Raw genomic sequence first — 55,802 nt, forward strand, 5'->3', positions numbered from 1 at the left:
CTCAAAACCTCCACTGGAGCTTTTGAGCAATCAGCTACCGCGTCAAGAGTTTTTTACCAAAACAAAGCGAGACTGAAAGACTTTTATACGGTATCTCCCAAAAGATCCATCCCTCTGTGGGTGAGGACACAGCCATCATGGGAGTCTTATACGGTATCTTCCCGAAGATAGCTCCCTCTGTGGGTGAGGACGCAGCCATCATGGGAGTCTGTCTCAGCCTCTTCCTGTATTCTATTATTTGATGGGAGTCTGGTCCAGTCTCCTCTTTTATACTCGATTCACATACTGTTTCTCAAGTGGCATACGGCCCCCAGCAGGTTGGCTTCGTTTTTAAAGGCACAGCTGTCAATTTCCACATCAGAAAGCATGCTGTCTAAGACTGGAGAAGACTTCTTGATTGTGCTGTAAGCTGAGCGGATACCATCCAAAAGAACCGGCTGGCTGCTGATACCGCCGCCGATTAACACCTTCTCCAAATCCAAAATTGTATGCAGATTATAGACAATCAAAGCCAAATCCTGACAGTATTGCTCAAACAGACGGTTCAGCTGAGGGTGCTGGCCGCCGGCAATCGCCTCAAAAACAGCCTTGCCGTCCTGCCTGTCCGGCAAATCCAGTACTTGGGCCGCTCTTTCGACAAAGGAAACGCCAGATGCCTGACTGGCCCACCAGTTTTCAGAGAGAGAGCCGTCGGGATGATTCAAAACAAAACTCAGCTCCCCGGCCTGAAAATGCTGCCCCTGCAGAGGGCGGCCATTTAGCAGTATAGCGCCGCCAAGCCCTGTACCCAGCGTCAAAATCAGTGCATTGCGGCTGTTTTGCAGATGCCCTTTCCAAACCTCAGCCAGAAGGGCGGCCTTGGCATCATTCATGACAGCGCAGGGAAGCTGTGTCTTGTCTTTCAGATAATCCTTTAAAGGCAGTTCCTTTACATACTCCAGAGAACCGCCGACAAAAACATAACCGCTGGCTGGATCGATTTTCCCCGGACAGGAAAGAGCCACACCGGCAATCTGCCCTCTTTTTTTCGCAGTCAGCTCTTCCAGCAGCTGCAGAAAATCCTCTAAAGCTTCTGGTGTCGGAGTTTTCTCTACCTGCCCAATCTCTCCCTGCTCTGATACAAGAGCAGATTTGACAAAGGTTCCGCCGATATCAATTGCCAAATAATCTGTCATCGTCCCACCTCCGTTCAGTCTTTTACAGGGATTTCTCTGATGATCCGGGCTGGGTTGCCCGCTAAGACAACATTGTCGCCGAAAGATTTGGTCACGACCGAACCGGCTCCGACCACAACATTGTCTCCCAGCGTCACGCCTGGCAGGATCGTCACCCCGCCGCCTGCCCAGAAATTATCCCCGATAGTAATAGGTGCACCATATTCGATACCTGAATTGCGCTCGGCTGGATCCAAAGGGTGCAGGGGAGTTAAGAGCTGACAGTTGGGACCAAAGAGGGCATTGTCTCCGATTCTGATAGGGCAAACATCCAGCATGGTCATATTCCAGTTGGAATAAAAATTCTCTCCCAGATGAATGTTGAGGCCGTAGTCACAGACCAAGTTCGGCTTCATAGACACCTTGTGTCCGGTGCTGCCAAACCACTCTTTGATGATTGCTTTGCGCTTAGCACTGTCCTTTTCCTCGTTAAAGCGATACTGAAATTCTTTAGAGCGAAGAGCCAATTGCTCCAGTTCAGGGTCCTGCGGCCGGTATCTCTCCCCGGCAGTCATCTTTTCGTACTCTGTTCTCATGGCATTCTCCTTTTCATTCGTGATAGGTGGATGGTCAGATAAAGCTGTTCATCATCTGAGGTATCATAATCTCGGGTCTGTTTGAGAAATTCTGCAATCCTTCTGGTCGTTTCATAGGCCAAGGGATACTTGATTTTCATCATCTCAAACATCTCATTGTCTCCCAGATCGCGGTGGCCGCTGTCGGTCAGCACCCGCTCACAGAAAAATTTAAGATGGGTCATAAAGCGCTCAACATAGATATTCTCCTCATCCAAGGATATTTCCAGACTGTACTTGACAATCGTCAGGATTTCTTCCATCAGCATAGTCAAATCACGCGCCGCTCCAGCACCGCTGTCCAGCTCAGCATTGACCAGAGTCAGGGCCATAAAGGCCGCTTCATCGTCCGGCAGCTCCCTGCCCAAGTAATTGCTGAGCAGACCGCTGGCATACCTGCTAACCTCAAACTCAGCTGGAAAAAAGCGTTTAATATCCCATGTAAGGAAATTTTTCAGATACAGTTCATCTTCCAAGCGCAGCACGACTCCGTGCATGTGATCAGCCATCGACAGAAAGGCACTGTCCTTCATCCTTTTCTGAAGCTTTTCCCGCGCAAAAGAAATGACCTCATCTGCCATTTCCATGATTTCCGGCGGCAGTTCCAGCAATAACTGGCGCTTGCTTTGACTTAAGACATACTTTTTCTCAATCAGCTGGTCTGGGATTTCATCACCGGCCTTGCGGCCAAATGCCAGCCCCCGCCCCATGAGAATCACTTCTTCCTGCTCTTCTTCTGAAATCACAACATTATTATTTAAGACTTTACTTATCAGCATTTCTCACCTCTTGCGGCTGACTGTTTTTCAGCATGGATTTGACAGGCTCAAATGTCCTGCGGTGGATGGGGCTCACCCCTAGTTTTTTGAGCCCCTGCAAGTGAAGCTTGGTCCCATAGCCGGCATTGTGAGCAAAGTCGTAGCCGGGAAATTGTTGATCGCAGTCTGCCATCAGGCGATCCCGAGTGACCTTGGCCACAATCGATGCGGCCGCAATAGACAGGGAATTGGCATCCCCTTTGATGATGGACTGCTGGGGCAAATCAAGCTCCAGCCTCATGGCATCAATGAGCAGATAATCAGGCCGGACCGCCAGCTTTCCGACAGCCTTCATCATCGCCAGCTTGGTCGCTTCGTAGATGTTGACTTTGTCAATCATCTCGTTATCCACACAGCCGATACCAACGGCCACAGCCTGATCCATAACCGCCTGATAGAGTTCCTCATGCTTCTTTTTGGGAATTTTCTTGCTGTCGTTCAGTCCTTTTATTTTGCAGTTTTGGGGAAGAATGACCGCTGCTGCTAAGACCGGTCCGGCCAGCGGACCGCGGCCGACCTCATCAATCCCGGCAACCGCCTGAAAACCCTGCGCATACAGTTCTTTCTCACAGCGCAGCATCTTCTCCAAACGCGCTTCTTCATCGAGCGCAGCCTGAATTTCCCGCTGCCGCTTGGCAACCGCCTTCTGTACGCCTGCCCGCTGGTCCTGAGCTAACTCCGCAAGTTTAGGGTCCTTGATGTTCCTAATGTTGGCTAAGACTTCCTGAATCTCCTTAATTGTTGTCATGTGATTCTCCCAGCCTGTCCAGTGAATAGCGCCCCAGCTTGCCGTCCCGTACTTCCTTGACAAAAAGGCTGTAAAAACGGTCATAATCATCACGGAAGCCTAATGTTTGCGTCATGGCCATGATGATTTCAGGTGCTGCTTCCTCTAAGTTCATCTGCCGAAAGCGGGCCTGCAGCTCCTCAGGATAATACTCCTTAAAATAATTGAGCCCGAAAATCGTCACCTCATCCATGGGCAGGAGATTGTCCTTGATGGCGCCGGTCAGAGCCAGTTTGAGCGCTACTGTCTCGTCTTCAAACTTAGGCCAGAGAATGCCGGGCGTATCCAGAATTTCCAGATCTTTATTGGACTTAAGCCACTGCTGGCCTTTTGTCACACCGGGTTTATTGCCCACAACAGCGATTTTCCTACCGGCCAGCCGGTTCATGAGTGTGGATTTGCCGGCATTGGGAATGCCGATAATCATCGTTCGCAGGGTTTCCAGCTGAATTCCCCGCTCCCGCTGACGGGCCAGCTTATCAGCCATCAGACTCTTAGCAGCCTCTGTCACTTTTTTGACCGCAGCCTGCTCCTTGGAGTTAATGGCCAAGGTTTTGAGGCCCCTGCTTTCAAAATACTGCTGCCATTCTTTGGTGATCGTTGGATCAGCCAAGTCAGCCTTATTTAAAATCAGCAGTTTGGGCTTGTCCCCCACAATCTTAGTCAGCATAGGATTCTGACTGGACAAAGGCAGACGGGCGTCCACCAAAATCGTCACAAAATCCACAAACTTGATATTTTCCTGAACCTGCCGCCTTGCCTTGGACATGTGGCCTGGAAACCATTGAATCGTTGCCATAATTTTCCTTTCAACCGGTGCTTTATTTGCAAAACACCCTATCTCTAAACTATTTTACCATATTTCTGGGATTTGGGCCGGCCAATTATCAAAACAAGGATACCGCCATTACCAGAGCAAATGAAAAAGCCCAGCTTGGACTTTTTCAGCATTTAAATCAAAATCAGAATAAGCGCTGTCACTCCCGCTAAGAGGAGAGCAACAAAGCTCATTGCCAGACAGCCCTTGAAGAATCCTTTCAGATGAAAAAGATAGTCTTTATGCCCCTGACAGTGCTCCGTTCCCGGAAAGATAAAAAGCGGCGATGTCAGGCAGCAGATCAGCAGCCAGTCTACAAGAAAAAGATCAACCGCATTCCAAACCATGCCCATTAGCCAATAATGCGCAAATAAGGTCAGAAACGGCGTCTCCTTCCAGCCGTAAGTCCAAAGAGCACCGGCCAGAGCTGTCAGGATTAAGACAGTAAAACTAATCAGGCCGAAAAGGATATTTTTCTTTTTCTGCTCCCTATCAGCTGCCGGAATACCGGCAGCTTCCTGCACATCTTTGGGATAATCATGAAGGATGGTCTGGGGAAATCTTGTCACAGACAGATGCACCATCAGCATCCACAGAGCTGACCACAGCAAACCCTGAATAAGCGCTGCTGTTACTGGAAACATGAGCCACCTCCTGTCTCATCGCCGCTTGCTTAGCGGACTTGCTCGAAATGCAGATGCACCGCAATATGATCGCCGTAGCCACTGCGCTCCAAATCACGCTGCAGGCGGTAAGAGATGTAATGCTCGGCAATCGTGATGTAGCCAGCACCCAAGAGACGGCTTTCCACCATGGACTGAATCATGCTAATGGTCGCACGCTCAACTTTGGCCTCTTCCAAATCCAGTACCACCTTTTTAGTGACTTGGGCCAGATTCTGGCGGAGATCATCCGTCAGTACATAGACAGTCTGAGCTGCCTTCAAAACCGCTTGGTAAATCTTATCCGGGTCAAAGTCTACAACTTCACCGCTTCTTTTAATAACTTGCATAAAAACTCCTTTAGATTTTATTTATTATAGATAGAGTCAGCAGCACGCGTCTCTCGGCTGCCCATCCGCTTCCTCTGCGAACAGGACCGTAGCAGACTCCCCTTGATGCAGCTTATAGAACTATTATACCTTCTTTTATCCATTTTTTCAAAAAAATTTTCACCAGCTCCCTTCTTACAAAAATGTAAGAAAAGAAGTGAAAATGTAAGCTAAAGTTATGGAAGCGCAGATACATTTGCGGTAAGATGGGAGGATAAAAAACGGAACTCATACTCAGTGAAAATCATCAACAAAGCAAACAGTTCCTGTCGTCCTGACAGTTCCTGCCTAGTTTGCTGCTCTTTGAACATAATCGGTTCAATGCAGACAGTGCTAGAGCAAGCTCTTTCGACAGGAGGACCAGCAAAATCACTGCTTCGGGGTTATGGGCAGTGCTTGGTCAGCCTTGATTTTCGCAGAGCATCAGAATGTTCCCTGTATCTGTCAAAGGAGGAAACCATGACTTCAAAATCAATAAGCAGCAGCACTCTAAAACTGATTGCTATGTTCGCCATGCTGATCGACCATATTGCTTGGGTGCTCTTCCCGCTGGAAATCAACATGAATATCCTATCTGACAACTGGATTGCTAATAGTATGCATATGATCGGCCGGCTGGCCTTTCCTGTCTTTGCCTTTTGTATTGCTGAAGGCTATCTGCACAGCCATGACCTCAAAAACTACCTGAAGCGCCTCGGCATGCTGGCCTTTATCAGCATCCTCCCCTTTTCGCTCATCGGCTGGGTAACCGGTATCGGATTTATCACGCAAAATACTGTCTTTACGCTCTTTTTAGGTCTCTGCGCTCTCTATTTCAGCGACCGGCAGCAGAAAACCTGGAAGAAAGTGCTGATTGTTCTTTTCTGTTTTGCCTTGTCAGTTTTAGCTGATGGCGGCCTCGGAGGCGGTGTGTTTGGTATTTATGCTTTTGCAAAGATACAGAACCCCACAGCCAGAAGAATTGCCGGCTTTGCTGCTCTGATCAGCATTCAGCTTCTCTTGCTTGCAGTCAATTTTTCTATCAGCGGCTTGGCCGAGCCAGCCATCGCCTTTGCCGGCTTTCTTTTGGTCACTGCCTTTTACAACGGCCGGAAGGGACCCAGCATCGGCAAGCTCTTTTATTACTTTTATCCCCTGCATTTGCTGGTCTTAGCTCTGCTGCGAATAGGCTATTTGCTGCTGACACACTAAAACGGACTGTCACCCAGTCCGTTTTTCTCGCGCCTGAACAATCTCAATAATCGGGTCTCAGCACTCCCTTGACCGTTTCCTTGGTTGCTTGATAGTCGCCGTCCACCACAACCTTAATAATGCGCTTGGCATCCTCTTCAGGCGCTGGAACCAAGGGCAGACGGGTCGGCCCGGCTTCAAAGCCCAGATAATTCAGCACCGCCTTAACCGGGGCAGGACTCGGATAAGAGAACAGAGCATTCACTTTGGGGATGAATTTCCGCTGAATAGCCGCTGCCTTTTTGATGTCATTGTGCGCAATCGCATCCAGCATCTCAAACATTTCGTCGCCATTTGTATGAGAAGCAACAGAAATAACCCCATCGGCACCGAGATTCACAGCATGGAAGGCATCGCCATCTTCACCAGTATAGACAAGAAATTCCTCCGGCCGATGTTCAATCAGATAGGCCATATTAGCCAGACTGGTGCATTCCTTGACGCCGATGATATTAGGATGCTCCGCCAGCCGCAGCATGGTTTCAGGCGTCATCTCGACCACAACCCGCCCTGGGATATTGTAGATAATGATGGGCAGGTTGGAAGCATCCGCAATCGCTTTAAAGTGCTGATACATTCCTTCCTGAGAAGGTTTGTTGTAGTAAGGAACGATGGCCAGACCGGCCGCAAAACCGCCAAATTCATCAACTTCTTTGACAAATTCAATTGAGTCGCGCGTTTCATTGGTACCGACTCCAGCAATCAAGGGAACCCGGCCATTGACAACTTTTTGAACAGCCGCAAATAATTCCAGCTCTTCATCGTGAGTCAGAGTCGGACTCTCTGCTGTCGTACCGGCCAGCAAGATGCCATCCGTATGGTGAGCCAAAAGATGCTCAATCAAATCCGGGATAGCTTCAAAATTAATCGAACCATCTTCATGAAATGGAGTAATGAAAGCCGTGATGATTTTACAGTTTTTCAAGTCGTTATAGGCCATAGGCGCACCTTTCTTTGTATGAAAAGAGGGGCGAAAAATCTACTCTTTCTCCCCTAAGTTATCGTGAACAGTAGTTAGACTGTTATTTCAGCTCGTAAACAAGTTCTTCTGCCGGACGGACCAAACCGCGCTCATGAAGAGTTTCTGCGATTTGGACAGAATTCCAGGCAGCTCCTTTGAGCAGATTGTCAGACACGATCCACATATGAATGCCGTTTTCAACATCCAGATCCTTGCGTATCCGGCCGACAAAAGTTTCTTTTCTGCCGACGGCATTGACGGCCTGCGGATAGACTTGATGGGCAGTATCGTCTTCTAAAACAGCGCCCGGAAAGGCTGCAATAGCTGCTTTGACCTCCTCAATCGGTGCGTTTTCCTTGGTTTCGATATAAACAGACTCAGAGTGAGCTGACAGGACTGGGATGCGGACGCAGGTCGCAGAAACCTTGACAGAGTCGTCTTCCAGAATCTTCTTGGTTTCTTTGGTCATTTTCATCTCTTCGTATGTATAGTCATTGTCCGTAAAAACATCAATTTGCGGCAGAGCATTGAAGGCAATCGGATAATGCTTCTTGTCGCCGCCAGAAGGCAAGATGGCCGCAGTCACGTCCTTGGGATCCACACCGTCGTTGAGTACTTGGCGCAGCTGATCCTGCGTTTCCAAAATGGCCCCCATACCTGCGCCGGAGACGGCCTGATAGGTCGATACAATCACGCGCTCAATCCCCCACTTATCTGCGATAGCCTTCAGCGGCAGCATCATTTGGATAGTAGAGCAGTTTGGACAGGAGATAATCCCCTTGTGGCGATCCAGCGCATGCGCATTGACTTCAGGAACAACCAAGGGAGTCTGGCTGTCTTGGCGGAAATAAGAGGTATTGTCCACTACCACTGCTCCTGCTTTGACCGCATAGGGAGCATATTTAGCTGAGGTTGAGCCGCCGGCTGAGAAGAGGGCAATATCAACGCCTGCAAAAGCATCTTCTGTCGTCTCCTCAATAGCAATGTCCTGACCTCTAAAAGGCAAAACCTTGCCTGCAGAACGGGCAGACGCCAGATAGCGGACCTTATCAATCGGAAGAGATGATTCTTCCAGCATTTTTATCATCTGAGCGCCAACGGCACCAGTAGCACCGACCACGGCAACTGTATATCCCATAGCTTACCTCGCGATTTTTAAAGAATTTTATATTTTTGCTATTATACCATTTTTGCTGAAAATTGCAACTCTTTCTAAAGCAGCTGCAGCACTTTACAGCTGGAAACTCTCTGCCGATATTCAGTGTTTTCCGGCAGTCTCTTATCTGCCGTATCAAAGTCTTCAAATAAACGCAGACCCAGCTTTCACTCTGCCTGCATCAATATCTCTAAACTCGTCTGCATGCTGCGAATTTGACTCGTCAAGAGCAATAGCACTCACGACGCTGCTCGTCTCAGTATCCATGTCTCTAAGCTCACCTTCGACCATTGGTCTTGCCTCACTAAGAGAACTTGTTTGGTTTACAGCTTTTGTCCTCACGGACAAAACTGCATCCATTGCTCTATGACTCAACCTCGCCCTAGGGGCTTGTTTCGTCAAGAGCAACAGCACTCACGACGCCAACCGTCTCAGTATCCATGTCTCTAAGCTCACCTTCGACCATTGGTCTTGCCTCACTAAGAGACATAGAAAAATCCCCAATCCGTAGACTGGGGATAAGGGCACTTTCGTGTGATGAGCAGGTTCACACAACTCATCAAGGTCCGCTCCTGCGTTATGACCTCCCATGCTTCAATTTGCAGAAAAACTGCATATCGACTCATCGCACAAGAAACAGTTTACCGCAAGAAGTCCGGGCTGTCAAGTCTTACCCCTCAATCCAAACATAAACTTCCCTGTCCTGCCACTCCTGCCCCTCTTTTTGGAAATTCTTCCGGATTCCCTCCAAATAAAAACCGGATTTTTTCAGAAGGTTTTGTGAGGGGATATTAAGCGGATGGACATGGGCTTCCAAGCGGTGGAAACCGAGGACTTCAGCTGCTTCTTTGAGCTGAAGCAGCATAGAGCTGGCGTAGCCCTGCCGCCAATATTGATTGTGAATGGAATAGCCGATTTCGGCCCATTGAAAATCCGCCCGAGCCAGCACGGCCAAATTGACTACCGACATGTTGATTGCTTTGCAGGTCGTAAATCGCCCAAATATACTGCTGGTCCTGTTGGCGCAGCTGGCGGTGCCGGTCTACCAACTCTGCGAACCAGTCCTCTGTACAGACGGTCATGTCCAAAAGCCCGTCGTCAAAGGGATTCTGAGAGGGCAGACGCTTGGAAAATCCCTCCATCCATGCAGGATAGTCGGCTTCTTCAAGATATTTCAAATAAATTTCCTTCATAAATATTTACTCCCCTCTCGGATACTTAGCGCAGCCATTTCTTTCCCGTGTTTCTGGATAAAATCCCTGACCCAGTCTGGGTTGGTTTTGGAATAATCTCTTAGAGCCCAGCCGATGGCTTTGTTAATAAAAAATTCTGTTTGCCCTAGATTATTGAGCAAAATCTGCTCCAACAGCTCTGTATTGGTCTCTTCCTTTCGCAGCAGCTGGTGGTCAATGGCCAAGCGCCGCAGCCAAAAATTTTCATCCTGACTCCAATCCAGAATGATCTTCTGCGTTTCTGGAAAGCGGTAAATGACTGAACCAACCAAACGGTCCAGAAAATCAATGGTATCCCACCAGGATTTGCTTTGAGCCAGCCTTTTCAGACGAGGTAAATCCTCAGGCTGCAGGAGTTTTTTCTTGCTGTCCAAATAGTCCAAGGCCGCATACTGGAGTTCTCTGTAGGGGACTTTCCAAGCCTGCCGGACAAAATCCCAGTCCAAATCAGGACCGGTCTGGCTCTTAAAGAAAGCCTTGGCAATCTTGCGCCTGACCGGAGTTTTGACTCCCAGAAATTCAAACTGGTTTTTCATATAGGCCTTCATAGCCTTGGCATCGTCAGGATTCGCCACAGCCTGCAGCTGGGCGGTTAATTGATTAAGTTCCATAGCTACTCCAATAACTCCCGGTCATAGATAGTATAGTCACAGCGGTAGATAATCAGCCGTTTACCGTCAATCAAAAGCTCGGATGTCTTTGGCGCATCGGATTTATTGAGCGAAACCCGATTGCCGGCATAGGTGGCTAGGGGAGTTCCATTCTGAGAACGAATCAGGATAACCTTTTCCTTGCCGGTAAATTCGTTTTTCAGCTTGGAAACCATCCGGTTGAGGACCGGAACAGAGCTGCTGTTTTCTTCCCTATCAACATTCTTTTGATACTGGGCAAAGACATCCGTCAGCCCTTTTTCCTCAGCAATCAGAGAAGAGCCCACGTGGTCGATTTCATATTTGCCAAGAGTCACTTTAAGGACGGACGAATCTTCCTTGGAATTGCCTTCGGCATCCACCGAATCAAATTCTTTATTGCGGGAAATGGACAGGGATTTGCCGGACATTCGATCAATGAGCTGGGAATTTTCGTCATAAGTCCGAACAGTCATCTCTAATCCCAGCCAGTCTTCCTGAGCATTTTTAAACCAATTTTCAACAGCCTGACAGCCGGACAGGGTCAGCAGAGCCAGACTTAAAAGACTGACAGCAAGGTATTTCTTTTTCATCATTCAAACTCTCTTTCTGATAAGGATTTCAGAGGCTGAGCCGGACCGTCCAGGGTCTTCTGCAGCCAGACGATGTCATGCCAGCGGTCAAATTTATAGCCGATTTTGGGAAAATGGGCCACTTGCTGGTAACCGCGTTTTCTGTGCAGGGCCAGACTGGCCTCATTCGGCAGGGCAATGCAGGCCAGAAAACGCAGATAGCCCTGCTTTTGCAGCAAATCTTCCAAGACAGCATAGAGCCGACTGCCAACCCCTCGGCCACGGACATCTTGAGCCAGATAGACCGAGAGTTCCGCTGCCCAATCATAAGCCGTCCGGCCGTAGTAGGCTGAAGCGTAGGCATAGCCAAGGATTCGGCCCTCTTCTTCTGCAAGCAGATAGGGATATTTCACCAGCGTTTTCTCAATCCGGCCGGCAAACTCCTCCACCGATGGCACATCATATTCAAAGGTGATGGCTGTTTCCTCGACATAGGGAGCATAGATAGCCACCAGTGCTGCTGCGTCTTCTTTCCTAGCAAGTCTGATTTTCATTTCATCTCCTCATCTGCTATAAATTTTCAGAGTCCAAGCCCAGGGCGGTGTAACCTTCGGGTCGCATTCTCTTTTGGCTCTCTAATTTTTCAACAAGCTTTAAATTGCGCTCAGATTGTGTTTTACTGCCCTTTCTTGGGGTAAATTTCTGCAAATAAGATAAGTCGTCATAAGAACGTCTCATGCTTTCACTCCAGCCGAAGCACAGACCTTCTTCCAAGACCTCATGAAAACTAACAGATTTTGCCTTACTTTTCGTCTTGAAAATTCTCACCCAAATATCGGCAGAGCTTTGGCCGTTTTCCAGCAACCAGTCATGTAGCTCATCCCTTGTCTCAAAAGAGATAATCGCTAGATTTTCCCGTAATTGGTCTAATTTTATCATTTTCTATATTCCTCATATTTAGTATTATAGCAGAAAGAGATTATCAGAAGTTTTTTCGACAAGAAAACTTTTACCCTGAGTCATTTCCTATACTTCTTTTTGTATAGGAGAATTTCTTTGGCAATCTGCGATTTGGCAGCCTTCCCGGTAAAGAGTAACCTGAACGGCCGGATAATCTGCAAGCTGAGGCCGCCCATGGCATAGTAAGACAGGCGATAGTAAAAGTAATTAATGAATTCAATGATGGCAAAGAGCCAGAGCAGGATTCCTATAACAGCATTATTGATAGTGTTTTCTCTGAAAGTCAAAAACCAAATGGGAATATAGGAAGCCAGCAAAATTAAATCCAGCACTTTCAATCTCTTATAGATGGGGGCAATTCGCTGAGTTTTCAGGGCTTTCTTCTGCCGGACCCGCCATAAACAGTTGAGCCAATAGAAAGAACCTTGAACTAAGATCAGATTGACAATGCCCAGAGGAAAATAAAGAATGGCACTGGAGGCAGCGAACCGCGTGTCTGGTCTTGTATACATTGCATACACAATACAAAATAAGACCATACTTATTAATTCCCCTGAGACTAAATAGGCTAATTCTCGTTCAAGACTTCTTCTTTTCAACAATCTTCCTCCTTTAAATAGACATATGTCTTTATTATACCAGAAAAAGGCTCATAACAAGCCTTTTTTCTGTATTTCTATTCAATTTAGAAGAGTCCAATCGCCGTGCCGTCTGCGGCCACATCCATATTAAGGGCAGCCGGACGTTTTGGCAGACCCGGCATGGTCATGACGTCACCGGTCAGGGCTACGATGAAGCCGGCACCCAGTTTTGGTACCAGTTCCCGGATGGTGATGTCAAAGTTTTCCGGTGCTCCCAAGGCAGCAGGATTGTCAGAAAAGCTGTACTGGGTCTTGGCCATACAGATGGGCAGCTTGTCCCAGCCGTTCTTGACAATGTCGCGAATTTGAGTCTGTGCTTTCTTTTCAAAAGTAACCTTAGAACCGCGGTAGATTTCTTTGACAATTTTTTCAATCTTTTCTTCAATACTGAGGTCATTGTCATAAAGACGGACATAGTCAGCCGGCTGCTCATCAATGGTCTTGGCCACTGTCTCAGCCAAGGCCACACCGCCCTCTGCTCCGTCTGCCCAGACGCTGGCCAGTTCGACAGGAACCCCGCTTTCTGCGCAGAGTTCCTTGAGAGCAGCGATTTCAGCTGCAGTGTCGGAGACGAACTCATTGATAGCCACTACTGCCGGAATGCCGAATTTGCGGATATTTTCCACATGGCGTTTGAGATTGGCAAAGCCAGACCGCACAGCAGCAACATTTTCCCCTGTCAGGGCATCCTTGGCCACACCGCCATTCATCTTAAGGGCGCGAAGGGTTGCTACGATAACGACTGCATCCGGACTGGTTGGTAGGTTGGGCGTCTTAATGTCCAAAAATTTCTCAGCTCCCAAGTCAGCTCCGAAGCCGGCTTCCGTTACCGTATAATCGGCCAAGCGCAGGGCGGTGCTGGTGGCCAGGACAGAGTTGCAGCCATGGGCGATATTGGCAAAGGGTCCGCCGTGGACAAAGGCCGGCGTTCCGTAAATGGTCTGCACCAAGTTGGGTTTGATGGCATCTTTCAGCACCAAAGCCAGTGCGCCTTCCACTTCCAAATCACGGACATAGACAGGTGAGCGGTCATAGCGGTAGCCGATGACAATTTGAGCCAATCGCTGCTTCAGATCCTCAATATCTGTTGCCAGACAGAGAATGGCCATGATTTCAGAAGCTACGGTGATGTCAAAGCCATCCTCGCGCGGAATGCCATTGACCGGGCTGCCCAAGCCAACCGTTACATGGCGCAGGGCCCGATCATTGAGGTCCACGACCCGCTTCCAGATAATCCGGCGCTGGTCGATTCCCAGACTGTTTCCCTGATGCAGATGGTTGTCAATCAGCGCAGAGAGGGCATTATTGGCCGTTGTAATGGCATGCATATCGCCAGTAAAATGCAGATTGATGTCCTCCATCGGCAGGACCTGAGCATGACCGCCGCCTGCAGCTCCGCCCTTGATGCCCATGACCGGTCCCAGAGATGGTTCGCGGATGGCAATCATGGTTTTCTTGCCGATTTTATTGAGGGCATCTGCTAGGCCGATGGTAATGGTAGACTTGCCTTCTCCTGCTGGAGTTGGATTGATTGCTGTTACCAAAATCAGCTTGCCGACAGGATTTTTCTCCACTTCGCGGATCTTATCAAAGCTGAGCTTAGCCTTGTATTTGCCGTAGAGCTCCAGGTCATCGTAGCTGATGCCAATCTTCTCCACTACATCTACAATCGGCTGCAATTCAACGCTCTGAGCAATTTCAATATCTGTTTTCATCAGGAACTCCTCTAATTTGATAGATTGATTATAGCAAAAAAGAGTAAAAACTGCACGATTAAACTCTGTATTGTTTTTAATGTTCGGGAAAAAGTAAATATCAGAGCAAGATAGGCTCGATGAAAACACAGGATATTAGAGGGAATGCTCTTCAATCTTCCGCTGTAACACTTTGTAACTAGAATTATTTTACTAAATTTCTTTTTTCTTGTAAAATAGGGCTATGAACATATTGATTACCTCTGGCGGTACCAGCGAGAAAATCGACCGGGTCCGCTCCATTACCAATCATTCGACCGGACGGCTGGGTGCAGCCATTGCGGAAAAGTTCTTAGCCAAGGGCGACCAAGTAACCTTGGTCACCACCCGCAAGGCGCTCAAGCCTGCTGCTCATGAGCACCTAAGGATTGAAATTGTCGAAAATGTCGCAGAACTCCTTGCGGTGCTGGAGCCGCTGGTCAAGACCCATGATGCCCTCATTCATTCCATGGCCGTATCGGACTACACACCAGTCTATATGACAGGCCTGGAAGAAGTCGCTGCCAGCTCAGATGTGGCAGAGTTTTTGGACAGGAGCAACTCAGAAAGCAAGATTTCTTCTCAGGAGGAAAGTCAGGTCCTCTTTCTCAAGAAAACGCCGAAAATTATCAGCAAGGTCAAAGAATGGAATCCCCACATCCGCCTGATCGGCTTTAAACTTCTGGTAGATGTTTCCAAGGAAAAGCTCATAGAAACGGCGCGTGCCAGTCTGGATAAGAATCAGGCCGACATCATTGTCGCCAATGACTTGCTGGACATTTCAGAAGACCGCCATCAGGCCTATCTGGTCCGCAAAGATTCTCTGGAAGAAGCTCAGTCCAAGGAAGAAATTGCTCAGCTGCTTGTCCATTATCTCCATGCAAAGGAACTTTAACTTATGACTACGATTACTCTTGCCGTTACCGGCAGCATCTCAGCTTACAAGGCAGCCGATATAACCAGCAGCCTGAAAAAAGAAGGCTTTGAAGTGGCTGTTCTCATGACAGAGGCAGCTGCTGAGTTTATCACGCCTCTGACCCTGCAGGTCTTGTCCCAAAGACCAGTCGCACTGGACATCATGCAAGAGCCTGATCCCAGCAAGGTCAACCATATCGATATCGCCAAAAAGACCGATGTCTTTGCCCTAGCGCCTGCCACAGCCAATACCATTGCCAAATTGGCCAACGGTCTGGCGGACAATATGGTTACTGCCGCAGCGCTGGCTCTGCCTCTCCATGTCAAAAAGGTGATTGCGCCGGCCATGAATACCAAAATGTATGAAAACCCGCTGACCCAGCACAATCTAAAAAAATTGGAACAGTTTGGCTGGCAGATTATCCAGCCGCGGGAAGCTGTCCTGGCCTGCGGCGACAGAGGGCTCGGTGCTCTGGCAGATGTCGCTGTTATTATTGAAAAAGTAAAGGAACTCGTCTATGAGAAAACAGTCTAACATTGCTCAAATCGCGATTTTTTTCGCTGTGATGCTGGTTCTGCACCTCCTCAGTTCAGTAATTTTTAACCTGCTGCCCGTCCCCATCAAACCGACCATTATCCATATCCCTGTCATCATTGCCAGCATCCTCTATGGACCAAAGGTTGGGGCGGTGCTTGGTTTTCTGATGGGAATCATCAGCCTTGTTACAAATACCGTCGTACTCCTGCCGACCAGCTATCTCTTCTCTCCCTTTGTGCCCAACGGAAACTTTTCTTCGCTCCTGATTGCCCTAGTGCCCCGCATCCTTATCGGTCTAGCCCCTTATTATGTCTATACATTCATGAAAAATAAATTAGGCCTGATTCTGGCCGGAGCAGCCGGATCTGCTGCCAATACCGTCTTTGTTCTGGGCGGCATCTTTTTCCTCTTTTCCAATGTTTATCAGGGCAATATCCAAGCCTTATTAGCAGTTGTTCTTTCTGCAAATTCAATCGCAGAGCTGATTATTTCAGCCATTCTTACAGTAAGCATTGTTCCCTCTCTTGAAAAAATCAAAAAATAATCACTTCCGGTGATTTATTTTTTCTTCGCTAATCAGCTCAATTTTCTAGAATATTTCATTCTTTTTCGGGCCGGTGCTTTCAAAAACTATGAAAATATGTTACAATGAAAGCGATTAAATAATCAAAGAGAAGTAATTGCTGAGAGACTATTTCTCACTTCCTGCTCTTGCATTTTAAAAATAAAGGAGACTTCACCTATGACTTATCAAGATAACTTCCAAAAATGGCTTGACTATGCGGATCTTCCTGACTACCTCCGCCAAGAGCTGCAGCAGATGGATGAAAAGACCAAAGAAGATGCTTTTTATACCAATCTTGAGTTTGGTACTGCCGGCATGCGCGGTCTGATCGGTGCCGGTACCAACCGTATCAATATCTATGTCGTTCGGCAGGCGACCGAAGGTTTGGCCCGCTTGATTGATGAAAAAGGTGAAGCTTTCAAGAAACGCGGCGTTGCCATTGCCTACGATTCCCGCCATTTTTCACCGGAATTCGCCTTTGAGTCAGCAGCTGTTCTGGCCAAGCATGGCATCAAATCCTATGTCTTTGAAAGCCTGCGGCCGACTCCTGAATTGTCATTTGCCGTTCGGCATTTGGGAACCTTTGCCGGTATCATGATTACAGCCAGCCACAACCCTGCTCCTTTCAACGGCTACAAGGTTTACGGTGAAGACGGCGGGCAGATGCCGCCGCATGACGCTGATGCTCTGACTGGCTACATTCGGGCCATCGAAAATCCATTTGCCATTGAAGTGGCGGATGTTGATGCTGAAAAAGCTTCCGGCCTGATTGAAGTTATTGGCGACGCCGTTGATACTGAATACCTCAAAGAAGTCAAGGATGTCAATATCAATCAGCAGCTGATTGATGAATACGGCAAGGACATGAAGATTGTCTACACTCCTCTTCATGGTACTGGAGAAATGCTGGCCCGCCGTGCTTTGGCGCAGGCTGGATTTGACTCCGTTCAGGTGGTTGAAGCGCAGGCCGTGCCAGATCCTGACTTTTCAACGGTCAAATCTCCTAATCCAGAAAGTCAGGCAGCCTTTGCTCTGGCAGAGGAACTGGGCCGCGAGGTAGGCGCTGACGTGCTGGTGGCAACAGACCCTGACGCAGACCGGGTCGGCGTTGAAGTCCTCCAAAAAGACGGCAGCTACCTCAATCTCTCCGGCAACCAAATCGGGGCCATTATGGCTAAGTATATCCTGGAAGCACATAAAAATGCCGGTACCCTGCCTGCCAATGCGGCTCTCTGCAAGTCAATTGTATCCAGCGATTTGGTCAGCAAAATTGCCGAAAGCTATGGCGCAACGATGTTTAACGTCCTGACCGGCTTTAAGTTTATCGCTGAAAAAATTCAGGAGTTTGAAGAAAAACACAACCACACTTACATGATGGGCTTTGAGGAAAGCTTTGGCTACCTGATTAAGCCATTTGTCCGTGATAAGGATGCGATTCAGGCCGTTCTGGTGGTTGCTGAGCTGGCAGCCTACTACCGTTCCCGCGGCCTGACCTTGGCAGACGGCATCGAAGAAATCTACAAAGAATACGGCTACTTTGCAGAAAAGACTATTTCTGTAACCCTGTCCGGTGTTGACGGCGCTGAGCAAATCAAGGCTATTATGGGCAAATTCCGCGACAGTGCTCCTAAAGCATTCAACGCTGCAGCTGTTTCTGTGACAGAAGACTTTAAAGCCCAAACCTCCACGGCTGCAGACGGTACCGTGACGGCTCTGACAACGCCGCCGAGCGATGTGCTCAAGTACACATTGGCTGACGGCTCTTGGATTGCGGTCCGCCCTTCCGGCACCGAGCCAAAAATAAAGTTTTACATTGCTGTTGTCGGCAGCAGCAGCGAAGATGCTCAGGCAAAAATTGCTGCTATCGAAGCAGAAATCCAGGCTTTTATCAAATAAAAGCCATCCTATAGAGCAAGCAGCCAGAGATTGGATTTTCCATTCTCTGGTTTTTCCGTTTCCAAATCAAGCATTTTTCTAAAATTTATGGCATACTAGTCTTATCAAAAGAAATGAGGATCATTATGGAACAATTTGCTCAAAACATTAAGGACCTAGAAGTGACAACTGTCGACCGCGCTCGCCAGGCAATTGCTGACAAGGAAACCGCAACCTTCTTCATCGGCCGCAAGACCTGTCCCTACTGCCGCAAATTTGCTGCAACCCTCGCCGGTGTTGTCGCAGAAACTAAAGCGCATGTTTTCTTCATCAACAGTGAAGAAGCCAGCGAGCTGGACAAGCTGCAGGCCTTCCGCTCCGAGTACGGCATTCCCACTGTGCCGGGCTTTGTTCATGTCAAGAACGGACAAGTCGCTGTTCGCTGCGATTCTTCTATGTCAGCAGATGAGATTAAAGCATTTGCTGCTTTGTAAAAACCGATGCAGTCAAAAATCTGAGAACCATTCGGTCTCAGATTTTTTGCTATTTTCTGGCTTGCTGGAAAGCTTCCCACATCTTCTGCTGCGGTTTTGCAAGAGGATAGGAAGCAAACTCCTCCGGAGTCAGCCACAAGACTTGAGCTGCTGCGCCGTGCTCTCTGTCCTCTGTCCTGCCGTAAGTCAGCTGAATCTGCCACTTACGGTGGCTGAAAACATGCTGAACTCTGGGAAAAATCAACTCCTGCCAGTCGACTGCCAACTGATAATCCTGCTCAAAACTCTCCTGCGGTGAGAGTTCCAAAGCAGCTTCAGGCTCGGCCGCTTCAAAGAGGTCCATTTGCTCTTCTCTGAATTCATCCACCTCGATCAGCGGAAAGTGCCAAAAACCCGACAAAAGCCCCGCAGCTTCATTTTTTTCCAGTAAGAACTGCCCCTGGGCATTTTCAACAATCAAGCCCTGCAGGTAGACTGGAACCGGTTTTTTCTTCGCTGCCTTTATTGGATACTTATCCATGGTCCCATGCAGATAGGCTGCACTGAATTCCCTGACCGGGCTGGCCTCTGGACGAGGATTGACCGGCGCCTCAATATCTGAGCCCAAGTCCATCAGCGCCTGATTGAAGTCCCCAGGCCGGTCCGGATCAATCAAAAGCTCCATCATGGCCTGAAACACCTTGCGATTGCTGGGAACCCCGATATCTAAGTCCACCTCAAACAGCCGGCTCAGCACCCGCATGACATTGCCATCCACCGCCGGCTCAGGCAGCCCGAAGGCAATGCTGGCAATAGCCCCAGCTGTATAAGGGCCGATGCCTTTGAGACTGGCAATCGCTTCGTAGCTATCAGGGAATTCCCCATCGAAATCCGCCATCATCTGCTGGGCCGCCTTTTGCATATTGCGGACCCGGGAATAATACCCCAGCCCCTCCCAAGCCTTGAGCAGTTTTTCTTCCGGCGCTGCAGCCAAGTCGGCCGCAGTCGGAAACCAGTCCAGAAAGCGCTCATAGTAAGGGATAACGGTGTCTACCCGAGTCTGCTGCAGCATAATCTCCGAAATCCAGATATGATAGGGATTGCTGGTTCTGCGCCAAGGCAGGTCACGCTTGTCTTCATCATACCAGGCCAAGAGCTTCCGGCGGAAGGCGCCAATCTTCTCCTCCTCCCACATGACAATTCCATATTTCTTCAAATCTAACATAACTCTAGTATAGCATAAGAAAGCAAGGGCCACAAAAAGGAGAGCTCAGCCCTCCTCATTTTAATAATGCCCTACAGCCTGGCTGGCCGTAATCAATGTTAATTTATAGACATCATCCGCATTGCAGCCGCGGGACAGGTCGTTGACCGGATGGTTGAGTCCCTGCAGGATTGGCCCTACAGCTGAAAATCCGCCTAAGCGCTCTGCCATTTTATAACTGATATTCCCTGCTTCAATGCTGGGGAAGACAAAGACAGTCGCCTGACCGGCAACAGGGCTGCCCGGCGCTTTCAGCTCAGCTGTGGCTGGAACGAAAGCTGCATCAAACTGAAGCTCACCGTCAATTGCTAAATCCGGCCGCATTTCCTGAGCAATCTTGGTCGCCTCTACCACCTTGTCCACTTTCTCACCAAATCCAGACCCCTTGGTCGAATAGCTGAGCATGGCCACTTTAGGATCAATCCCAAAAATCTGTGCTGTCAAAGCCGAATTGATGGCAATTTCTGCCAGACTGGCAGCATCTGGATCAATATTGATAGCACAGTCACTGAAAATATAGCGCTCATCGCCGCGCACCATGAGAAAGGCTCCGGAAGTCCGAGAAACCCAAGGCAGGGTCTTAATGATTTGGAGAGCCGGCCGAACCGTTGCAGCAGTCGAATGAATAGCACCGGACACCATGCCTTGCACCTTGCCCAAATAAACCAGCATAACCCCAAAGTAGTTGACATCTTCCTTCAGCAGCTGACGGGCTTCATCAGCAGTGATTTTTCCCTTGCGGCGCTCAACAAAAGCTGCCACCATTTCTTCAAAGCAGGAACAGTTGGACGGATCAATCACCTGATAACCTTCGGTAACCCCCTCGATTTCCAGATAGATACGGATTTTCTCTGGGTTGCCCAAAAGCACTGGGGTTACATTCGTTTCTTTGACCAAGCGTTTGGTCGCCTGCAAAATCCGCGGCTCTTCTCCCTCGGGCAGGACAATTTTAACTTCCTTGCCTTTCAGGGCTTCCCGGATAGAATCAAAAATTTTCATCGTTTTTTAAACTCCTTTGTTTCTTAAAATCTATATTCATGAAAGTGACACTGCCAGTCCAGCCGGAGGACTGGCTTACCGTCCTTCTGCTAGACGCAGCTTTACAGAAATACCGAACCTACGCTATGTTTGCTATTTGTTTTTCATTGAGCAGCAGACTGCTGCTTCAAACACAGAACGCAGGACAGCGAGCAGTTCAAAGCAAGGCTTTTAATGAAAGAATCATTTAGAGCTGCTGAAGTTATCCATGAATAGAGGTTCCTAATTTTTAAATTTCTCAATCATGCGCTTAAAATCTTCCGGCAGGGGGCTGCCGCGCTCAATTTCCCGGCCGCTGAAGGCATTGTAAAATTTCAGGGAATGGCAATGCAGGGCCTGCCGGGCAATCCCCTCCTGCAGACTGCCCCCATAAAGATCATCGCCCAAAAGCGGAAAACCAATATGGGAAAAGTGAACACGGATCTGGTGTGTCCGCCCGGTGTGCAGGCGAATGTCCAGCAGATAGACATCACCGAAACGCTCCACTACCCGATAGCTGGTATGAGCATATTTACCATCCTTGACCACGCGCCGCGTGATGATACTCTCAGGATTGCGCCCAATCGGCGCGATAATCTCACCCCGCTCCTCTAGGTCGCCTTCCCCCTTGACTAGAGCATAATAACGCTTTTCTATCACTTTTTTCTGCAGCTGCTGATCCAGCCGGGCATGGGCATACCCATGCTTGGCAAAGAGCATGAGCCCGCTGGTATCCTTATCCAGCCGCGTCGCAATATGCACCCGCTGATTTTCATACTCCCGGTCTATGTAGTATGCTTTGACAAAATTGGCCATCGTATTGGAATGATTGACACTGGGAATACTGGCCACACCGGCAGGCTTATCCAAGATCAAGAAATGCTGGTCTTCATATACCACCGATAAGTCCCGCCGAACCGCCTGCAGGGACTCAAACCCTCTCTCTGCCGGAATATCCACCGTAACCCTGTCACCGACATCCAGCAGATAAACCGCATTCTGCGGCTGATTGTTAACCAAAATGCTGCCGCCCTGAAACTTAATCTTAGCCAGCAGCCCCTTGGAAATTTCCTGCTTTTTCAGAAAGGTTTTCACCTTGATATGCTCATCTGCAACAAATTCAAACCTCATTCCTGGCACTCTCCGATAAAGGAATCTCTGACCCGATTCCAAAAACTGGTGTGACTGGGCGAAGCAACAAAGTGAATCTTATGATTATCAATCTGATACTCAATGCGAACGATGTTTTTAAAAGAAAAAGTCTGATTGTCTACAGCGATGGTATGGTAGTCATTGCGGGTCGGCACCAGCTCAATCTTGTCCTTTTTGGGCACAATCACCGAGGAGCCTAGCGTTCGATAGACACGGTTGTTAAGGCTGGCAATTTCCGTCACCTGCAAGGCCTCGATGGTCGGATGCAAAACAGCTCCGCCCAGAGATTTATTGTAGGCAGTGCTGCCGGTCGGTGTGGAGACAGAGATTCCGTCACCTCTGAAACGCTCAAAGTGGACATGATTGATGATGACATCCGCCACCATGGTCCGGTCTGAACGCTTAATCGTCGCTTCATTAAGAGCTCGGATAACTCGGTTTTCCCCGTTTTCGAAGGTAATTTTGACATTTAAAATCGGATAGGAGACCTTGGCCCCTGTGTCCAGTTTCAGATTTTCAACCAGCTTATCCAGCTCAAAATCGCGATAATCCGTATAAAAGCCCAAATGGCCGGTATGGACACCGACAAAACGGACCTTATCCAGCTGCTGCTCATACTTGTGAAAGGCCGAAAGCAGCATGCCGTCACCGCCCACAGAAATCACGATATCGGGATTTTTGGGTGTCAGGATAAAGCCGCTGGTTCGGATTTTCTGCTTTAACTGCTGATAGACTTCTTCACTCTGTCTTTTCCGATTGCGAATGATCGCTATTTTTTTATCTGTATTCTTCATCTGTATCGTCACTGTTTCCGACACCGTCATTGAGCTTGCGGTGCAGCGGATCAAAGAGAGCCTGCGCCTCCTGAATGGCGTCGCGGATAGCTCCCATTTCCTCATCAAGCTGGTAGGCCAGATTGGCCGTCGTTTCCAAACGTCGCTTGATTTCCTCCGGAAATTCTCCTTTATACTTGTAATTCAAAGAATGCTCAATGGTTGCCCAAAAGTTCATGGACAGGGTCCGTATCTGAATTTCAGCCAGAATCAGCTTGCTGCCATTAATGGTATCCACCGGATATTCAATGATGACATGATAGCTCCGATAGCCGCTGGCTTTTTTATTCTTAATGTAGTCCCGCTCCTGAATGATGCGCATATCTGTCCGCCGGCGCAGCACTTCCAGTACCTCATCGACATCATCAACAAATTGGACCATTACCCGCAGACCGGCAATATCCTGCATTTCCTGAGCGATGGTTTCCTCGCGGATTCCTCGCAGTGCCATCTTTTCTTTGATACTTTCAATCGGTTTGACCCGTCCGGTGACAAACTCGATAGGAGAATGGCGCTGCTGCTTGCGGTACTGCTTGCGAATCCCGCGGAGTTTGATCTTTAATTCTCCGACTGCCTGAATATAAGGGTCTAGGAATTCTTCCCATTCTATCGTCATACACTTACCTTGTCATATTGGATTTTTTTGTATAAAATAAACACAACTGTTATTATAACATAAATCGCTTTCAAAAAAAAGAAAAGGACCTGAAAATGAAGCATTTAGAAATTGAACTAAAAAGCATGCTGACTCAGCAGGAGCACGCGCAGCTCCTCCCCCTGTTTAAAAATCTTGACCCCGTCACTCAGACCAACTATTACATCGATTCGCCCAGCCGCTCCATTCGGCAGGCACACTTAACCCTGCGGCTGCGGACTTTTGAAAATGCAGCTGAGCTGACCCTGAAAATCCCTCAGAAAATCGGCCTGCTGGAGCACAATCAGGCACTGACTTTGAAAGAAACTGAAACTATTTTGCAAAACAACAGCCTTCCTCCGGGAAGAGTCCGTCAGCTGCTCCAAGAAAAGCAGATTCCTATAGAAGAGTTAACTGTTCTGGGCTCTCTTAAAACCATTCGCTATGAAAAGAAGACTGCTATCGGCCTGCTGGCTCTGGACCAAAGCCATTATTTCGGCAAGACAGACTATGAGCTGGAAGTTGAGGTCGAAAACCTTGAGCAGGGCAAAGAAAACTTTCAGCAATTCCTGCGGCAGCACAAGATCCACTACAAGCCCGCCAAAAGCAAGATAGCAAGATTTGCTGAAAACTTGTAAAAAAGCTGAAATAATCTTATTTTTCTGGTAAAATAAGAGATAGAAATCTAAGAGCCTGTCTTGATAAAGGTTGTGTTCATCCTTATAATCTGGGCTCCTAAAGAGACAAAAAGAGGACGGTCCATCTCATGTCAGATAAAAAAAATATGAAACTTTTCTCTCTCAACTCCAATCATGCCATTGCTGAAAAGATTGCTGCGGCTGCCGGAGTTCCTTTGGGCAAGCTTGCTTCCCGCCAGTTCTCAGACGGCGAGATTCAGATCAATATTGAAGAAAGCGTCCGCGGCTACGACATCTACATCATCCAGTCCACCAGTTTTCCGGTCAATAACCACCTGATGGAACTCCTGATCATGGTTGATGCCTGCAATCGGGCCAGCGCTAACACTGTCAATGTCGTTATGCCTTATTTTGGCTATGCCCGTCAAGACAGGACTGCTGCTCCCCGCGAGCCAATCACTGCCAAGCTGGTAGCCAATATGCTGGTGGGCGCAGGCGTTGACCGCGTGATTTCTCTGGATCTCCACGCTGTGCAGGTGCAGGGCTTCTTTGATATTCCGGTAGACAACCTCTTTACCATTCCTCTCTTTGCCAAGCACTACTGCGACATGGGCCTTACCGGCGAGGATGTAGTGGTGGTCAGCCCTAAAAATTCCGGAGTCAAGCGTGCCCGCAGTCTGGCTGAATATCTGGATGCTCCTATCGCTATTATTGACTACGGCGAGGATGAAGCCGGACGCTCAGAAGGCTATATCATCGGCGATGTAGCAGGCAAGAAAGCCATTCTCATTGACGATATTCTCAATACCGGCCGGACTTTCTCAGAAGCTGCCAAAATCGTTGACCGTGAGGGAGCAGTTGAGATTTATGCTGTTTCCAGCCACGGACTTTTTGTCGAAGGGGCCGCAGAACTGCTGGATCAAGTCCCTATCAAGGAAATTCTGGTGACTGACTCTGTGGCTACCAAGGAAAAAATTCCCCAAAACATCCACTACATTACAGCCAGCGAATTGATTGGCGATGCCATTGTCCGTATTCAGGAGAGAAAGCCAGTCAGCCCGCTTTTTGCCTATCAAAAGAAACAAAGGACAAATTCGTGATTTATTTAGATAACGCTGCTACGACTCCCTTGTCAGCTGCAGCCATTAAAGCAATGACAGAAGCTTTGACTGTCTTTGGGAATCCGTCCAGTATTCACGGCCACGGACGGGAAGCCAGCAAGCTGCTCAGGCAGGCACGTGCAGAAATTGCTCAGATTCTCCATACTGAGAGCAGGCATATCCTCTTTACCTCGGGCGGCACAGAAAGCAATAATACTGCTATCAAAGGCTATGCTCTTCGCCATCAGGACAGGGGAAAACATATCATCACAACGGCTATTGAGCATCACGCTGTCTTAGAGACAGTTGAGTATTTAGTAGAAAAATTCGGCTTTGAAGCGACGGTTATTCAGCCAGTTGACGGACAGATTCGGGCGATAGACATCCAGCAGGCTCTCAGGCCGGATACCATTCTTGTATCAGTCATGGCTGTTAATAATGAGACCGGCGATTTGCTTCCGATTAAGGAAATCGGCCAGCTCTTAAAAGACCACCCGGCAGCCTTCCATGTAGATGCTGTGCAGGCCATTGGCAAAGTCCCTCTTTACCCAAAGGAGCTGGGAATCGACTTTCTCAGTGCTTCTGCTCATAAATTCCACGGTCCAAAGGGAGTCGGCTTCCTCTATGCCGACAGGATGGACTTTGACCGCTTTCTGCATGGCGGCGACCAAGAAGAAAAACACCGGGCCGGCACCGAGAACTTACTGTCTATTCTGGGAATGACGGCTGCACTGTCAGAAAGCGCTGAACATCTGGAAGAAAATCTGGCCCACGCTCAGCTCCTAAAGGACAGACTCCTGACAGATTTAGCCGGTCTGGACTTCTATGTAAACGAAAGTCCGTCCAGCCTGCCCTATGTCATCAATCTGGGCTTTCCCCAGCAGAAAAACGATCTGCTCCTGCTCCAACTAGACCTAAAGGGATTTTCTGTCTCTACCGGTTCCGCCTGTACAGCGGGGACTGTTCAGCCCAGCCATGTCCTGCAGGCTCTCTATGGAGACGATTCTGAGCGTCTGGGAGAATCCATCCGTATCAGTACCTCAGACCAAAACACCATCGAAGAAATAGACTATTTCAGCAAAACTTTAAAAGAAATTTTAGGAGGATAAGATGGCCTTTCAAACATCTGTTAGCTTAGCAAACTGTGAGTTTACCTACTCACTTCACTCCAATGTTAAAAAATTCACCCTGCGCGACAATACTTTTGCCCAAACCAAAGTCGGCAATTACGAACTGTCCCGCCTGCTGGAAGCCGTTCCCAACAGCGGCAATGGCTTTCTGCTGAAAATCATCATCAACAAAGACCTGACAGGCTTCAAGATTAATATCACCGATAAATCCGGACTGCGCCTGGTCAATATTTTCAAGTCGGCTGACAATGACATTCTTCAGCAAAAATTCTACTTCCTTATGGACAGTCTGGTAGAAAGACATATCTTTGAAAAAACACCCCAATAAGCAAAGTTCCTGCAATTTTGCTTTTTTCTTATCAGAACGGCCTGCAGGCGTCCGGAAACTTGAAAGCACAGCAGACAGACAGGAGAATACAGCACAATGATTGAGCTCATCTACTTAGACTCTTACAAGGTCCAACGGACCTTGACCTATCAAGACTTTGACGAGTTTTTACTGGCCTTTTCGGGCTGCGTCACTGTCCCTGATGACCGGCCGGTCATCTCAATCAGCTATAAAGGACAGGCGCTCCCTTTTGAAGGCAAAATCGGCGATTTATACCGGCAGATGACAAAATTGGACTTAGATACCTATCGGGATTGAGTTATAGCTGCCGGTAAGACCTGCCCGAAGATTTTTCCTATATAAAACTAGTTGATTTTTTCACAAACTTTCTATAAAATAGAGTTAGAAAGGTCGTGATTTTGTGAAATCTGAAAAAAACACTGCAATTCCCCGCGCAACTGCCAAGAGACTTTCGCTCTATTACCGTATTTTTAAGCGCTTCAATGCCGAAAAAATCGAGAAAGCCAATTCCAAGCAGATTGCAGAGGCTATTGGGATTGACTCAGCTACTGTCAGGCGGGATTTTTCTTATTTTGGTGAATTAGGCCGCCGTGGCTTTGGCTACGATGTCAAAAAACTGATGAACTTTTTTGCCGATCTGCTCAATGACAACTCCATCACCAATGTCATGATTGTCGGCGTCGGCAATATGGGCCGCGCTCTTCTGCACTATCGTTTTCATGAGCGCAATAAAATGAAGGTCGTCATGGCCTTTGATACGGATGACCACCCCGATGTCGGCACCATCACCAAAGACGGAATCCCTATTTACGGAATTTCCCAAATCAAACAAAAGGTACAGTCTGGAAATGTGCAGACAGCCATTCTGACTGTTCCCAGTATAAAGGCTCAGGAAGTCGCTTCTGTTCTGGTCGAAGCGGGTATCAAGGGAATTCTCTGCTTCTCACCGGTCCACCTGTCCCTGCCCAAGGATGTTGTTGCCCAATATGTCGATCTGACCAGTGAGCTGCAGACCTTGCTCTACTTCATGAGAAAGAATGAAAATTAAGATAAGAGAGGTAGCCATTACTCTATGAGTAAACCAATTATTGGAATAACCGGAAATGAAAGAACACTTCCCGATGATCAATTCGTCCATATGAGCTATACTGCCACCGGATTTGTCGAGGGGGTCAAAGAAGTTGGCGGAATTCCAATGATTCTGCCAATCGGCGATAAGGAATCAGCCCAGCAGTATATTTCTGTCATTGACAAATTGATTATCACCGGCGGCCAAAATGTTTCCCCGCAATTTTACGGGGAAGAAAAGACGATTGACAGCGATGACTATCTGCTGAAAAGGGATGTTTTTGAATTGGCTTTGATTCAGGAAGCCCGCCGGCAAAAGAAGCCTATCTTTACAGTCTGCCGCGGTACCCAGCTCTATAATGTCGCTCTGGGCGGCACCCTGCATCAGGATATTGAAGACCACTGGCAGGACCGCTCTGCAGAGTATACTACTCAAAGCATGGTAACCAAAAACGGCTCTGTGCTGCATGAAATTTACGGTCCGGCTTCTGAGATTAATTCATTCCACCACCAAAGCATCAAGGATTTGGCAGCTAATCTGGAGGTAATCGCTTATGACCCGCGCGACAAGGTCGTTGAAGCGGTTACTTCCACTGACGGCAGCCCCTTTCTCGGTGTCCAGTGGCATCCGGAATTTCTTTTTGGCTCCCATGAAGGCGATTTAGCTCTCTTTGACTATGTCGTCAATAGGCTTTAGATGATATCCGTCTCTTCACGATAGCTGTAATAATTGGTCTTCGCCACAATCAAATGATCCAAGAGAACCAACCCCATCATCTCGCAGGCTTCCTTCATATGCTGGGTCACCTCGTCATCATTTTTGCTGGGAACGACAGACCCCGACGGATGATTGTGGACCAATATAATGGAAGTCGCCAGATGTTTGAGGGCATAATGGAGAATTTCCCGCGGTTCTGCAATGCTTCTGGTCACCGTTCCTATGAAGATCGTCTGCTGATGAAGGATCTGATTCTGACTGTTGAGATAGATGGCTACCAAGCATTCCTGCCTCATATCCCCCAGCTCCTGCTGCATCTTCTGAGCCAGCTTTTGACTGCCCATGATTTGCTCCATCTGCAGCACCTCAGCCCGATTGATACGCCGGCCCAGTTCAATGACGGCTTGCAGCTCGACAGCTTTTATGGGGCCAATCCCTGAAATGGTCTGCAATTCCTGCAGAGTCAGATACTTCAGATCGTTCAAATGGGAAATAGAAGATAAGATTTTTTGAGAAACTTGGAAGACAGTTTCTTTTTTGTTGCCTGTTCTAAGAAAAATGGACAGCAGCTCCTGATTGCTGAGCTTCTCTGCTCCCTCCCTCATCAAACGCTCCCGCGGCATCATGCTCCGATCGTCCTGAAATGAAATACTATACATAGAAACCTCCTTACCTTACTATTCGAAAAAGGCTGCAAAAAAACACCCCAGATGCTAGAATCTCTCTTACTCTTGGGGTGAATTTTATTAATTTCTGATTTCTGGCATTAAATCTGCATCTGATTATAGGACTTACTGAAGGATTCCAGAACTTCCTTAGGAGCCTTTTCGTACTCAATAGAGCCTTCCAGCGTTCCCTTGACAATCGTCCGATTGGTGGCAGCTGCATCCTCACAGGTCACTAGAGTAATCTCGGCAACGCCTTCGGTGTCATCAATCACATCAATCCGATCCGGTGTCACCGTTTCTACACTGGTGATAACATAGGTATAAACCTTTTCCTTATCGGTGATATAGATTTTCATGCCTGCTTTGGCACGGTCCAGCGGGGAAAAGAGCATATCGCTGGCACCCGTAATGCCAAAGACATGATGGCTGGCAAGAGCATAATTGCCTTGACCCATCTGCTGGCTTTCTTTCATCGTGCCGGCACCGTAATAGAGACCGGCATTGTCCAAGCCCTTGAAAATCGGCAGGTTCATGGACACCTCCGGAATGGAGATACCGCCGATGACCGGCAGCTGCTGCGCTTTCCACTGGGCATTGATGACTGCTTCTGTGGAAAGCGATTCTACCTTATTAAAATCAAAACTGGTCTCAGCATTTTTATTTTTATCAATCGAATCTTTGGAAACCTTGCTGACCTGATATTGGTTGGTATGCCAGACCATGATCATATTTCGGATTTGCGCATTAAAGATTAGGGCAAGGGCCACAATAATCAATAGCGTCGCAATGATATTGATAAAAATATTTCTTTTGCTGCGTTTTTGTCTTCTTTGACTTCTTTTACCTTGTACCATATAGGCCCTCTTTTATGATTCGTTTTCTTCCTCTGCTGCATCATCTTTTTCGTCTGCTTCAACCGTCGTAAAGGTAACAATCTGCGCATCCTGATCTAAACGCATGACCTTAACCCCCATAGTAGAGCGGCCTGTCTGTGAAATATTGGCTACACCGGTACGAATAATCACCCCGGTATTGGTAATAATCATCAGATCTTCCTCACCGGAAACCGTCATCAGACCTGCCAGAGAACCGTTCTTTTCAGTGATATTGGCTGTCTTGATTCCTTTTCCGCCGCGTCCCTTGGTCGGGTATTCGCTGGCTAAAGTCCGCTTGCCGTATCCCTTCTCAGTAATAATCAGCACTTCATCTCCGTCTGAAACAACGCTGGCGCCGACGACACAGTCTCCTTCGCGCAGGCTGACCCCGCGGACACCTGTCGCAAGACGGCTCATATTCCGCACGGCCGTTTCATTAAAGCGGACAGAATAGCCGAATTTCGTCCCGATAATGACATCAGCTGCACCATCCGTCAGAAAGACATTGATCAGCTCATCCTCTTCCTTAAGGTTTAAGGCTTTCAGACCATTCTGGCGGATATTGGCAAACTCTGTCACACTGGTCCGTTTGACTACGCCATGACGGGTAGTAAAGAAAAGATAGGAATCATCGCTGTGATCTTGCTCCACATTGATAATGGTCTGAATTGTTTCTCCCTCATCTAACTTCAGGAGATTGACGATTGGCAGCCCTTTGGCAGTCCGGCCGTATTCAGGAATTTCATAGCCTTTGAGGCGGTAAACCCGGCCCTTATTCGTAAAGAAGAGCAGGCGGTCATGAGTGCTGGTGGAGACCAGCTCTTTGACGAAATCATCATCTTTGACACCTGTCCCCTGAACTCCGCGGCCTCCGCGTTTCTGAGCTGTAAACTCAGTCTGATTGAGTCGTTTGATATAGCCCTTGTTTGAAAGAGTAATCAGAACGTCTGCTTCTTCAATCAAATCCTCATCTTCCAGAGAAAGAACCTCACCGACCATAAGCTCTGTCCGGCGGTCGTCCGCAAACTTCCGCTTCACTTCGTCCAGCTCTTCCTTGATAATCGCCACAACCCGCTCAGGCTTGGCCAAAATATCTGCCAAATCTGCAATCAGAGCAATCAATTCATCGTACTCAGACTGAATCTTATCGCGTTCCAAGCCGGTCAGACGGCGCAGACGCATATCCAGAATAGCCTGACTCTGACGCTCTGACAGCTCAAATTTGGCCATCAATTCAGCCTGAGCCTCCGCATCTGTCTCGCTGTTGCGGATAATACGGATGACTTCGTCAATATGGTCCAGCGCAATCAGGAGACCGGCTAAAATGTGAGCCCGGGCCTCAGCTTTTTCCTTGTCAAAAACGGTCCGGCGGGTCACCACTTCCTTCTGATGCTCAATGTAAGCAGAAAGAATTTCACGCAGGGAAAGAATCTTCGGCACGCCGTTTTGAATCGCCAGCATATTAAAGCTGAAGTTAGTCTGCATCTGGGTCAGCTTGAAAAGATTGTTCAAGATGACATGGGCAGAAGCATCGCGTCTGACCTCAATCACAAAGCGAACTCCCTCGCGGTTGGATTCATCGCGAACAGCAGTAATACCGTCAATCCGCTTTTCCTGCACCAGACGGACAATATGCTCATGAACCTTGGTTTTATTCACCATATAAGGAAATTCTGTCACCACGATCCGCTCCCGGCCTGTCTTGGTCTCCTCAATCTCTGTCCGCGAGCGCAGAACAATGGAGCCCTTACCAGTCTCATAGGCCCGGTGGATGCCAGATTTGCCCATAACCAGAGCACCGGTCGGGAAGTCCGGTCCTGGCAGCACTTCCATTATGTCCCGTGTCGTCGCCTCCGGATTGTCCATGACCAGTTTCACAGCATCAATGGCTTCTCCTAGATTGTGAGGCGGGATATTGGTGGCCATTCCGACAGCAATCCCGGTCGCTCCGTTAACCAGCAGATTCGGAAAACGGGCCGGCAGAACAACCGGCTCTTTTTCGCTGGCATCATAGTTATCGCTGAAATCAACAGTGTTTTTATTAATGTCCCGCAGCATTTCCAGAGCAATTTTGCTCATCCGGGCTTCTGTATAACGCTGAGCAGCGGCGCCGTCTCCGTCCATGGAGCCAAAGTTTCCATGGCCGTCTACCAGCATATAGCGATAGCTCCACCACTGAGCCATCCGCACCATCGCCTCATAGATGGAAGAGTCCCCGTGCGGGTGGTATTTACCCATGACATCCCCTGTGATACGGGCTGACTTCTTATGAGGCTTATCAGGAGTAACCCCCAGCTCATTCATTCCATAGAGAATCCGGCGGTGAACCGGCTTGAGACCGTCGCGAACATCCGGAAGCGCCCGTGCTACGATAACGCTCATGGCATAATCGATGAAACTGGTCTTCATTTCGCTGGTCAGATTCACATTTACTAAGTTTCTGTCTTGCATTAAAAAAATGCCTTTCTGTTCTTTTCAATCACCCTACAATTATACCACATTTTCTTGAATTTTTCAGCATTTTGAAGCTCTTGTAAAAACGTTTACATCGCCTAAAGACCAAAGTTGTCCGTGACAAAATATAGCAAAAGTGGTAGAATGAATATGTATGGGGAATACTTCCCTAAAAAAATTAAGGAGATGTTTAGAATGACTGCTACTAAACAACACAAAAAAGTTATCCTTGTGGGTGACGGTGCCGTAGGTTCATCCTACGCTTTCGCTCTTGTTAACCAAGGAATCGCTCAGGAACTTGGTATTATTGAAATCCCTCAATTATTCGACAAGGCTGTCGGTGATGCCGAAGACCTCAGCCACGCCCTTGCTTTCACTTCGCCAAAGAAAATCTACGCAGCGACCTATGCAGACTGTGCCGACGCTGATTTGGTTGTCATTACTGCCGGTGCTCCGCAAAAACCAGGCGAAACCCGTCTTGACTTGGTCGGAAAAAATCTGGCCATCAACAAATCAATCGTGACACAAGTCGTTGAATCAGGCTTCAACGGTATCTTCCTTGTGGCAGCCAACCCAGTTGACGTTTTGACTTACTCAACTTGGAAATTCTCAGGCTTCCCTAAAGAGCGTGTTATCGGTTCTGGTACTTCCCTTGACTCCGCTCGTTTCCGTCAGGCCCTTGCTGCTAAAATCGGCATTGATGCCCGTTCAGTCCACGCCTACATCATGGGTGAGCACGGTGATTCTGAGTTTGCTGTCTGGTCACATGCCAATGTTGCCGGAGTAAAATTGGAGCAATGGCTGCAGGACAACCGCGACCTCAACGAAGAAGACCTTGTTGAACTCTTCATCTCCGTCCGTGACGCTGCTTACTCTATCATCAATAAGAAAGGGGCTACTTACTACGGTATCGCAGTTGCTTTGGCTCGTATCACCAAAGCTATCCTTGACGATGAAAATGCTGTATTGCCATTGTCAGTCTTCCAGGAAGGCCAATATGGCGTTGAGAATGTCTTCATTGGTCAACCAGCTATCGTCGGCGCTCACGGGATCGTCCGTCCAGTAAATATCCCTCTCAACGACGCAGAAACTCAAAAAATGCAAGCTTCTGCTAAAGAACTGCAGGCAATCATTGATGAAGCATGGCAAAATCCTGAATTCCAAGCAGCATCTAAAAACTAGGCATTCAAAAACAGCTCTCCTTAATCCAGGAGGCTGTTTTTTTTGATCACTCATTTCTCCGATACAAACCGTTCTGACAGATAGGGAACCAGCAGCTGCCCCTCCATCTCGTCTAAAGAGGAAACCCAGCGATAGGTGCTGTGCTCTTCGGAATCTAGGATAAGAGGCCCTTTTCTCCTGCAGCACCCCGCTGTAGATTAAACGCGCAAAAACCGCCTGATTCTCACTGTCACAAACTGGCTGCCATCATGAATGATATCGTCAGTTAGTTTATCTTTTATTCCGTCGTTAACTCGCCTTGCCGTATCTAAGTACAGCCTGCGGCTCGTTGCCTAGTACTAAAAGCAAACTAAAGGACTATATCCCCATAATCTCTACCAGCTGGCTGGACTTCTTCCAATTATTCTCAGAATGCTGCCTAATGCGGCAGCTCACTTTCTTCGAACCCGCAGCCAGGAATATCCCGCTAACAAGGATAGACATTAGGAAGCCCACGCTTTATTTTCGAGCATTTGAAAAGCAAATACTTTCCGTCTTTCTCTATTCTTTCTCAATCAAGAGATGAGCGATTCATTTCACTGTCACGACATTTCCCCAAAAAATAAACAAAAAAAGGACTCTGACGAGTCCAAGCTTCAGTCATCCACCCTGAGAGAATCGAACTCCCATCTCAAGAACCGGAATCTTACGTGATATCCATTACACTAAGGGTGGCAACTAATACATTATAACCGATTTTCACCAAAAATACAAGTCAAAATAAGAAAAGAAGTCGAGAAATCTCAACTTCTTTTAATTTTTTACAGTTCAATGTCGCCAAAGAGATCAGCCATTGAGAATCCAGTTTGAGTTTCTGGAAGTTCAAAGTCACGTTTTTCCTGACGTTTTGGACGGCGTGGGCGTGATTGACGCTTCTCATCTTTTTGGCCTTCTTCTTGGGCTGGACGCTCTTCAAGAGCCTTGATAGAGAGAGACACACGCTCGTCAGCAGCATTCACTTCAAGAACTTTCACAGTGACTTCCTGACCGACTTTCAGAGCGTCTTTAGGGCTTTCCACACGCTTGTGGGAAATTTGTGAAATGTGAACCAAGCCATCAATACCTGGCAGCACTTCCACGAAAGCACCGAAATCAGTCAGACGCTTAACTGTTCCCTCAATCACATCGCCAGCAGCAAGCTTTTGCTCAACGCCATCCCATGGTCCAGGGGTTGTTGCCTTCAGAGACAGTGATACACGGCCTTCTTCTTCGTTCAGATCCAGAACTTTCACTTCGATTTCGTCGCCAACTGTAACAACAGACTTAGGTGAAACATTGCGCTCATGAGACAGCTCAGTCAAGTGAACCAAACCGTCAACGCCGCCAAGGTCAATGAAAGCACCGAAGCTGGTGATACGGGCAACTTTACCAGTCACAACATCGCCAACATTCAATTTACCAAATACTTCAGCACGGGCTGCAGCAGCTTCTGCTTCTACAACTTCACGGCGTGAAAGGATAAAGCGGTTTTCTTTTGGATCTACTTCTTTAATTTTTGCGTCAAATTCTTGACCTACAAAACGCTCAGTATTGCGAACGAAACGAGTATCGAGCATAGAAGCCGGAATAAATCCGCGCAGTCCTTCAAACTCTACCGAAAGTCCGCCTTTAACAGCACGAGTGCCCTTAACAGTGACAATTTCTTCTTCACGGCCAACCAATTTGTCCCAAGCTTTGCGAGCTTCTAAACGTTTTTTAGATACCAGGTAAGTCACTGTATCAGTATCTTTACCTACTACTTGACGAAGAACAAGCAATTCAAGTGTTTCGCCTGGTTTTACAAGGTCGTTGATGTCAGCGTCACGCTCATTTGTCAGCTCACGAAGAGTCAAGACACCTTCAACACCAGTTCCAGCGATTGCAACATTAGCTTGGTTAGCGTCAACCGTCAAAACTTCAGCAGTAACGACGTCACCTGGCTCAACTTGGCTAACACTGTTTAGCAAATCTTCAAATTCATTCATCTAAAAAAATCCTCCAACAATCAAGTATAAAACTTGACATACAATTTAATTATTTTCCTAAGCACCCGCAAACGACATTTGATTTATCTTTAACGTTCCTACCCTTATAAAGAAATAAAATACCAAAAGATATTTTATTATTTTATATGATACACCACCTAAGAACTGGGGTAGCTGGATTCGAACCAACGCATGAGGGAGTCAAAGTCCCTTGCCTTACCGCTTGGCGATACCCCATTATTACAAGCATAAACTTTCCCATTCATTGGCTCTAAGCAAGGAACTCTCACTCAAGGTTTTGATGCAGCCTTTTGAGAGTCTTGTATCTCAGATATGGAGAGGGAGGGATTCGAACCCCCGAACCCGAAGGAGCGGATTTACAGTCCGCCGCGTTTAGCCTCTTCGCTACCTCTCCAACAACCAACGATACCCATTATAACATTAATACAATGAAAATGCAAGCCCTTATTTGCCTAAATTATAGGTTTCAATCAAACTTTCAACGGCTTTTTCAAGCTTTTTATAAAAACTCTCCACACTGCCATTTTTTATAATAGCAAATTGACCGTCCAGTTCTGCAATCTCACCGATGACCTTCTTGCCGATAGACAGGCTGCAGCCGTCAAACTGCTCTGCCCCGACCTGAACCTTGCTGTCCGTAATCTGAATTTCGATTTTTTTATCTTTTTTGCTCATTTTCTACCTCTCTCAAAGCTCTATTTTACAAAAAAATAGCGGAGCTGGCAAGTCTTACCCTGCTATTTTGCATATTAAAAGAGCCGCAAGGGCTCCTGTAATTAATCGACTTTCACAATCCAGCCTTCCGGCGCTTCAACATCGCCAAACTGGATACCGGTCAGCTCATCATAGAGCTGGCGGGTAACAGGTCCGACTTCTGTCTCACTATAGAAGACGTGGAAATGATTGCCGTGCTGAATGCCTCCGATAGGAGAGATGACTGCAGCCGTACCGCAGGCACCCGCTTCGGTAAATCTATCCAGTTCTGCAAGAGGAACATCGCCTTCGACTGGCTTAAGCCCCAGTCTGTGCTCTGCCAGATAGAGCAGGGAATACTTGGTAATAGAGGGCAGGATAGATGGGCTGAGCGGAGTGACAAACTCTCTGTCCTTAGTAATACCGAAGAAATTGGCCGAACCGACTTCCTCAATCTTGGTATGGGTCGCCGGGTCAAGGTAAATCACATCTGAGAACTGCTTGTCCTTGGCAATCTTACCTGGCAAAAGACTGGCCGCATAATTCCCGCCGACCTTGGCTGCCCCCGTTCCGTGAGGAGCGGCACGGTCATAATCAGCAGAAACGATAAAGTTAGTCGGCGTCAGACCGCCCTTGAAATAATTACCAACCGGCATGGCAAAGATGGTAAAGATGTACTCATCTGCCGGCTTGACTCCGATAATATCGCCAACCCCAATCAAGAGCGGGCGGATATAGAGAGTACCGCCCGTTCCGTATGGCGGAACATAGTCTTCATTGGCCCGTACGACCTGCTTGACTGCATCCACAAACATCTCTGTAGAGACCTGCGGCATGAGCAGGCGGTCAGCTGTCCGCTGCAGCCGCTCTGCATTTTTGTCCGGCCGGAAAAGCTGAACGCTGCCATCCTTGGTACGGTAGGCTTTCAGTCCCTCAAAAGCCTGCTGGCCATAGTGCAGACAGGGAGAAGATTCGTGCAGATGCAAGGTCGCATCTTCTGTCAGCTGTCCCTCTTCCCACTGACCGTTTCGGTAATAGGCGATGTAGCGATAAGGCAATTTCATATAGGAAAAGCCGAGATTTTCCCAGTCAAGATTTGCAGTCATAGTCATGTCCTCATTTCTAAGATACTGTATCATAATGGCACCTCATCTGGTCAAGCTGGTTAGAAGAACAGGCTCTGAACTGTTCCTTTTAACGACTCTCCAGCAGATTGGTGCTTTCTGTCATACTCCCTATTTTACACCTTTTTTAGATATTTTCAAGTGTTATTTTCAATTTTCAGAAAATTTTTATTTTTTCAGACTTTCTCTTTAATCCCAGACTTGTTTGGAAACTTCTGGCTGGATTCCTTGAGAGTTTCAGAGAACGTAGACTTCGCTATCGCTCTGTCTATGAGTCAATGGCTCTAAACTCAGCCGCGTCTCGTTAAGAGCCGTAGAAAAACCAGCTCGTTTGAACTGGTTCTGAATCTATTTGATATGGGCAGCAAAGACTTCCTCATCGGAAATGCTATCCGAGATAAAGCTGCCGTTGCTGGTCCGTTCAGACAGGCTGAGATTGGCCAGATTGATGTCGTAAGCTGTGCCTTTATTGGATGTAATTTGCAGAATCTGCTCCTCGCTGACTTCTGCCTCTGTGGTAAAGAGGTCAAAGTCCGCCTGTCCGGCATAGACAGGTCCGGATGCAAAGACACGGTGGGGCTTGGATTTGAGCTCCCTCAGGACCTGCAGGCCGCGATTGGCCCGGCTGGTAACAGGAATATCTGCGACCGCCATGCGCTTAAGAGAACCGCGCTGGGTCAGGATGTAAAGTGAGTCTGTATTAGCGATAAAGGCTGCGGCTAGGACGTCATCCTTTTTGAGGTTGATAGCCTTAACTCCAGCTGCCTTGGCTCCGATAACCGGCACTTCCTCAATATTGAAGCGCAGGGCATAGCCATTCTTCGTCACGAGCATAACATCATCCAGCTTAATCGGTGCCAGAGCAAGGACTTGGTCTTCTTCATTTTTCAGCTTGGCAAACTTGAGTGCCTTAGACTTATAGGTCCGCCAAGGGCTGAATTCCTTACGCTCCACGCGCTTGATCTGCCCCAGCTTGGTAGCTGCAAAGTAAGTCCCCTCGTCAAAGCTGTCCACGATTTCCGTGTAAATCACTTCTTCCTGGGTATCAAAATTGCTAATCGTCTGACTGAGATGCTCGCCGATTTCTTTCCAGCGAATGTCTGCCAGCTCATGGACCGGACGATAGATGACATTGCCCAGACTGGTGAAGATCAGCAGATGCTGGGTTGTCTTGGCAGGACTGACAAAGATCAGACGGTCATCGTCCCGCTTGCCGATTTCCTCCAGTGTCGAAGCAGAGAAGGAACGCGGGCTGGTCCGTTTGATATAGCCGGAACGGGTCACGCTGACATAGGTCTCCTCCTCGACAATGAGGCTGGCTGTGTCAATCTCAATGGCATTTGCTCGATCCTGCAGCTCGCTGAGACGCGGGTTGCCAAACTTCTTCTTAACATCACGCAGCTCCCGCTTCATGAGATTGTACAGGGTGCGCTCATCGCCGATGATAGCAGAAAGCATAGCAATCTTCTCGCGCAGCTCTGCTTCTTCCTCCTCAAGCACCACCACGTCGGTATTGGTCAGGCGGTAGAGCTGGAGGGTGACGATGGCTTCAGCCTGCTCCTCGGTAAAATCATAGCTGACCTTAAGATTTTCCTTGGCGTCTGCTTTATTTTCCGACGCCCGAATGAGGGCAATCACCTCATCCAAGATCGAAATGACCCGAATCAGTCCTTCCACGATATGGAGGCGTTTCTCGGCTTTGGCCTTGTCAAAGCGGCTGCGGGCCAGGATAATCTCCTTGCGGTGGGCGATATAGCTGGTCAGAATGGGCACAATCCCAACTAAACGCGGCGTGAAATTGTCAATAGCCACCATGTTGAAATTGTAGTTAATCTGCAGGTCGGTGTATTTGAAAAGGTAGTTGAGAATCAGCTCAGTATTGGCATCTTTCTTAAGCTCGATAGCAATGCGCAGGCCATCCCGGTCGGACTCGTCCCGCACTTCGGCAATGCCGGCCACCTTGTTATTGACCCGCACATCGTCAATCCGCTTGACCAAGACCGCCTTATTAATCTCATAAGGAATCTCGGTGATGACGATTTGCTCCTTGCCGCCCTTGAGCTTCTCAATCTCGGTCCGCGACCGCACCACGACCCGGCCCTTGCCGGTTTCATAGGCTTTCTTAATCTCGTCTCGGCCTTGGACAATAGCTCCTGTCGGGAAGTCCGGCCCTGGCAGAAAGTCCATGAGCTTGTCCACCTTGGCAGACGGATGGTCAATCATATAGACCACGGCGTCAATGACCTCGGCCAGATTGTGGGGCGGAATATCGGTCGCATAACCAGCGGAAATCCCGGTTGCTCCATTGACCAAAAGATTGGGAAAGGCTGCCGGCAGAACAGTAGGCTCCTTCTCGGTATCATCAAAGTTCCAGGCAAAAGGCACCGTGTCCTTCTCAATATCCTGCAGGAGATAGCCGGCCATCTCAGACAGGCGCGCCTCAGTATAACGCATAGCCGCCGGCGGATCGCCGTCCATGGATCCGTTGTTTCCGTGCATCTCAACGAGAATCTCACGGTTTTTCCAGTCCTGAGACATGCGGACCATGGCGTCATAGATGGAGCTGTCCCCGTGAGGGTGGAAATTCCCCATGATGTTCCCGACCGACTTGGCCGACTTGCGGTAGCCCTTGTCAAAGGTGTTGCCGTCCTTATTCATGGAATAAAGAATGCGGCGCTGTACAGGCTTGAGGCCGTCGCGGATGTCGGGCAGGGCCCGCTCTTGAATGATGTATTTGGAGTAGCGGCCGAAGCGCTCTCCCATGATGTCCTCAAGGGACATGTTTTGAATATTACTCATATAGGATACAGAGCCCGTAAAATACAAAGTGAAAATAGGAAATTCTTGCAGTGAGCGATGCTCACAAGAGAATTTATCTTTTTCACACAGTATTTAGGGCGTGTTCAACTCCTTTCAAAGAATGTAGAGTATTTTTTATAAAATAAAGGATAGTTTACGGAAATTAGTCCCGTGTTCAGTTACCATAAGTAACCAAACTATCCTTTCTGTAGTTTAATGTTTTAAATTACGTTCTTTATTTAGTCAGTGATTGGGAAGTCTAGCTTCAGCATACTCAATCATCTTCTCTGCAATTGCTTTGTCATAGGGGAAGCCGGTTTTGAGAGAGAAAGCTTGGGCTTCTTTGTGGAAAAAGTCCATGGTAGCTAAGAGAGACTTGGAGAGGCTTTTCTGGTCAGAAAAGTCAAGCAAGGACTTAAATTCTTTCTCTTTCTCGGTAGGCAGATACTGAAAGAGGTACTTGTAGTTCTTGCCAACATCGACCGTCCCCTTATCTGCTGCCACTTGCCAAGCTAAAAGCCTGAGCAATTCTTGCTGGCAGATTCCATACAGATGATCCGTCGCATAGACAAGGTGGTTTCGATGAATGCCCTTGACTACATAAGCTGATACCCACCAGAATTCATTGCAGGATTTGTCAAAGTCAGTCGCACTGGCTGATGCCGTCCAATAGCGCTTGGGTGTCGGTGCATAAGGAGCAAACAGTCCCTGCACATCATCCAGCACCGTAAAATCCGCTTCGCTATCCACCCACTCTTTGATGTGCTCCTTGGGGCAAAGGGTCAAATCTATCCGATTGCCATCTTCAAAGAGCATGAGATAGAGGCGGCGATGGTCTACTAGGACATGCTGCTCAATCATGCGCTTGCCAAACTTTTCCAACCAAGCAAGGTCAGCCACCAGGCCATCCAAATCCTCCACAATGTAGACCACATCATAGTCTTGGAATTCGTCCTTGAGAGCATTTGGATTTGTCCGCGAGCCGGACATGGCGACAGCCTCGACTTGTAGCGCTTTTGCGGTTTGCAAAATCACATCAAACATCTCAGTTTCAGTTCTCATGGGAATACCTGCCTTTTTAGTTGAAACTCTTGATTCTGTAGAGGACGTGTCTATAAAGCGGACTGTCTGCTGGAACTTTTTCGTTATCAAACTCTTTGACAAATTCCATGCCTAGTTTTTGCATGACTTTTTGCGAAGGGAGATTGAGTAAGGAAGTAAAAGAGTAAACTTCTGATAAGCCAGCTTGCTGAAAAGCAAAGTCTAGACAGGCTTGGGCAGCCTCCGTTGCATAACCACGATTCCAAAACTCTTTTCGCAGACGCCAGCCGATTTCTACAGCTTCTTTTCCAGCAAAAATCTGTAAATCCGAATGGTGCAGACCTACCAAGCCGATAAACTCCTGACCGGACTTTTCTTCAACAACCCAAAGACTGTAGCCATAAGCCTTAACTTCATCTTGAATGCCCTGATAAAGCCGCAAGGACTCCGCTTGACTATATGGCTTTGGGAAATACTGCATGACCTCTGGATCCCGATTCAGAGCAATCAAAGCTGGCAAATCAGATTCCTGCAAGTCCCGTAAAATGAGACGGTCTGTTTCAAGAATAGTCATCTAATCACTCCTCTACAAACTTTCTTATCTCACAACTCCTCAGCTTTATATAGGCTATAACCTTCATAGTAGTAACTATGGTCAACGCCCTTCATGTAGAGGTTGCGGTTATGAATGTCCTTTGTGAGGGCTTGCTTGAGGACATGCTTAATCTCTGTGTCTCGAATGGGGCTGCGTTCCATGGCTAGGAGGTAGTCTTCCTTGTCGACTTGGGACCAGTCGATGACCTGCTCCAGCTCAGCCTTGAGCAGATGGTCCAGCCACAGCCTCATACTTCTGCCATTCCCCTCGCGGAAAGGGTGGGCGATATTTAGCTCAACATACTTTTCGATGATTTGGTCAAAGGTCTGCTGAGGCATGCAGTCGATATTTTCCAAAGAAGCTGCCAGATACATGACAGGCGCAAAGCGGAAAGACCCTTTGGCGAGATTGACTGTCCGAATCTGGCCAGCGAAGTCATAGATTTCTTCAAACAAGAATCCATGAATGAAGGCCAGAGTGGCATAGGTGCCAGCTGCTTTATCGACCAGAAGCTGCTCTTCAAAAAGCTCTTTAGCTCGGGTCTTACTGATTTTTTCTTCCATCTTGGCTAGTTCAAGCGAATCCGTCAGACCCAGTTTATTGTCAAGCGTCATTGGCTGTCTCCTTTCGTCAGAAGTTGCTAGTTCGTCTCCGCCACTTCTTCTTTCACCTTCTTAGCTGGTTTGCGTTTTTTGTAGCGGCTGCGGATGGTGTTGAGGTGGTCGCGGAGATTGACCACGTGAGTTCTTTCGGGATAAGCGTAGGCAATGATTGCAGTGAAATCCACCAGAAAATCATAGATCTCTTGCAGCTTGAGGCGGACATTCTTATTCTGGCTCGGTGTCTTACCCTTGAGCTCAGTCAGGAGCTCCTTGTAGACCTTTTCAAAGGCCTTCTGAGCGGCAGCAAGACTGTCGACATGGGCTTCTAGATGAAGCTTAGCCAGTGCTGTCTGGTAGGCCGGCTTTTTCAGCTCTTGGAGTAGGTGGTTGATGCCCTCGGTCTCCTTTTCCAAGCTAGTTGCAGCTAGACCAGTGTAGTTTTTCAGGAGTTGAGACAGGGTCTCATAAGCTTCCTTGGTCGCTGCATCCTTGACCAGTGCAAAGGCCCGAACCAAAGACTGGAGAGTGCCCAAGGCATCATCGCGCTCGCGGTCAGCCTGATCCAAACTAGCCACCAGCTTGCTGGACTTGGTCTGATGAAGACCACCCTGCAGCTGTTCCAGAAGTTTGTCCATCTCATCCAGCTTGGTCGTGTAAATGCCATCCACCTTATTTTCCTTGATAAAAGCCGCAACCTCGCTCCGACTCTCGAACATGAGCTGGAAAAATTCGTTGTTTTCTAAAGTCTGAACATCTACACTAGTAATTCCATAAATTTTTTTCATTTTTATAATCTCCTAAATTTTTTATTTATTTTAATTTTAATTCCCTTTTTACCTTTTCTGATTTTCAGAAAAGGTTTTTTGCTTTAAAACTGCTCGCCAGAAAAGCAAACGTTCGTCTTTTACTCAAAAAATACTCACCAGATTTTCTGCCAAACAGAATTTGCCAAAAAATGCCTTATCAGAAAATCTGACGGCCTCTTTCACGACCTGAAGAAGCTTGTCAGAATTTCTGACGATGTGTTTTTTTGCGGGGAATGAGGCAAGTTTTTCTTGTTGGTAAATAATCCTTAAACTTGAAAAATTCTAATTTCTGAATGTCCAATCATAGCATGTTAAACAAATCTTGTTGTCCCGACTTCAGCATTTTATGACCATATTTTTTATTTACTTCATTCATGAAATTACTTATTGCATCTGGATGATAATTCAAAAACCATTCAATGTGGTTCTTTATATAATCTTCCCGAATATCAGGATTATTTAAATCATTAGGAACACGTTCCATCCTCACATCAATACTATCAAAACCTGAAAACGGAGTATCCAAACGCTCCTTAGTCATTTCAATATATTCAGGATTAATATCAATACCTATTCCAAGGCGGCCTGTTTGTTGACAGACACGCAGGGCTGTACCACTTCCGACAAATGGATCTAGTACCAAATCATCAGGACTAGATGATGCTAAAATCATTCTTTCAAACAAGGCCTCCGGCTTCTGAGTAGGATGATTTTGTCTGTTTTTGTTACTGTAATGCATATGAGAAAATTCCCAAACATTACCAGGATTTGCTCCGCGCATATTATTAACTGAACGATAATACTTTTGAGGAACACGTATTTCATCTAAATGAAAAACAAATTTTTTGGGATGCTTTGTAAACATCAAAATATCATCATGACGAGGAGAATATCCCCTAGTTTTTCCAATCCCTTGCGTATAAAACCATGTTATCCATGAATTAAAATGCATACCTAATTCTTGTTCCAAAATATTATATATGTAAGATATATAACGCATTCCCATAAAAACATAGATAGTCCCATCATCTGTCAATACCCTTTTCGCTTCGATAAGCCATTGCCGTGAAAATTCAATATAATCATCAAAATCAAGCTTATCTTTAGTATTTCCATAATCCTTGTTCAAATTATATGGAGGGTCTGTTACTATTAAACGTACACTTTTAGAAGGTAGTTTTTTTAGTTCTTCAATTGCGTCTCCATGAATCGTTGTTAATCTTTGTCTTTTATCCATTTGTTTTTCCGAGCTTCCTTATAAAAATCTTCTAGCGTTCTCTTAGAACTCTTTAAATATTTTTGATCTAACAATTGACACATTTCCCATGTAGTACGATATTGATATGTGACATAATGAATATCTTTTATTTGAATTTGCCCTGTACCTAATGCAGGATTATAATTAATATCCGAATCACTAATATATTTTAAATCATAAGCATTGTAGTCAATTACTTCCATGATTCCATCAACCAAACCTGTTTCCTTATTTCTCTCAGAGTAAACTTTATGCTTAATTGATAAAATAATAAACATAAAATCTGCATTTTTTACATATGCTGTTCTAATTCTTGAAAAAGAAGTTATGTTGGGTCCTTTTCCACTATTAGGGATGTCATTTGCTGTAGCCTTAACATCAATATTTCCAGTCAAAACTTCATCTTCCTTCCGAAATTGAAGGATAATATCAGCCATACCTAGTCTTTCCTGAGCTTCTACATTAATCAAATTATATTTATTATCTAAATCATCTCTGATGCCAGAAAATACTTCTACTGCCCAAGCTTCAATCATCGGGCCAGCTATTTTATTTATATTTTCTAAAGGGAGTCCCAATTTTAAATTTGTATTTAAGATAATCTTATTATCACCCAATAATTTTCGTTCATTTAGTATTGCTTCCATTTGACTTACAATAAATTCAGAATCCTTTTGGTACGTTGATGATTCCACTGGGATTTTAAAGTCTAGATTTTTATATTCCATTATATTCTCCTTGTATAGGTGCTTTCAAAATATTCCACTCTCCTCAAGGGTAAACTTGACATTATCCTCAATCCACTTGCGGCGTGGTTCGACCTTGTCGCCCATGAGGACGGAAACGCGGCGTTCGGCGCGGGCCAGGTCTTCGATGGTGACACGGATGAGGGTGCGGGTGTCGGGATTCATAGTCGTCTCCCAGAGCTGGTCGGCGTTCATTTCACCGAGACCCTTGTAGCGCTGAAGCATGGCTCCCTTGCCAAACTTGCGACGCAGGTCATCCAGCTCGCCATCGGTCCAGGCATACTCGACAACTTCGCTCTTGCCCTTGCCCTTGGACATCTTATAGAGAGGCGGCAGGGCAATATAGACGCGGCCGGCCTCGACCAACGGGCGCATATAGCGATAGAAAAAGGTCAGCAGCAAGGTCTGGATATGGGCACCGTCCGTGTCCGCATCGGTCATGATGATAATTTTGTCATAGTTGGCATCCTCAAGAGTAAAGTCTGTCCCAACACCTGCTCCAATCGTGTAAATCATGGTGTTGATTTCTTCGTTCTTGAGAATGTCAGCCATCTTAGCCTTGGCGGTATTGATAACCTTACCGCGCAGGGGCAGGATGGCTTGGAACTTACGGTCACGGCCTTGCTTGGCAGAGCCACCGGCAGAGTCACCTTCGACCAGATAGAGTTCGTTCTTGGCTGGGTTTTTGGACTGGGCCGGAGTCAGCTTGCCAGACAGGAGGCCCTTGTCTTTCTTGTTTTTCTTGCCATTGCGGCTTTCATCACGCGCCTTGCGGGCCGCTTCTCTGGCATCTCTGGCCTTGATAGCCTTGCGGATGAGATTAGAGGCCAGCTCGCCATTTTCCAAGAGGAAGAAGGTCAGCTTGTCGGACACAATGGAGTCCACCGCAGGACGGGCCAGCGGACTGCCCAGCTTGTCCTTGGTCTGGCCTTCAAACTGCAGGTGCGCCTCAGGTACCAAGATGGACAGGACAGCAGCCAGACCTTCGCGGTAGTCCGAGCCTTCCAGATTTTTGTCCTTTTCCTTGAGCAGACCGGTCTTTCTGGCATAGTCGTTCATGGCCTTGGTAATTGCGGTCTTGAGCCCCGTCTCATGGGTACCGCCGTCCTTGGTGCGGACGTTATTGACAAAGGACAGGATATTATCGGCGTAGCCGTCGTTGTACTGCAGGGCCACCTGGACCTGAAAGCCGCTCTCCTCCCCCTCAAAATAGAGGACCGGAGTCAGGGTTTCCTTGTCTTCATTGAGGTAGCTGACAAAGTCTTCAACACCATTCTCATAGTGGAACTCTACTTCTTCGCCAGTCCGCGCATCGGTCAGCGACAGACGGACATTCTTGAGCAGGAAGGCTGATTCCTTAAGCCGCTCAGCAATAGTGTTGTACTTGAAGTCCGTCGTTGAAAAAATCGTATCGTCCGGCATGAAGGTCACTTTGGTCCCAGACTTGGACTTAGGTGCCGTGCCGATTTTCTTGAGCGTAGTGACTGGTTTTCCGCCATTTTCAAAGCGCTGCTTGTAGACAGTCCCATCGCGTGTGATTTCCACTTCCAGCCAGCTAGATAGGGCATTGACAACAGAGGAACCTACACCGTGGAGACCGCCCGAGGTCTTATAGCCACCTTGGCCGAACTTACCTCCGGCGTGGAGAACGGTGAAGATGACCTCAACCGTAGGAATCCCCATAGCGTGCTTGCCGACTGGCATCCCGCGTCCGTGGTCTGCGACAGTCAGACTTCCGTCTTTGTTTATCGTCACATCGATTCGGTCACCGAAGCCTGACAGGGCCTCATCGACAGCATTGTCCACAATCTCCCAGACCAGATGGTGGAGTCCAGCTCCGTCGGTTGAACCGATATACATCCCTGGACGTTTGCGGACTGCATCCAACCCTTCTAATACCTGAATGGCATCGTCATTGTAGTTATTAATGGTAATTTCTTTCTTTGCCAAAATAGACCTCCTAGTCAATTCATCTTTTCTATCTTACAAGTTTTTGGCGAATTTTGCAAAGATTTTTTTGAAAAAAATGCTGGTTACAGCTGATTTTATAGGAACAGCAGCCTTCCTCCCCGATATCCAAAAGTCCGACTAGACAAAAGCTGTCAAATATTCTCGCAGGCTGCTCTTGTCTCCGCTGAAATTCATGATATAATAAAATCATGATGAATACGATGATTGGTTTGATACTAGCATATTTACTGGGCTCCATTCCGACTGGACTGTGGATTGGGCTGATTTTCTTTAAAAAAAACCTGCGGGACTACGGCAGCGGCAATACCGGAACGACCAATACCTTCCGCATTCTGGGCAGGACGGCAGGAACGGCCACCTTTGCCATTGATTTTCTCAAAGGCACCTTGGCGACCCTGCTGCCTTTCTTTTTGCAGATTGAGGGGATTTCGCCGCTGGTCTTTGGGCTGCTGGCCGTTATCGGCCACACCTTTCCTGTTTTTGCCGGCTTTAAGGGCGGAAAAGCAGTCGCTACCAGCGCAGGGGTTGTTCTGGGCTTTTCACCGGCTTTCTTTGTCTACCTAATCGCTGTTTTTGTGAGCACGCTCTATCTGGGCAGCATGATTTCACTGGCCAGCGTGGTATCAGCTGTCTTGGCTATTTTATCTGCCTTGATTTTCCCCGCTTTTGGCTTTCTTCTGCCAGGCTATGATCCTTTCTTTACTTTGATTATTATAACGCTGGCTCTGATTATCATCGTCCGGCATAGGGACAATATCCAGCGGATCAAGCAAAAAAAGGAAAATCTTATCCCCTGGGGTTTGAATCTCACCCACCAAGAACCTGAAAAGAAATAAAACGGAAGCGGCGCTTCCGTTTTATAGTGTCTTCAGACTAGTTATCTTTGTGAATCTTCTTGATTCCTGCCAATCCAAAGAAAGCTAAAACCATACCAGCCAAACTCAAGGCTGCTGCTGATTCGCTGCCGGTCTGCGGCAGTTCTTTGGCTGCGGGGTCCTTGGTAAAGGTCTTGGCCACATGGACTGCTACTGGCTTGGTCTGTCCTGAAGCTGCACTGGCAGGATCGGCCAAGGATGCTGCTGGTTTTGCAGGAGCAGCTGGGTCACCTGGCTTGGCGATGACAGGATAGGAAGCCGCATCTGCTGGATTGGTGCCTGCCTTGATTTCAGCAATATCCGTATAGCCGTCGCCGTCACTGTCCTTGGCAGACGAAAGGGAAATGGTCCGTGAGTTAGGATTGATAACCGCATAGGCTGTCAGATCTGCTGTCGCCAGATAGTCCGCAAAGGCAACGTCCATAGACGGCCCTTCTTCGCGGGCGCCGCCCAGCATGGTGTAGCCGTCTCCGCCGGCAGCTAGGAAGTCATTGGTGGTCAGATAATAGGTCTTTGCAGGATCCAGCGGCTCGTAAACACCGCTTTCCTTGTTCAGAATCTCAATGTAGAGGACCCGCTGATCGGCCGGCAGATTAGTGTCATAGTAAACCTTGGCACCCGATACCTGCAGAAAGCCGCCGCTGGCTTCCAAGAGGGGCTGGCCGTTTTCATCAAGCACAGGCTGGCCGTCCTTTTCCTGCAGGGTAGAGCCCAGTGATTTAGTAAACATATCTGCGATATTCTGGCCAGTCACCTTGATCTGGGAAATGGTATTGCCAAAGGGCAGGACCGCAATGATATTGCCCTTAGTAATCGGCTTGTCCTTGGCGATGGTTTCGCGGAGACCGCCGCCGTTGGTGACAGCCAAATCAGTCTTATTGGCAAAGCCGGTCTGACCGTATTGGTAAAGAGCGTCCGCCACGACATTGCCCAGATTGGTTTCGCGCACGCGGACATTTTCCCGGTCGCCGTTCAGCTCAACCGGGCTCTTGTCTACGACGACTGCTGCACTTTCGGCATCGTATTTTTCCTTAATCTTGCTGACCATAGCTGCGACGGTGGGGTCCGGAGTCACTGCTTTAGCTGTTTCCGCACTGATCTGCTGAGGATTTCCCAGAAGCTGGTTGGCTTGGAAAGTCACCTTGCCGATATTGTGCAGGTAGCTGCCGGTCTGATTGTAGGTCACATTGTCGCCATAGGTGGTAGACTGCACCGTATGGGAGTGGCCGTCAATAACGGTTACGCGCTTGCCCTTGAGGGCTTCATTGTGAGACAGGGCTTCTGCTAAGGTTGAGCCGCGCCATTCGACCGGTGTCGTCGTATCGACACCCAAATGGGCCAGAATAACATAGTTATTGTAAGTCTTCCCTTCTGCCGCTGCCCGGGCTTCAACTTCGGCGATGACTCGGTTCACTTCTGTGATTGGGTCCGTAAAGGTCACTCCCGGAATATTCTTAGGATGGGTCTTGGTCGCTGTTTCCGGAGTCGTCACCCCAATCACGACAAACTCATCGCCCTCTGCAGCTGGATCTTTGTCAACAATGGTGGAAGCTTGGAAAACCCGGGCATTATTAGCATAGGTATTGGAGCTGAGGAGAGGAAACTTGAGGATTTCCTTGTATTTCCTAGCCTCATCCAAACCAAAGTCAAACTCATGATTGCCGACCGCCATGGCATCATAGCCGATTTCGTTGAGAATCTTGGCCCGCTCTTCTCCCTTGGAGCTGTTAGAAATAGGCAGTCCTTGAAAGGCGTCGCCGGCATCAACCACCAGAACATTTGGATTTTTGGCCCGCTCTTCTTTGATAACCGTTGCCAGCTTGGCATCGCCGATTACGCCTTTTTCTTCGACAATACGGCCATGCACATCGTTGGTATGAAGAATAGTGGCCTCTGGCAGGCTGTTGGTCTGTGCAGCAGCAGGATCTGCGGCACTGGCCGGAGCGGCAGCAGCAACAGGATCAGCGGCAGCGGCTGGCGCATTTGCGCTATCGGCAGGTTCTGTACCGCTGTTAGCTTCGCTTGTGCTTGCTTCAGAGGCTGCCGGAGCACTTGCAGTATCGGCAGATCCTGTATCAGAAGCAGTCACAGCCGGGGAGCTTGGCTCCGCTGCATTTTCTTCTGCAAAGACTTGACTAGCCAGAAAAGCCGGCGCCAACAGCACCGTTGACAAAACAGGTAAGATGAAATGTTTCTTCTTCATAAAAAGAACTCCTGTAAGTATTTTTTTATATTATTATACCGCTTTTGGGGCTGAATGTGAACTATTTATCAGTTTTTCCTGATGAAGATTCGTTATTTCTGAAAAGGCAAACGAAAACACTCTGAAATTTTCATCAGAATGTTTCTCTTTTGTTGCTGTCGGCTAATTTTGATAGACAATTTTTCCGCCGCAGATGGTGTATTTGACCTGCCCTTTGAGCTGCTCGCCGACAAAGGGGGAGTTGGCCGCTTTGGAGACAAAGTGTTCAGACACCAGGCGGTCGGCCTGCGGGTCAAAAACAGTCAGATCAGCCGGTCCGCCCTCCGCCAAGTAGCCGGCATCAAAGCCATAGAGCTGGGCAGGGTTGAGCGTCATCTTTTCCAAGAGCTGCATCAGGGTCAGGTGCCCGGCTTCTACCAGATAGGTCAGCCCCAGAGACAGCGAGGTTTCCAGCCCAGTCATGCCGGACGGTGCCTGCGTGATGTCGGCTGCATTTTTCTCATCCGCATGGTGGGGCGCGTGGTCCGTCGCAATGATAGAAATGACACCCGACTTGAGCCCTTCAATGACTGCCAGCCGGTCGGACTCTAAGCGCAGGGGCGGATTCATCTTTGCGTTGCTGCCCTTGGTCAAGAGCAGGGCTTCGGTCTTAGAAAAGTGCTGAGGCGCTGCTTCTGCTGTCACCTGAGCCCCCAAATTCTGGGCAAATTCGACCACTTTGACGCTCTCCGCCTTGGACAGGTGCTGGATATGGACATGAGCCTTCGTATCATAGGCAATCATCACATCGCGGGCAATCATGCTGTATTCAGCCACTCCGGTCGCCCCGCAGATATGAAAATGCTCCTTGGCAATCTGCTCATTGAAACCTAAAATGCCGTTAAGACCGGGATCCTCCTCATGCAGACTGATAAAGGTGCCGTTTTTCTTGGCTTCCTCCATGGCCTGACGGACGACACGGGAGCTGGTCAGAGGAATGCCGTCATCTGAGAAACCCGCTGCACCAGCAGCCAGCAGACCCTTGAAGTCGGTCAGATGCTGACCGTCAAAATTCTCCGTAATCGTGGCCACAGACTTGACATGAATCTTTTCCCGAGCAGCTGACTCCAGCACTTCCTGCAGGATGTCCACAGTGGAAATGGTCGGGCTGGTATTGGCCATCATGACAACGGTCGTAAAGCCTCCTGCCGCTGCTGCCAGAGAGCCGGTATGGATATCTTCCTTGTGGGTCTGGCCCGGCTCCCGAAAGTGCACATGGATATCTACCAAGCCCGGAGCAACCACCAGACCGGCAGCATCCAAAATCTGAGCACCCGCCGCCTCCAGCTGCTGGCCGATTTTTACGATTTTCCCGTCCTCTACCAGCAGGTCAGCCGATTGATCGAAGCCAGTTTTAGGGTCCATGACCCGGCCGTTTTTAATTAAGAGCATATGCTTCCTCCGCTTCATTCATAAAAGTCAACCTGCGTCTCCAGCAGGCTGTCGCCATCATAGACGAACTTGGCTGAAAAGAAAGGTTTGTCCTCCAGCAGCCATTCGACAAAGGTGTGGTCCCCCTCCCAAGTCGGCTTGGACAGGACCTGATCATAGGGCACCCATTCCAGGGTTCCTTCATTGCAGTCGATGAGCTGTCCTTCAAACTCGGTCACCTTAAATACATACGTGTACCAGTCATTGTCCGGTGTAAATTCCGGAAAGGTGATAATGCCTTTGAGGACAGGCTTGGCTCTGAGACCCGTTTCTTCCAGAATTTCCCGGGCAGCGCATTCCTGCGGTGTTTCTCCCCGCTCCAGCTTGCCCCCGACGCCAATCCACTTGCCGGCATGGACGTCATTGGGCTTTTTATTGCGGTGCAGCATGAGAAATTCTTTTCCATTATCGATGTAGCAAATCGTTGCCAGCTTGACCATAATCCCTCCTATGCTAACCAGTTGATGGGCTTGAGGCCCTTAGCACTTAAAAATTCATTGGCTCTGGAAAAAGGCCGGCTGCCGAAAAATCCGCGGTAGGCCGAGAGCGGACTGGGGTGGCTGGACTCGATGACCAAGTGCTGGGGATTGGAAATCAGAGCTTTCTTCTTGCGGGCGTAAGATCCCCAGAGGATGAAGACAACCGGCTCTGTCTTGTCATTGACCACCTTGATGACGGCATCTGTGAACGGCTCCCAAATAAGGCCGGCATGGGCATTGGCCTGACCGGCCGGAACCGTCAGACCGGCATTGAGCAAAAGCACTCCCTGTCTGGCCCAGGATGTCAGGTCATGAGACTGTCTGACACCAATATCGTCCGCCAGCTCCTTGAGAATATTCTGCAGAGAAGGCGGAGCAGGGATGTCATCAGGTACCGAAAAGCTCAATCCCTGAGCCTGTCTCGGTCCGTGGTAGGGATCCTGGCCCAGAATCACCACCTTCACATCGGCCAGCGCTGTAGTCTGAATAGCATTAAAAACCTTGTCCCGCGGCGGGTAAATGGTTCCCGATGTATACACTTCATCCAAAAAATGATTGATCTTGGTAAAATAACCTTCCGGCAGCTGCTCTTTGATCAGAGCGTGCCAAGCTGAGTGTTGCATATATGCCTCCTTATATCTCGATTTCATGAGCCTCTTCGTCTAGCTCAATGGATGGATAATGGTCGGTTAGATAAAAACAAAAGAAAGACGATTTTATAGATAAAATTTAACACTAAACTTCTTTTTATCGTCATTTTTTTGACTCGAACTTCTGTGTTCTAAAGAATATCGCTTTCTTCTCCTATCTTATCCAGCGCAATGCCCTTCTCAACTCTGCAGAGCCATTTTCCAGAAAGCAGCGGCCATGGGCTAAGATGATTTTCTCCGATTGCCAAGCCAGCAGCTTCTCCAAGCATTCTTTGGCCTGCCTTTGGTGACCGATAAAAGTCATGCGGTAGTCAATGGGCGTTTGGCCATCGGGCGCTGCAATGCGGGCTAGTTTGTAAGCCTTTCTGCGCAGCCAGCTTGGAAAATGCTCGGTCTCGAAATTCTCAATCAGGTCTGTCAAAATCAGAGTTTGGCTGGCCTTGTGAAAAAAGACAGCCTCCTCGATAAAAGCACTCCCCTTGAAAATCAGCTGGTCAATCTGGCCTGCCCAAGCTTCTGGCGTCTTGTCCGTCAGCTGGTCATCAAAGGCTACTGGGATTTTCTGCTTGGCTGCCCGCTGCTCAACTCCTGGACTGGACCAGGCAATGGCCTCTGGATAGCGCTTCTTCCAGTCGGCTATGTAGGCATAGTGAATCTTATTGGGTGAGATCAGATGAGCGACTGGTCCCAAAGCATCCAGCTGATTATACAGCACTTCATTGGGCGCAATCGGCGAATGGCACCAGAGCTGACTATTTGCCAGCTTGATAACGGTCATGCGGGTGGAAAATGGCAGAACGGTCACCACCGCATCCATCTCAATCAGATCGCCATCCACGATCCAGATATTCTCAGCAATAGGCTTCAGCTTATAAAGCGGTTCATAGACAGGAATAGGTCTTTTCATCTCAGCAGCTCCTTTCTGAGCGTTTTTTTCCAGACCAAAAGCGAAATTTCCCCAGAGCTTGCGGGTACTGGGTCAAGCCTACAGCAGACAAAATCAAAATCTGCGGCAGAAACTGGATGAGATAGCGGGTCTTGCCCCCCTCGAAAATCTGCAGGAAAAGCAGCCCGCCAAAGACGGCTAGGATGAGAAAGTTCAAATGGTCATTCGGCCGGTATTTCCAAAGGGAAAAGACTAGGCCCAAGGCCATGACAATCCAGACAGCCTGCTTCAGCAAGGAATAATAGACATAGCTGCCCTTGTCCGTATTGAGAAAGAAGTCTCGGACAAACTGAGCGAAAACATTGTCCTTGGTTGCCGGGTACAGCGGCGAAATATAGGGGGTCTTCTCATTTTCGACACTGCGGTAGAGCCAGCCCAAATTGCCTTCTGCCACGGTTAAAGACTGCTTGTAGTAAAGATGATAAAGAAAGGTCAGCGGTGTATACTCCTTGAGTCGGCGCTTGATTTCTTTGACAACATTCTCCGTCGCAAACATGCCGTTATTGTAGTCATCGCGCTTATCCGGCTCGATATACTGCAGGAGTCCTTCCTTCATGTCCTCCTGATTGTGACCGATAAAGGTCAGGCCAAGATTGATAAAAAGCAAGGGTCCCTTTGCCAAGCCCTTTCCTTCCACCAGCGGCACTTCTGTCTGATGGCTGACACCATAGGACAGAGGAGCATAGCTGACAGCGAAACTCAGGGAAAAAGCAGCCAAGACCAGCAAGAATTTCTTCCAATTTCTTTTAAAAAAGAGAATACCGAAGGCGGCAAGAACCAGAATAATCACCGTCGGCCGCAGCAAGAAGGCCAGGCTGGTCACCATGCCCAGCAGGAGGATTCTGACAAGCAGCCGGCGGGGAGATTCATCTTCCTTCAGCAGCCCCAGCACCAGAAAAATCTGTAAAGCAATCAGGGGCAAGGGCGGAATATCCGTATACATGGATAGGTAATATGGGGAAAAGCCCACCAAGAGAATATAGAGGGCAAAGACCGCATCGGCCGTCTGCTGAGAGAAATACTTCTGACTGCCCTTGTAGAGGATGAGAGCCGTAATATTGGCATAAAAAAGATTGAGCCCCTGCATGATCCAGAGAGCGGTATCGCCGAAAAGATTGAAAAACAAGCGCTCGTAGAGAAAGAGCGGGATGTTGTTAGGATTGCGGGTCAGATAGCTGGAGATGGAGGATTCTTTCAGATACTTGAAAGCTCCGGTGAACACAACAGCCGCATCCCGGCGAATCAGCAGCTCAGCCGACAGCAAGACGATAATCTGAAAGATCAGAACCGCCGCCATCAGAAGAAATTTATGCCGTATGACCTCCCGGTAGCACCTTTGCAGATGAAGCCGACAGCGATAGGCCAGATAAGCCAGACCGGCAAAGAGCAGCAAAGCCAGACTGCTCAGGCTGTTCATATGCCAAACAGCCATCAAAAACCAATGGATGGCAATGACCAGCATGAACTTTTGCAGGATCGAAAAGGACAGATGATAAAACTTAGACATAGCCCTATTATACCAAAAAGAAGGCTATTTATCTATTTCCAAAAGCAAAAGCCACAGTCTCCGTAACTGTCTTCAAGCACATCAGCTCCAGCAGCCTGAGGGAGTAAAAAGGTTCGGGGAACCTTTTTAGCCCGAGCCTGGAAATGCGTAAGCGAGGAAGGTTCGGGGAACCTTTTTAGCCCGAGCCTG

56 protein-coding genes, 3 tRNA genes and 1 pseudogene are annotated in these 55,802 nt (G+C 48.1%); 15 read left to right on the plus strand and 45 right to left on the minus strand.

Features of this window, described 5'->3' with window-relative positions:
• Positions 1–278: 278 nt before the first annotated feature.
• From DHL47_RS06590 to DHL47_RS06620, 7 genes are all read right to left on the minus strand, one after another.
• Complete coding sequence (locus tag DHL47_RS06590; protein ID WP_209551303.1) at positions 279–1,175, minus strand: ROK family protein; 897 nt, start codon at positions 1,173–1,175, stop codon at positions 279–281.
• A gap of 14 nt (positions 1,176–1,189) precedes the next feature.
• Entirely contained in the window at positions 1,190–1,750 is a 561-nt protein-coding gene (locus DHL47_RS06595) for a sugar O-acetyltransferase (protein WP_128837656.1), read from the minus strand.
• Positions 1,747–2,568 carry a PRD domain-containing protein gene (locus DHL47_RS06600; protein WP_209551304.1) on the minus strand — a complete coding sequence of 274 codons (822 nt, stop codon included), beginning with the start codon at positions 2,566–2,568 and terminating at the stop codon, positions 1,747–1,749. The genes DHL47_RS06595 and DHL47_RS06600 overlap by 4 nt, the downstream gene beginning before the upstream one ends.
• Positions 2,555–3,355: a ribonuclease HII gene (locus DHL47_RS06605; protein ID WP_209551305.1), complete on the minus strand. Its 801-nt coding sequence runs from the start codon at positions 3,353–3,355 to the stop codon at positions 2,555–2,557. The genes DHL47_RS06600 and DHL47_RS06605 overlap by 14 nt, the downstream gene beginning before the upstream one ends.
• Complete coding sequence (gene ylqF / locus DHL47_RS06610; protein WP_209551306.1) at positions 3,342–4,193, minus strand: ribosome biogenesis GTPase YlqF; 852 nt, start codon at positions 4,191–4,193, stop codon at positions 3,342–3,344. The genes DHL47_RS06605 and ylqF overlap by 14 nt, the downstream gene beginning before the upstream one ends.
• A gap of 152 nt (positions 4,194–4,345) precedes the next feature.
• Complete coding sequence (locus DHL47_RS06615) at positions 4,346–4,855, minus strand: hypothetical protein (protein ID WP_209551307.1); 510 nt, start codon at positions 4,853–4,855, stop codon at positions 4,346–4,348.
• A 29-nt stretch (positions 4,856–4,884) separates the two neighbouring features.
• On the minus strand, positions 4,885–5,223 hold the full coding sequence (locus DHL47_RS06620; RefSeq protein WP_128837670.1) for an ATP cone domain-containing protein: 339 nt from the start codon (positions 5,221–5,223) through the stop codon (positions 4,885–4,887).
• Between the two features lie 498 nt (positions 5,224–5,721).
• On the opposite strand from DHL47_RS06620, the gene DHL47_RS06625 reads away from it, so the two are divergent.
• A complete protein-coding gene (locus DHL47_RS06625) occupies positions 5,722–6,453 on the plus strand; it encodes a TraX family protein (protein ID WP_209551308.1) in 732 nt (243 codons plus the stop codon).
• Between the two features lie 43 nt (positions 6,454–6,496).
• Here DHL47_RS06625 and dapA read toward each other — a convergent pair whose 3' ends face one another.
• From dapA to DHL47_RS06670, 9 genes are all read right to left on the minus strand, one after another.
• Positions 6,497–7,432: a 4-hydroxy-tetrahydrodipicolinate synthase gene (gene dapA, locus DHL47_RS06630; RefSeq protein ID WP_209551309.1), complete on the minus strand. Its 936-nt coding sequence runs from the start codon at positions 7,430–7,432 to the stop codon at positions 6,497–6,499.
• An 82-nt stretch (positions 7,433–7,514) separates the two neighbouring features.
• Complete coding sequence (locus DHL47_RS06635) at positions 7,515–8,591, minus strand: aspartate-semialdehyde dehydrogenase (RefSeq protein ID WP_209551310.1); 1,077 nt, start codon at positions 8,589–8,591, stop codon at positions 7,515–7,517.
• Positions 8,592–9,279: 688 nt separating this feature from the next.
• Complete coding sequence (locus DHL47_RS13630; protein ID WP_245335568.1) at positions 9,280–9,579, minus strand: GNAT family N-acetyltransferase; 300 nt, start codon at positions 9,577–9,579, stop codon at positions 9,280–9,282.
• Positions 9,580–9,798: 219 nt separating this feature from the next.
• On the minus strand, positions 9,799–10,452 hold the full coding sequence (locus DHL47_RS06645) for a DNA alkylation repair protein (RefSeq protein WP_209551311.1): 654 nt from the start codon (positions 10,450–10,452) through the stop codon (positions 9,799–9,801).
• Positions 10,453–10,454: 2 nt separating this feature from the next.
• A complete protein-coding gene (locus DHL47_RS06650; protein ID WP_209551312.1) occupies positions 10,455–11,066 on the minus strand; it encodes a DUF5052 family protein in 612 nt (203 codons plus the stop codon).
• Positions 11,063–11,596 carry a GNAT family N-acetyltransferase gene (locus DHL47_RS06655; RefSeq protein ID WP_128837354.1) on the minus strand — a complete coding sequence of 178 codons (534 nt, stop codon included), beginning with the start codon at positions 11,594–11,596 and terminating at the stop codon, positions 11,063–11,065. Before DHL47_RS06655 ends, DHL47_RS06650 begins: the two co-directional genes overlap by 4 nt.
• A 16-nt stretch (positions 11,597–11,612) precedes the next feature.
• Positions 11,613–11,981, minus strand: a complete 369-nt coding sequence (locus DHL47_RS06660) for a YdeI/OmpD-associated family protein (protein ID WP_209551313.1) — start codon at positions 11,979–11,981, stop codon at positions 11,613–11,615.
• Between the two features lie 80 nt (positions 11,982–12,061).
• A complete protein-coding gene (locus DHL47_RS06665; RefSeq protein ID WP_209551314.1) occupies positions 12,062–12,514 on the minus strand; it encodes a hypothetical protein in 453 nt (150 codons plus the stop codon).
• Positions 12,515–12,687: 173 nt separating this feature from the next.
• Positions 12,688–14,358 (minus strand): formate--tetrahydrofolate ligase, encoded by a 1,671-nt coding sequence (locus DHL47_RS06670; protein ID WP_209551315.1) that lies wholly within the window; start codon positions 14,356–14,358, stop codon positions 12,688–12,690.
• A gap of 223 nt (positions 14,359–14,581) precedes the next feature.
• Between DHL47_RS06670 and DHL47_RS06675 the strand changes: the two genes are divergently transcribed.
• The 5 genes from DHL47_RS06675 (at position 14,582) to DHL47_RS06695 (ending at position 18,763) form a co-directional block, all read left to right on the plus strand.
• Positions 14,582–15,271, plus strand: coding sequence for a phosphopantothenate--cysteine ligase (locus tag DHL47_RS06675; protein WP_128837357.1), 690 nt, complete (start codon positions 14,582–14,584; stop codon positions 15,269–15,271).
• Between the two features lie 3 nt (positions 15,272–15,274).
• Entirely contained in the window at positions 15,275–15,826 is a 552-nt protein-coding gene (gene coaC / locus DHL47_RS06680) for a phosphopantothenoylcysteine decarboxylase (RefSeq protein ID WP_209551316.1), read from the plus strand.
• Positions 15,810–16,373: an ECF transporter S component gene (locus DHL47_RS06685; RefSeq protein WP_209551317.1), complete on the plus strand. Its 564-nt coding sequence runs from the start codon at positions 15,810–15,812 to the stop codon at positions 16,371–16,373. The genes coaC and DHL47_RS06685 overlap by 17 nt, the downstream gene beginning before the upstream one ends.
• Before the next feature lie 198 nt (positions 16,374–16,571).
• Positions 16,572–18,290, plus strand: a complete 1,719-nt coding sequence (locus tag DHL47_RS06690; protein ID WP_209551318.1) for a phospho-sugar mutase — start codon at positions 16,572–16,574, stop codon at positions 18,288–18,290.
• A 113-nt stretch (positions 18,291–18,403) separates the two neighbouring features.
• A complete protein-coding gene (locus DHL47_RS06695) occupies positions 18,404–18,763 on the plus strand; it encodes a DUF6568 family protein (protein WP_338060095.1) in 360 nt (119 codons plus the stop codon).
• A gap of 49 nt (positions 18,764–18,812) precedes the next feature.
• On the opposite strand, the gene mutY is transcribed toward DHL47_RS06695, so the two are convergent.
• From mutY to yjbM, 5 genes are all read right to left on the minus strand, one after another.
• Positions 18,813–19,967, minus strand: a complete 1,155-nt coding sequence (mutY, locus tag DHL47_RS06700; RefSeq protein ID WP_209551320.1) for an A/G-specific adenine glycosylase — start codon at positions 19,965–19,967, stop codon at positions 18,813–18,815.
• A 60-nt stretch (positions 19,968–20,027) separates the two neighbouring features.
• Positions 20,028–21,005 carry a phosphate acetyltransferase gene (gene pta / locus DHL47_RS06705; protein WP_128837360.1) on the minus strand — a complete coding sequence of 326 codons (978 nt, stop codon included), beginning with the start codon at positions 21,003–21,005 and terminating at the stop codon, positions 20,028–20,030.
• Positions 21,006–21,266: 261 nt separating this feature from the next.
• Positions 21,267–22,154, minus strand: a complete 888-nt coding sequence (locus tag DHL47_RS06710; RefSeq protein WP_209551321.1) for an RluA family pseudouridine synthase — start codon at positions 22,152–22,154, stop codon at positions 21,267–21,269.
• On the minus strand, positions 22,151–22,999 hold the full coding sequence (locus DHL47_RS06715; RefSeq protein WP_128837362.1) for an NAD kinase: 849 nt from the start codon (positions 22,997–22,999) through the stop codon (positions 22,151–22,153). Before DHL47_RS06715 ends, DHL47_RS06710 begins: the two co-directional genes overlap by 4 nt.
• Positions 22,953–23,624 (minus strand): GTP diphosphokinase, encoded by a 672-nt coding sequence (gene yjbM / locus DHL47_RS06720; protein WP_128837363.1) that lies wholly within the window; start codon positions 23,622–23,624, stop codon positions 22,953–22,955. The genes DHL47_RS06715 and yjbM overlap by 47 nt, the downstream gene beginning before the upstream one ends.
• Before the next feature lie 95 nt (positions 23,625–23,719).
• Here yjbM and DHL47_RS06725 point away from each other — a divergent pair, with 95 nt between their 5' ends.
• The 7 genes from DHL47_RS06725 to DHL47_RS06755 all read left to right on the plus strand — a co-directional run bounded on the left by DHL47_RS06725 (position 23,720) and on the right by DHL47_RS06755 (position 28,624).
• Positions 23,720–24,280: a CYTH domain-containing protein gene (locus DHL47_RS06725; RefSeq protein WP_128837364.1), complete on the plus strand. Its 561-nt coding sequence runs from the start codon at positions 23,720–23,722 to the stop codon at positions 24,278–24,280.
• Between the two features lie 128 nt (positions 24,281–24,408).
• On the plus strand, positions 24,409–25,380 hold the full coding sequence (locus tag DHL47_RS06730; RefSeq protein ID WP_128837365.1) for a ribose-phosphate diphosphokinase: 972 nt from the start codon (positions 24,409–24,411) through the stop codon (positions 25,378–25,380).
• Positions 25,377–26,489, plus strand: coding sequence for a cysteine desulfurase family protein (locus DHL47_RS06735; protein WP_209551322.1), 1,113 nt, complete (start codon positions 25,377–25,379; stop codon positions 26,487–26,489). The genes DHL47_RS06730 and DHL47_RS06735 overlap by 4 nt, the downstream gene beginning before the upstream one ends.
• A gap of 1 nt (position 26,490) precedes the next feature.
• Entirely contained in the window at positions 26,491–26,838 is a 348-nt protein-coding gene (locus tag DHL47_RS06740; protein WP_209551323.1) for a DUF1831 domain-containing protein, read from the plus strand.
• A 96-nt stretch (positions 26,839–26,934) separates the two neighbouring features.
• A complete protein-coding gene (locus DHL47_RS06745) occupies positions 26,935–27,156 on the plus strand; it encodes a DUF4649 family protein (RefSeq protein ID WP_128837368.1) in 222 nt (73 codons plus the stop codon).
• 103 nt (positions 27,157–27,259) lie between these two features.
• The gene (locus tag DHL47_RS06750) at positions 27,260–27,907 is read left to right on the plus strand and encodes a redox-sensing transcriptional repressor Rex (protein WP_128837369.1); all 648 of its coding nucleotides are present in this window, start codon (positions 27,260–27,262) and stop codon (positions 27,905–27,907) included.
• 24 nt (positions 27,908–27,931) lie between these two features.
• Positions 27,932–28,624 carry a gamma-glutamyl-gamma-aminobutyrate hydrolase family protein gene (locus DHL47_RS06755; protein WP_128837370.1) on the plus strand — a complete coding sequence of 231 codons (693 nt, stop codon included), beginning with the start codon at positions 27,932–27,934 and terminating at the stop codon, positions 28,622–28,624.
• Here the strand turns inward: DHL47_RS06755 and radC are convergent.
• From radC to gyrA, 3 genes are all read right to left on the minus strand, one after another.
• Positions 28,621–29,304, minus strand: coding sequence for a RadC family protein (gene radC / locus DHL47_RS06760; protein ID WP_128837371.1), 684 nt, complete (start codon positions 29,302–29,304; stop codon positions 28,621–28,623). The genes DHL47_RS06755 and radC overlap by 4 nt on opposite strands.
• Positions 29,305–29,411: 107 nt before the next feature.
• Positions 29,412–30,167 carry a class A sortase gene (locus DHL47_RS06765; protein ID WP_209551324.1) on the minus strand — a complete coding sequence of 252 codons (756 nt, stop codon included), beginning with the start codon at positions 30,165–30,167 and terminating at the stop codon, positions 29,412–29,414.
• A gap of 12 nt (positions 30,168–30,179) precedes the next feature.
• On the minus strand, positions 30,180–32,639 hold the full coding sequence (gyrA, locus tag DHL47_RS06770) for a DNA gyrase subunit A (protein WP_128837373.1): 2,460 nt from the start codon (positions 32,637–32,639) through the stop codon (positions 30,180–30,182).
• Positions 32,640–32,837: 198 nt separating this feature from the next.
• On the opposite strand from gyrA, the gene DHL47_RS06775 reads away from it, so the two are divergent.
• Positions 32,838–33,824 carry an L-lactate dehydrogenase gene (locus tag DHL47_RS06775; protein ID WP_128837374.1) on the plus strand — a complete coding sequence of 329 codons (987 nt, stop codon included), beginning with the start codon at positions 32,838–32,840 and terminating at the stop codon, positions 33,822–33,824.
• A gap of 469 nt (positions 33,825–34,293) precedes the next feature.
• On the opposite strand, the pseudogene DHL47_RS13635 reads toward DHL47_RS06775, so the two are convergent.
• The 15 genes and pseudogenes from DHL47_RS13635 to parE all read right to left on the minus strand — a co-directional run.
• Positions 34,294–34,368 (minus strand): annotated as a pseudogene (locus DHL47_RS13635) (NUDIX hydrolase); the annotation flags it as partial.
• A gap of 98 nt (positions 34,369–34,466) precedes the next feature.
• Positions 34,467–34,538: transfer RNA gene (locus tag DHL47_RS06780), tRNA-Arg, on the minus strand.
• A gap of 86 nt (positions 34,539–34,624) precedes the next feature.
• Positions 34,625–35,827, minus strand: a complete 1,203-nt coding sequence (rpsA, locus tag DHL47_RS06785) for a 30S ribosomal protein S1 (RefSeq protein ID WP_128837375.1) — start codon at positions 35,825–35,827, stop codon at positions 34,625–34,627.
• Between the two features lie 165 nt (positions 35,828–35,992).
• Positions 35,993–36,064, minus strand: a tRNA-Gln gene (locus DHL47_RS06790).
• Between the two features lie 97 nt (positions 36,065–36,161).
• A tRNA-Tyr gene (locus DHL47_RS06795) sits at positions 36,162–36,242 on the minus strand.
• A gap of 50 nt (positions 36,243–36,292) precedes the next feature.
• Positions 36,293–36,523: a DUF2969 domain-containing protein gene (locus DHL47_RS06800; RefSeq protein ID WP_209551325.1), complete on the minus strand. Its 231-nt coding sequence runs from the start codon at positions 36,521–36,523 to the stop codon at positions 36,293–36,295.
• 101 nt (positions 36,524–36,624) lie between these two features.
• Positions 36,625–37,653, minus strand: coding sequence for a branched-chain amino acid aminotransferase (locus DHL47_RS06805; RefSeq protein ID WP_209551326.1), 1,029 nt, complete (start codon positions 37,651–37,653; stop codon positions 36,625–36,627).
• A 360-nt stretch (positions 37,654–38,013) separates the two neighbouring features.
• Positions 38,014–40,464 carry a DNA topoisomerase IV subunit A gene (gene parC / locus DHL47_RS06810; protein ID WP_209551327.1) on the minus strand — a complete coding sequence of 817 codons (2,451 nt, stop codon included), beginning with the start codon at positions 40,462–40,464 and terminating at the stop codon, positions 38,014–38,016.
• Positions 40,465–40,707: 243 nt separating this feature from the next.
• Positions 40,708–41,526, minus strand: coding sequence for an aminoglycoside 6-adenylyltransferase (locus DHL47_RS06815; protein WP_209551328.1), 819 nt, complete (start codon positions 41,524–41,526; stop codon positions 40,708–40,710).
• Between the two features lie 16 nt (positions 41,527–41,542).
• A complete protein-coding gene (locus DHL47_RS06820; RefSeq protein ID WP_209551329.1) occupies positions 41,543–42,079 on the minus strand; it encodes a GNAT family N-acetyltransferase in 537 nt (178 codons plus the stop codon).
• A 29-nt stretch (positions 42,080–42,108) separates the two neighbouring features.
• Positions 42,109–42,714, minus strand: a complete 606-nt coding sequence (fic, locus tag DHL47_RS06825; RefSeq protein WP_209551330.1) for a protein adenylyltransferase Fic — start codon at positions 42,712–42,714, stop codon at positions 42,109–42,111.
• Positions 42,715–42,740: 26 nt separating this feature from the next.
• Complete coding sequence (locus tag DHL47_RS06830; RefSeq protein WP_209551331.1) at positions 42,741–43,487, minus strand: DUF6261 family protein; 747 nt, start codon at positions 43,485–43,487, stop codon at positions 42,741–42,743.
• A 322-nt stretch (positions 43,488–43,809) separates the two neighbouring features.
• A complete protein-coding gene (locus DHL47_RS06835) occupies positions 43,810–44,745 on the minus strand; it encodes a DNA-methyltransferase (RefSeq protein ID WP_209551332.1) in 936 nt (311 codons plus the stop codon).
• Positions 44,724–45,494, minus strand: coding sequence for a restriction endonuclease (locus DHL47_RS06840; protein WP_209551333.1), 771 nt, complete (start codon positions 45,492–45,494; stop codon positions 44,724–44,726). The genes DHL47_RS06835 and DHL47_RS06840 overlap by 22 nt, the downstream gene beginning before the upstream one ends.
• 24 nt (positions 45,495–45,518) lie before the next feature.
• Entirely contained in the window at positions 45,519–47,462 is a 1,944-nt protein-coding gene (gene parE, locus DHL47_RS06845; protein ID WP_209551334.1) for a DNA topoisomerase IV subunit B, read from the minus strand.
• A gap of 209 nt (positions 47,463–47,671) precedes the next feature.
• On the opposite strand from parE, the gene plsY reads away from it, so the two are divergent.
• Positions 47,672–48,319 carry a glycerol-3-phosphate 1-O-acyltransferase PlsY gene (plsY, locus tag DHL47_RS06850; RefSeq protein WP_209551335.1) on the plus strand — a complete coding sequence of 216 codons (648 nt, stop codon included), beginning with the start codon at positions 47,672–47,674 and terminating at the stop codon, positions 48,317–48,319.
• 37 nt (positions 48,320–48,356) lie between these two features.
• On the opposite strand, the gene nt5e is transcribed toward plsY, so the two are convergent.
• The 6 genes from nt5e to DHL47_RS06880 all read right to left on the minus strand — a co-directional run bounded on the left by nt5e (position 48,357) and on the right by DHL47_RS06880 (position 55,613).
• Positions 48,357–50,561: a cell surface ecto-5'-nucleotidase Nt5e gene (gene nt5e / locus DHL47_RS06855; RefSeq protein ID WP_209551336.1), complete on the minus strand. Its 2,205-nt coding sequence runs from the start codon at positions 50,559–50,561 to the stop codon at positions 48,357–48,359.
• Positions 50,562–50,723: 162 nt separating this feature from the next.
• Positions 50,724–51,992, minus strand: a complete 1,269-nt coding sequence (locus DHL47_RS06860; RefSeq protein WP_209551337.1) for a dihydroorotase — start codon at positions 51,990–51,992, stop codon at positions 50,724–50,726.
• Positions 51,993–52,006: 14 nt separating this feature from the next.
• The gene (locus DHL47_RS06865) at positions 52,007–52,471 is read right to left on the minus strand and encodes an NUDIX hydrolase (RefSeq protein WP_209551338.1); all 465 of its coding nucleotides are present in this window, start codon (positions 52,469–52,471) and stop codon (positions 52,007–52,009) included.
• 8 nt (positions 52,472–52,479) lie between these two features.
• Positions 52,480–53,133: a uracil-DNA glycosylase gene (locus DHL47_RS06870; protein ID WP_209551339.1), complete on the minus strand. Its 654-nt coding sequence runs from the start codon at positions 53,131–53,133 to the stop codon at positions 52,480–52,482.
• A gap of 181 nt (positions 53,134–53,314) precedes the next feature.
• On the minus strand, positions 53,315–54,067 hold the full coding sequence (locus DHL47_RS06875) for a DUF4336 domain-containing protein (protein WP_209551340.1): 753 nt from the start codon (positions 54,065–54,067) through the stop codon (positions 53,315–53,317).
• Between the two features lies 1 nt (position 54,068).
• Positions 54,069–55,613: a glycosyltransferase family 39 protein gene (locus DHL47_RS06880; protein ID WP_209551341.1), complete on the minus strand. Its 1,545-nt coding sequence runs from the start codon at positions 55,611–55,613 to the stop codon at positions 54,069–54,071.
• Positions 55,614–55,802: the final 189 nt, after the last annotated feature.

Source organism: Streptococcus panodentis, assembly GCF_017884005.1.
GTDB lineage: Bacteria > Bacillota > Bacilli > Lactobacillales > Streptococcaceae > Streptococcus > Streptococcus panodentis.

Excerpts from the sequence above, each read along its gene's own strand:
- DHL47_RS06590 (WP_209551303.1), bottom strand. The coding sequence starts at position 1,175 with ATGACAGATTATTTGGCAATTGATATCGGCGGAACCTTTGTCAAATCT.
- DHL47_RS06595 (WP_128837656.1), bottom strand. The coding sequence starts at position 1,750 with ATGAGAACAGAGTACGAAAAGATGACTGCCGGGGAGAGATACCGGCCG.
- DHL47_RS06600 (WP_209551304.1), bottom strand. The coding sequence starts at position 2,568 with ATGCTGATAAGTAAAGTCTTAAATAATAATGTTGTGATTTCAGAAGAA.
- DHL47_RS06605 (WP_209551305.1), bottom strand. The coding sequence starts at position 3,355 with ATGACAACAATTAAGGAGATTCAGGAAGTCTTAGCCAACATTAGGAAC.
- ylqF (WP_209551306.1), bottom strand. The coding sequence starts at position 4,193 with ATGGCAACGATTCAATGGTTTCCAGGCCACATGTCCAAGGCAAGGCGG.
- DHL47_RS06615 (WP_209551307.1), bottom strand. The coding sequence starts at position 4,855 with ATGTTTCCAGTAACAGCAGCGCTTATTCAGGGTTTGCTGTGGTCAGCT.
- DHL47_RS06620 (WP_128837670.1), bottom strand. The coding sequence starts at position 5,223 with ATGCAAGTTATTAAAAGAAGCGGTGAAGTTGTAGACTTTGACCCGGAT.
- DHL47_RS06625 (WP_209551308.1), top strand. The coding sequence starts at position 5,722 with ATGACTTCAAAATCAATAAGCAGCAGCACTCTAAAACTGATTGCTATG.
- dapA (WP_209551309.1), bottom strand. The coding sequence starts at position 7,432 with ATGGCCTATAACGACTTGAAAAACTGTAAAATCATCACGGCTTTCATT.
- DHL47_RS06635 (WP_209551310.1), bottom strand. The coding sequence starts at position 8,591 with ATGGGATATACAGTTGCCGTGGTCGGTGCTACTGGTGCCGTTGGCGCT.
- DHL47_RS13630 (WP_245335568.1), bottom strand. The coding sequence starts at position 9,579 with ATGTCGGTAGTCAATTTGGCCGTGCTGGCTCGGGCGGATTTTCAATGG.
- DHL47_RS06645 (WP_209551311.1), bottom strand. The coding sequence starts at position 10,452 with ATGGAACTTAATCAATTAACCGCCCAGCTGCAGGCTGTGGCGAATCCT.
- DHL47_RS06650 (WP_209551312.1), bottom strand. The coding sequence starts at position 11,066 with ATGATGAAAAAGAAATACCTTGCTGTCAGTCTTTTAAGTCTGGCTCTG.
- DHL47_RS06655 (WP_128837354.1), bottom strand. The coding sequence starts at position 11,596 with ATGAAAATCAGACTTGCTAGGAAAGAAGACGCAGCAGCACTGGTGGCT.
- DHL47_RS06660 (WP_209551313.1), bottom strand. The coding sequence starts at position 11,981 with ATGATAAAATTAGACCAATTACGGGAAAATCTAGCGATTATCTCTTTT.
- DHL47_RS06665 (WP_209551314.1), bottom strand. The coding sequence starts at position 12,514 with ATGTATACAAGACCAGACACGCGGTTCGCTGCCTCCAGTGCCATTCTT.
- DHL47_RS06670 (WP_209551315.1), bottom strand. The coding sequence starts at position 14,358 with ATGAAAACAGATATTGAAATTGCTCAGAGCGTTGAATTGCAGCCGATT.
- DHL47_RS06675 (WP_128837357.1), top strand. The coding sequence starts at position 14,582 with ATGAACATATTGATTACCTCTGGCGGTACCAGCGAGAAAATCGACCGG.
- coaC (WP_209551316.1), top strand. The coding sequence starts at position 15,275 with ATGACTACGATTACTCTTGCCGTTACCGGCAGCATCTCAGCTTACAAG.
- DHL47_RS06685 (WP_209551317.1), top strand. The coding sequence starts at position 15,810 with ATGAGAAAACAGTCTAACATTGCTCAAATCGCGATTTTTTTCGCTGTG.
- DHL47_RS06690 (WP_209551318.1), top strand. The coding sequence starts at position 16,572 with ATGACTTATCAAGATAACTTCCAAAAATGGCTTGACTATGCGGATCTT.
- DHL47_RS06695 (WP_338060095.1), top strand. The coding sequence starts at position 18,404 with ATGAGGATCATTATGGAACAATTTGCTCAAAACATTAAGGACCTAGAA.
- mutY (WP_209551320.1), bottom strand. The coding sequence starts at position 19,967 with ATGTTAGATTTGAAGAAATATGGAATTGTCATGTGGGAGGAGGAGAAG.
- pta (WP_128837360.1), bottom strand. The coding sequence starts at position 21,005 with ATGAAAATTTTTGATTCTATCCGGGAAGCCCTGAAAGGCAAGGAAGTT.
- DHL47_RS06710 (WP_209551321.1), bottom strand. The coding sequence starts at position 22,154 with ATGAGGTTTGAATTTGTTGCAGATGAGCATATCAAGGTGAAAACCTTT.
- DHL47_RS06715 (WP_128837362.1), bottom strand. The coding sequence starts at position 22,999 with ATGACGGTGTCGGAAACAGTGACGATACAGATGAAGAATACAGATAAA.
- yjbM (WP_128837363.1), bottom strand. The coding sequence starts at position 23,624 with ATGACGATAGAATGGGAAGAATTCCTAGACCCTTATATTCAGGCAGTC.
- DHL47_RS06725 (WP_128837364.1), top strand. The coding sequence starts at position 23,720 with ATGAAGCATTTAGAAATTGAACTAAAAAGCATGCTGACTCAGCAGGAG.
- DHL47_RS06730 (WP_128837365.1), top strand. The coding sequence starts at position 24,409 with ATGTCAGATAAAAAAAATATGAAACTTTTCTCTCTCAACTCCAATCAT.
- DHL47_RS06740 (WP_209551323.1), top strand. The coding sequence starts at position 26,491 with ATGGCCTTTCAAACATCTGTTAGCTTAGCAAACTGTGAGTTTACCTAC.
- DHL47_RS06745 (WP_128837368.1), top strand. The coding sequence starts at position 26,935 with ATGATTGAGCTCATCTACTTAGACTCTTACAAGGTCCAACGGACCTTG.
- DHL47_RS06755 (WP_128837370.1), top strand. The coding sequence starts at position 27,932 with ATGAGTAAACCAATTATTGGAATAACCGGAAATGAAAGAACACTTCCC.
- radC (WP_128837371.1), bottom strand. The coding sequence starts at position 29,304 with ATGTATAGTATTTCATTTCAGGACGATCGGAGCATGATGCCGCGGGAG.
- DHL47_RS06765 (WP_209551324.1), bottom strand. The coding sequence starts at position 30,167 with ATGGTACAAGGTAAAAGAAGTCAAAGAAGACAAAAACGCAGCAAAAGA.
- gyrA (WP_128837373.1), bottom strand. The coding sequence starts at position 32,639 with ATGCAAGACAGAAACTTAGTAAATGTGAATCTGACCAGCGAAATGAAG.
- DHL47_RS06775 (WP_128837374.1), top strand. The coding sequence starts at position 32,838 with ATGACTGCTACTAAACAACACAAAAAAGTTATCCTTGTGGGTGACGGT.
- rpsA (WP_128837375.1), bottom strand. The coding sequence starts at position 35,827 with ATGAATGAATTTGAAGATTTGCTAAACAGTGTTAGCCAAGTTGAGCCA.
- DHL47_RS06800 (WP_209551325.1), bottom strand. The coding sequence starts at position 36,523 with ATGAGCAAAAAAGATAAAAAAATCGAAATTCAGATTACGGACAGCAAG.
- DHL47_RS06805 (WP_209551326.1), bottom strand. The coding sequence starts at position 37,653 with ATGACTATGACTGCAAATCTTGACTGGGAAAATCTCGGCTTTTCCTAT.
- parC (WP_209551327.1), bottom strand. The coding sequence starts at position 40,464 with ATGAGTAATATTCAAAACATGTCCCTTGAGGACATCATGGGAGAGCGC.
- DHL47_RS06815 (WP_209551328.1), bottom strand. The coding sequence starts at position 41,526 with ATGAGAACTGAAACTGAGATGTTTGATGTGATTTTGCAAACCGCAAAA.
- DHL47_RS06820 (WP_209551329.1), bottom strand. The coding sequence starts at position 42,079 with ATGACTATTCTTGAAACAGACCGTCTCATTTTACGGGACTTGCAGGAA.
- fic (WP_209551330.1), bottom strand. The coding sequence starts at position 42,714 with ATGACGCTTGACAATAAACTGGGTCTGACGGATTCGCTTGAACTAGCC.
- DHL47_RS06830 (WP_209551331.1), bottom strand. The coding sequence starts at position 43,487 with ATGAAAAAAATTTATGGAATTACTAGTGTAGATGTTCAGACTTTAGAA.
- DHL47_RS06835 (WP_209551332.1), bottom strand. The coding sequence starts at position 44,745 with ATGGATAAAAGACAAAGATTAACAACGATTCATGGAGACGCAATTGAA.
- DHL47_RS06840 (WP_209551333.1), bottom strand. The coding sequence starts at position 45,494 with ATGGAATATAAAAATCTAGACTTTAAAATCCCAGTGGAATCATCAACG.
- plsY (WP_209551335.1), top strand. The coding sequence starts at position 47,672 with ATGATGAATACGATGATTGGTTTGATACTAGCATATTTACTGGGCTCC.
- nt5e (WP_209551336.1), bottom strand. The coding sequence starts at position 50,561 with ATGAAGAAGAAACATTTCATCTTACCTGTTTTGTCAACGGTGCTGTTG.
- DHL47_RS06860 (WP_209551337.1), bottom strand. The coding sequence starts at position 51,992 with ATGCTCTTAATTAAAAACGGCCGGGTCATGGACCCTAAAACTGGCTTC.
- DHL47_RS06865 (WP_209551338.1), bottom strand. The coding sequence starts at position 52,471 with ATGGTCAAGCTGGCAACGATTTGCTACATCGATAATGGAAAAGAATTT.
- DHL47_RS06870 (WP_209551339.1), bottom strand. The coding sequence starts at position 53,133 with ATGCAACACTCAGCTTGGCACGCTCTGATCAAAGAGCAGCTGCCGGAA.
- DHL47_RS06875 (WP_209551340.1), bottom strand. The coding sequence starts at position 54,067 with ATGAAAAGACCTATTCCTGTCTATGAACCGCTTTATAAGCTGAAGCCT.
- DHL47_RS06880 (WP_209551341.1), bottom strand. The coding sequence starts at position 55,613 with ATGTCTAAGTTTTATCATCTGTCCTTTTCGATCCTGCAAAAGTTCATG.